General features: G+C 50.2%; 25 protein-coding genes and 3 pseudogenes (1 of these 28 cut by a window edge). 25 read left to right on the forward strand and 3 right to left on the reverse strand.

The features are described from left to right. From FE784_RS11955 to FE784_RS11980, 6 genes and pseudogenes are all read left to right on the forward strand, one after another. A protein-coding gene (locus FE784_RS11955) for an alpha-L-arabinofuranosidase C-terminal domain-containing protein (protein ID WP_139602432.1) crosses the window boundary here: on the forward strand, positions 1 to 136 show its 3' portion. It extends 1,880 nt beyond the left edge of the window; 136 of the gene's 2,016 nt are visible here — the last part of the coding sequence; its start codon lies beyond the left edge, outside the window; the stop codon is at positions 134 to 136. 281 nt (positions 137 to 417) lie between these two features. Further along, positions 418 to 2,181, forward strand: a complete 1,764-nt coding sequence (locus FE784_RS11960; RefSeq protein WP_139602433.1) for a glycoside hydrolase family 2 protein — start codon at positions 418 to 420, stop codon at positions 2,179 to 2,181. A 20-nt stretch (positions 2,182 to 2,201) separates the two neighbouring features. Beyond that, positions 2,202 to 3,740, forward strand: a complete 1,539-nt coding sequence (locus FE784_RS11965; RefSeq protein ID WP_139602434.1) for a sulfatase family protein — start codon at positions 2,202 to 2,204, stop codon at positions 3,738 to 3,740. A gap of 95 nt (positions 3,741 to 3,835) precedes the next feature. After that, positions 3,836 to 4,057: pseudogene (locus FE784_RS11970) on the forward strand (CHC2 zinc finger domain-containing protein); the annotation flags it as partial. A gap of 275 nt (positions 4,058 to 4,332) precedes the next feature. Continuing rightward, entirely contained in the window at positions 4,333 to 4,722 is a 390-nt protein-coding gene (locus tag FE784_RS11975) for a VOC family protein (RefSeq protein ID WP_139602436.1), read from the forward strand. 298 nt (positions 4,723 to 5,020) lie between these two features. Further along, positions 5,021 to 5,245: pseudogene (locus FE784_RS11980) on the forward strand (IS1595 family transposase); the annotation flags it as partial. A gap of 609 nt (positions 5,246 to 5,854) precedes the next feature. On the opposite strand, the gene FE784_RS11985 reads toward FE784_RS11980, so the two are convergent. Beyond that, positions 5,855 to 6,631 carry a helix-turn-helix domain-containing protein gene (locus FE784_RS11985; protein ID WP_176706136.1) on the reverse strand — a complete coding sequence of 259 codons (777 nt, stop codon included), beginning with the start codon at positions 6,629 to 6,631 and terminating at the stop codon, positions 5,855 to 5,857. A 169-nt stretch (positions 6,632 to 6,800) separates the two neighbouring features. On the opposite strand from FE784_RS11985, the gene FE784_RS11990 reads away from it, so the two are divergent. The 10 genes from FE784_RS11990 to FE784_RS12030 all read left to right on the forward strand — a co-directional run bounded on the left by FE784_RS11990 (position 6,801) and on the right by FE784_RS12030 (position 23,379). After that, the gene (locus FE784_RS11990) at positions 6,801 to 9,221 is read left to right on the forward strand and encodes a right-handed parallel beta-helix repeat-containing protein (RefSeq protein ID WP_139602438.1); all 2,421 of its coding nucleotides are present in this window, start codon (positions 6,801 to 6,803) and stop codon (positions 9,219 to 9,221) included. Between the two features lie 61 nt (positions 9,222 to 9,282). Further along, positions 9,283 to 10,620, forward strand: coding sequence for an ABC transporter substrate-binding protein (locus FE784_RS11995; RefSeq protein ID WP_176706137.1), 1,338 nt, complete (start codon positions 9,283 to 9,285; stop codon positions 10,618 to 10,620). A gap of 491 nt (positions 10,621 to 11,111) precedes the next feature. After that, positions 11,112 to 11,876, forward strand: a complete 765-nt coding sequence (locus tag FE784_RS12000; RefSeq protein ID WP_139602440.1) for a rhamnogalacturonan acetylesterase — start codon at positions 11,112 to 11,114, stop codon at positions 11,874 to 11,876. Between the two features lie 649 nt (positions 11,877 to 12,525). Then, positions 12,526 to 14,268, forward strand: a complete 1,743-nt coding sequence (locus FE784_RS12005; RefSeq protein ID WP_139602441.1) for an ABC transporter ATP-binding protein — start codon at positions 12,526 to 12,528, stop codon at positions 14,266 to 14,268. Positions 14,269 to 14,281: 13 nt separating this feature from the next. Continuing rightward, positions 14,282 to 16,099, forward strand: a complete 1,818-nt coding sequence (locus FE784_RS12010) for an ABC transporter ATP-binding protein (RefSeq protein ID WP_139602442.1) — start codon at positions 14,282 to 14,284, stop codon at positions 16,097 to 16,099. 367 nt (positions 16,100 to 16,466) lie between these two features. Beyond that, on the forward strand, positions 16,467 to 16,640 hold the full coding sequence (locus FE784_RS42815) for a sortase (protein WP_425465541.1): 174 nt from the start codon (positions 16,467 to 16,469) through the stop codon (positions 16,638 to 16,640). A 442-nt stretch (positions 16,641 to 17,082) separates the two neighbouring features. Beyond that, a complete protein-coding gene (locus tag FE784_RS12020; protein ID WP_139602444.1) occupies positions 17,083 to 18,417 on the forward strand; it encodes an ABC transporter substrate-binding protein in 1,335 nt (444 codons plus the stop codon). Between the two features lie 49 nt (positions 18,418 to 18,466). Continuing rightward, positions 18,467 to 20,467, forward strand: a complete 2,001-nt coding sequence (locus FE784_RS12025) for a glycoside hydrolase family protein (protein WP_139602445.1) — start codon at positions 18,467 to 18,469, stop codon at positions 20,465 to 20,467. Positions 20,468 to 20,916: 449 nt separating this feature from the next. Then, positions 20,917 to 21,087: a hypothetical protein gene (locus tag FE784_RS40795; protein WP_176706139.1), complete on the forward strand. Its 171-nt coding sequence runs from the start codon at positions 20,917 to 20,919 to the stop codon at positions 21,085 to 21,087. Between the two features lie 477 nt (positions 21,088 to 21,564). After that, on the forward strand, positions 21,565 to 23,379 hold the full coding sequence (locus FE784_RS12030; RefSeq protein ID WP_139602446.1) for a right-handed parallel beta-helix repeat-containing protein: 1,815 nt from the start codon (positions 21,565 to 21,567) through the stop codon (positions 23,377 to 23,379). 596 nt (positions 23,380 to 23,975) lie between these two features. On the opposite strand, the gene FE784_RS42615 is transcribed toward FE784_RS12030, so the two are convergent. Next, positions 23,976 to 24,440, reverse strand: a complete 465-nt coding sequence (locus FE784_RS42615; protein ID WP_342779097.1) for a helix-turn-helix transcriptional regulator — start codon at positions 24,438 to 24,440, stop codon at positions 23,976 to 23,978. 6 nt (positions 24,441 to 24,446) lie between these two features. After that, positions 24,447 to 24,767, reverse strand: a pseudogene (locus FE784_RS42375) (cupin domain-containing protein); the annotation flags it as partial. Positions 24,768 to 25,003: 236 nt separating this feature from the next. Between FE784_RS42375 and FE784_RS12040 the strand changes: the two are divergent. The 9 genes from FE784_RS12040 to FE784_RS12080 all read left to right on the forward strand — a co-directional run bounded on the left by FE784_RS12040 (position 25,004) and on the right by FE784_RS12080 (position 40,350). Beyond that, positions 25,004 to 25,282 carry an aldo/keto reductase gene (locus FE784_RS12040; RefSeq protein WP_139602448.1) on the forward strand — a complete coding sequence of 93 codons (279 nt, stop codon included), beginning with the start codon at positions 25,004 to 25,006 and terminating at the stop codon, positions 25,280 to 25,282. Then, the gene (locus FE784_RS12045; protein WP_139602449.1) at positions 25,273 to 25,653 is read left to right on the forward strand and encodes a hypothetical protein; all 381 of its coding nucleotides are present in this window, start codon (positions 25,273 to 25,275) and stop codon (positions 25,651 to 25,653) included. The genes FE784_RS12040 and FE784_RS12045 overlap by 10 nt, the downstream gene beginning before the upstream one ends. A gap of 820 nt (positions 25,654 to 26,473) precedes the next feature. Beyond that, positions 26,474 to 27,778 carry an ABC transporter substrate-binding protein gene (locus FE784_RS12050; RefSeq protein ID WP_176706140.1) on the forward strand — a complete coding sequence of 435 codons (1,305 nt, stop codon included), beginning with the start codon at positions 26,474 to 26,476 and terminating at the stop codon, positions 27,776 to 27,778. 41 nt (positions 27,779 to 27,819) lie between these two features. Beyond that, positions 27,820 to 28,812 carry a Gfo/Idh/MocA family protein gene (locus FE784_RS12055; protein ID WP_139602451.1) on the forward strand — a complete coding sequence of 331 codons (993 nt, stop codon included), beginning with the start codon at positions 27,820 to 27,822 and terminating at the stop codon, positions 28,810 to 28,812. Then, positions 28,809 to 29,798 (forward strand): Gfo/Idh/MocA family protein, encoded by a 990-nt coding sequence (locus FE784_RS12060; protein ID WP_139602452.1) that lies wholly within the window; start codon positions 28,809 to 28,811, stop codon positions 29,796 to 29,798. The genes FE784_RS12055 and FE784_RS12060 overlap by 4 nt, the downstream gene beginning before the upstream one ends. 92 nt (positions 29,799 to 29,890) lie before the next feature. Next, positions 29,891 to 35,896: an OmpL47-type beta-barrel domain-containing protein gene (locus FE784_RS12065; protein ID WP_176706141.1), complete on the forward strand. Its 6,006-nt coding sequence runs from the start codon at positions 29,891 to 29,893 to the stop codon at positions 35,894 to 35,896. A gap of 123 nt (positions 35,897 to 36,019) precedes the next feature. Further along, entirely contained in the window at positions 36,020 to 37,066 is a 1,047-nt protein-coding gene (locus FE784_RS12070) for a LacI family DNA-binding transcriptional regulator (RefSeq protein WP_139602454.1), read from the forward strand. A gap of 252 nt (positions 37,067 to 37,318) precedes the next feature. Then, positions 37,319 to 39,238: an FAD-dependent oxidoreductase gene (locus FE784_RS12075; RefSeq protein ID WP_176706142.1), complete on the forward strand. Its 1,920-nt coding sequence runs from the start codon at positions 37,319 to 37,321 to the stop codon at positions 39,236 to 39,238. Next, entirely contained in the window at positions 39,238 to 40,350 is a 1,113-nt protein-coding gene (locus tag FE784_RS12080) for an FAD-dependent oxidoreductase (RefSeq protein ID WP_246131999.1), read from the forward strand. Before FE784_RS12075 ends, FE784_RS12080 begins: the two co-directional genes overlap by 1 nt. Positions 40,351 to 40,832 lie beyond the last annotated feature (482 nt).

Below are 40,832 nucleotides of genomic sequence, written 5' to 3' on the forward strand. Positions count from 1 at the left end.
CCATTTTGAGTGCATCAATAGCACAAATCATCCGAATAACGTCGGGTGCGAAACCCGCATGGTTTCGTTTTCGGACAGTCATGTGACCTGTCATCTGCAGGCATCGTCCATTTACGCATTAGAAATCACCCGCTGACGAGGACAAGATGCCCCTCGTACGCTGGACGGACACTACTGCTTTTCTGCTTGGCCGCGTAGGATTGCGAGGCACATCGGCGGCTTGGACGATTTCGCCCTTTACTGCTACAGCCAAATAAGAAAAGCTTCTAAACGAAGCCTTTCCACGATGAATAACCCGGCGTAAGTGGTAGCTTTTCTTGGTAAAGAAAGTCGCACTTCGTTTCGCTTTAACGCTTTACCCAATTTAAACTTTCTTTAGCAATAAAAATACAGCATGAAATAGGAGTGTGGAACCGTATGGCAACCATGAAATATATAAAAAACTACCCGAGACCGCAGTTTGTGAGAGACCACTGGATTGATTTGAACGGAGAGTGGGGCTTCGCTTTCGACGATGCCAACGTCGGAGAAGCCGCGGGGTGGCAGCAAAGCTTTAAAGGAGACCACACCATTGTCGTTCCCTTTACTTATGAAACGAAGAAAAGCGGGATCGGCGAGGAAGCTCACCATCCATGCGTTTGGTATAACCGAAAGCTGGACATTCCCGCGGAAGCCCGGGGCAAGCGTGTTTTTCTGCATTTTCAAGCGGTCGACTATATCGCGAAGGTATGGATCAACGGCGAATATGTCGGAAGCCATCAGGGCGGCTATTCGGCTTTTTCGTTCGATATTGCGCCTTACGTACGGTTCGAATCCGCGAACGAGCTTACAGTTAAAGTGATCGACAGTAAAGACGCTACGCAGCCGCGCGGCAAGCAGCGCTGGGTAGACGACAACTTCGAATGCTTCTATGTGCAGACGACAGGGATTTGGCAGTCCGTGTGGCTCGAATATGTCGAGCGGGACTATGTTGACGCAGTGAAAATAACGCCGGACCTCGATGCCGCGACAGTTCGCTTTGAATACCAGGTTAAAGGCGAGGTTAACGCGGACAGCAACCTTCGTCTGGAGACGATCATTACGATGAAGGGCCGTCAGGTCAAGCAGACGAGTCTGAAGATCGACCGCCCTTGGCTGCGGTTGGAAGTCGATCTCGTTCACGAAATGAACGGACCGTGGAAGCGCCGCTACTGGGCGCCCGGACACCCGAACCTATACGATGTGGAGTTTAGGCTGTACCGTGACGATGTATTGATCGATCAGGTGTATTCCTACTTCGGCATGAGAAAGATTTCGATCGAGAAAGGCCAAGTGCTGCTTAACAATATGCCGATCTACCAGCGTTTGATCCTGGATCAAGGCTATTGGCCGGACAGCCATTTGACCCCTCCTTCGGAGGAAGCGCTGATCGCGGATATCGACCTTCTGATGCAAATGGGTTATAACGGCGTACGGAAACACATGAAGATTGAGGACGCGCGATTTCTGTATTGGTGCGATGTAAAAGGCGTGCTCGTATGGTCCGAAATGGCGGCTACCTTCGAGTTCAACGATCAGGCGATCCAACAATTCACAGCGGAATGGATGGACATTGTCCGGCAGCAGTATAATCATCCTTCCATCATTACGTGGGTGCCGTTCAACGAATCGTGGGGCCTTATGAACATTTTCAAGGATGGCCGGCAGCAGCAATGGACCGAATCGATCTATCATTTGACGAAGGCGTTCGATCCGAATCGTCCGGTCGTGACGAACGACGGCTGGGAGCATACAGTGTCCGATATTTTGACGCTGCACGATTATGCGGAGACGAAGGATGTGCTTCTCAAGCACTTGGCCAGCAAGGACGAAATCGTAAACAACGAGAAGGCGTTCAACAAGCGGAAATATGCGTTCGCCGACGGCTACAGCTACAAAGGACAGCCGATCATCGTGAGCGAGTTCGGCGGCGTCGCCTTCGAGTCCGAAAAAGGTTGGGGCTATGGGAAGCAAGTCGCCTCGGAGCAAGATTTCCTGGAACGGTTTCGCGGTATCCATGAAGCGATCAAGCAGACCGAGTACATCGTAGGGTATTGCTACACACAGCTGACGGACGTTCAGCAAGAGGTGAACGGTCTGTTGACCGAAGAGCGAAAACCGAAGGTTCCGATCTCGAAAATTCAGGAGGTTAATCTTGGATAAAAGGTCTGGAGGCGAAACTATTGCCGAATAAGAAGCCGAATATTTTAATCATTACGACCGATCAGCAGCATTTTAATACGATTCATGCTCTTGGCAACGAAACGATCCGCACCCCCAATCTCGATAAAATCGTGCAGGACGGCATCGCCTTCGAACGGGCTTATGTCGCGAATCCGGTGTGCTCGCCCAGCCGATCGACGATCATCACCGGGGAATATCCGTCCCGGCACGGCTGCTGGAATATCGGGGTTGCCCTCGACCAACACCGTACAACATTAGGCCAGTTGCTGAAGGAGCAGGGCTACGCGACAGGGCTGTTCGGGAAGGCGCATTTCCAGCCGGTCTTGAATAAGGGAAGCTTCGAGGCGCCACCTCATATCCATAATCGCGAGTTTTGGCGAAACTGGAGCGGTCCTTACTACGGCTTCGATCAGGTTGCCATGGTGCACGGGCACGCCGACGAGGCTTCCTCCCATGGCATGCATTACGGAGCGTGGCTTGTCGATCAGGGGATAGATCCCGCCCGATATTTCGGCCCCAAGGGCGGACATCGCGAAGGCTCGTGGGATTTGCCCGAGCAGCTGCATTATACGCGGTGGACCGCCGACCGCACCATCGACTTTATCGAGGCCGCAGCGGAAGGCGGGCGTGATTCGCAGGAGAAGGACCAGCCATTTATGGCTTGGTGCAGCTTTCAGGACCCGCACAATGCATTTTTATGCCCCGAGCCATGGAATAGCATGTATGATCCCGCCGATATGCCTCCCTTCCACGAGCGCGAAGGCGAAATGGCCGACAAGCCCCGCATTCATCAGTGCTTGATCGAGGACCGGATGAAGGAGCTGGATGTTAACGTAACGGCAGACCCGGGCCATGATACGGGCGGCATTCAATGTCTCGGCCTTACGAATGAAAAGATCGGTCGGGAGCGCGCGCGAAAATGGCTATCCTCGTACTATGCGATGGTCAGCCTCATCGACTACCATATCGGACGTATTATGGAAAAGCTTGAGCAATTGGATATCGCCGACGAAACCTTGATCATCTTCACTTCGGATCACGGCGACTATGCGGGGAATCATGGGTTATGGCTGAAAGGCCCTATCCACTATGAAGACATTATACGCGTGCCTTTTCTCGTTCGCTGGAAGGGAACGCTCCCGACAGGGGTCAAGACGAATTCGTTAATGAGTCTCGTCGATCTTGCTCCGACCATCCTGGAGGCGTGCGGAATCGAAGCCCCTGGGTCGATGCAGGGCGTAAGCCAATGGGCGACCTTGCAACAGCCGCATTCGTCCAAACGGGATTGGTGCCTAGTGGAAAACAGGGCGGAGCCGACCTTTTATGTGAAGACACTGATAACGGAGCGCTATAAATTGAATTATTTCCTTGGCCGTAATGAAGGCGAGCTGTACGATTTGGCGGAAGATCCGCATGAATTTGTCAATCTTTACGACCACCCGGAATATTCGTGCTTGAAAACCGAGCTGCTGATGAAACTGGTTGACGTGTATGGTGATCTGGAGCGGCCGTATCCTCCCCGCCAAAGCTTTGCGTAATGTGAGAGGGCCTATGTGCTTGTTTCGTGAGTAAGATCAGTTACCATGACTTGAAGAGACAAACCCTGAAGAGGTTTCGTTTTTTTGGGTCGGGACGTTATGTCCATTTGACCAAGCAAGGCCACTATTTGCAGGGCTTAAGTCCGTTCCATTTGGAGAAGACGCCGTCGTTCAATATTGCGCCGGAGAAGCAAATTTACAAATGTTATGGCTGCCGTGCCGGCGGCAATGCAATTCAATATCCTATGGGGGTTGAAGGGTACACATTTGTAGAGGCGGTCAAAGAGCTCGCCAAAGAAACGGGCGTACCGCTAGGCATCGACGAGAACACATAACCGTGTTAACAGGGAACTACAGTCAAGTTACAACGGCTGCCGCTTGCTAATGGCGAACGATAGTGGAATTAGATGGGAGCGGATCGCTGCGGCAGCTGCTCCCATTTTTCATTGAAGTAATGGGCAGCATAGTTGAATGTTAATTTCGGTGAAAGAACAGGTTCGCAATCGATAAGAACCCCATTTCTTCTGTAGAAGGTATAATTTATTCATAAAAGTTTGATTTCGAACTGTCAAAAAAAGAAGGGACTGGGGACATGATTCTTAAAGCGGCCCAACTTACGATTCTAGTGAAAGAACAGGAGGAGGCCAAACAATTTTATTCGGAAAGACTTGGGTTTGTTGTAATCTCGGATATGGAATTTGCTCCGGGATCGCGATATCTAGCGGTTGCTCCGAGAGAGAGTAATGAAACGTTATTTGAACTGGTAAAGGCGGACACGCCCGACCAAATAGCTTTGATAGGTAAACAGAGCGCTAATCAAGTCCTGATCATGTTTGAAACAGATGATATCGAAGGCGACTACTTTGAAATGAAAGAACGTGGTGTCGTGTTCCACGGAGAACCAACCCTAGTTCCGGGAGGAAAAGGAGTTGGTTTTGAGGATTTGTACGGTAATCAATTTGACTTGTTTCAAGCGGAGTAATCCATACAATTACACGAACTGCAAAGCATATTTAGGAACGATCAATTTTTAAATTGGAGATGAACCGTACATTGTACCATGAAGATGTGCAAGCGATCATGACCCGGCAAATCGGTAGAGAGCCACTCCATTGATAAATCCGGCTATCCGGGAACAATTTATGGCCGACCAGCCTACGCTCAAAACAAAAAATATGGCAGTTATTTTTAAAATGGCTATGTTAAACTTTGTTGTTGATATTTGATATATACGAACTAATGTTCTATAATTAATATCACTGTTCGGAGATGATTTACCCATGGATATAAAGGAACTGAAGAGACTTGCTGATACATCGGACGATAATGGTAAGCGAGAGCTTATCTACTTTTTGCAGTCCCGAACCAAGGGTTTGGCGGTTCCAGTTCGAGCGATTGATGAAATTCAAGAGCAGAAGCATAAAGAGGGACTCGTTTCCCCACATTGCAAAAACCATTCTGTTGTGCGATTTGGGAAGTACGCTGTAAAATCCCGTACTGGAGATACGCTTTCGGACTTACTATAATCAAGTGAAATTACGAAGCCGGAAGTTATGAGCGGCTTCCATTTTTGAACTAACGAAGTACGATAGCTCAATAAGCCGCCTCTATAACGAGGCGGTTTTCTTATCGTAAAGATCAACATCAGGATTTAACATAGCCTTAAAAATAAAAGCGCCCCGCCGCAGACTTCGACCAAATACGAAGAGGACGCCAGACGAACCGCTTATACCGCACTGGTCGACTATGAGAAGGAAAGGTCAGAAAAAATCGATGCCGAGTATAGCATCGAATCCATAGGGGATTTTAGTCAACGCAGGTTGGATTTGAAAGTCATTCAACAAATATAAGCCACGAACCCCGATCGCGATAAGAGGGGGTCGTGGCTTGTATCTGCTTATAGAAGCGGGACTGCTCAAGTTTTGCTGGAAACAACAGCGAGCGAAGGCCTTTCTGCTCACGCAGCAGAGCTATTCGCTTCCTGAATGCTTGCGGCAAGCGTCGCCGAAAGTGAAGAAAAGTATAAGCCACTTGTGCGATTGCTGTATGTCGCTGGAAGGAGGCGAGTGCTAGAATGAAAAGCAAGTCGGGAAGGAAATGTGGTGCAACCCGCGTTACATACGGTAGGCCTGCCGATATTCCGATGGACTGATCTGCATTTTTTGAGAAAAAACCCGACTGAAGTAAAAACCGTTGCTATACCCGCATTGCGGAGCAATTTCGTCCAAGGTCAGCTTGGTTTCCCGCAGAAGGGAGCTTGCCTTGTCCAGACGCAGTTCGCTGACATACTCGCTTGGATTTACGCCGAATTTGCGGCGAAAACGGCGGCTGAACTGCACGGTGCTCAGACCGAGACGGGCTGCCAGCTCACTGAGCACAACTATTTCGAAAGCACTTTCTTTCAAAAGGGACTCCGCTTTGCTCATCAAGGGATCGTCCGCGGCGCGGCGCGCGGCGCGCTGTTGGGCTCCCCGCTCCCGTTCCCATTCCAGCTGCTCCCACAATTCCTGCAGCAGGAAATTTCTGCGGACGATGATGAGCGGGGTACGGCGTCTTGCGAGCATGGCGATGTACCCGTAGGTAGAGACAAAACGGTGCTTGTCCCGAATGGTACTCTTGCCAACGGGACTTGGGTGCAGCCGGTCCGCGGAGGCCAGCTCCTGACCTGCCGCATACCAGGAGAAATACATGACTACGAACGTAGCCGGTGAAAGCATTTCGCGGTACAGCACTGTATCTGGCGGACAAAGCACAAGATCGCCTTTCTCGGCGATGCCTTCATTCTTTCCAATCCGAAATCGGAAGCTTCCGCCTGCTACGATGAACAGGACCCACATCGGGCAGCGGTCCCTCTCCTTAACAAATTGTGCTTTTTGTTCCCAGCGCGTCACGATATGGACAACCGGAGTCAGCTCTCTGGGACGGTAGCTTTGCATGCTGGAATCACCACCCAATACGGATATATGCTTACCATACCGGATTGCAGTCAGGAAAAAAAGAGGCATTTTGGAATGAAATGCTGCCATGCAACAGTCTTGACCAATTAGGAGGAGTGAAGAGATGACGAATATGCAAAATGCCGCAAGAATGAGCCGGCGGCAAATGATTGCCCTGACTTCATTGGGAGTGGCGGGAATAGCCGGGGGAGTCTTTCATCACACGTCAAGGGCGGAAAACAGGACGTCCGAGAAGGAGTGCGAAGGGGTGCGGGTTGCAACTTCGGCTGAACTGCGAGCAGAGGCTTCCCCGGATGAGGAGCATGTGTACTTGAACCGGGAGTTGGGCGCGCACTATTATTTCGATCCCGGCGATACGACGTCAACCGATAATGGGCGCCATACGATCGTCAGCGATTCCGGACACCGATTCAAACATCTTCCAAGTCCGTTTCAAACGGAGGTGCATGCGAAGCAGTACAATGCATCGGGCTCCGCTCAAGCCACGACTGGCAGCATCCCAGCAGGCAGCCAACAGCTTACGGTTGCAGATCCTGCTGACTTTGAAGTGGGGCAGGGGATTTTGATCGCAGGCGCCGGCAATGTCCAGCTTAAGGAAGTCATTACGCTTGTGATTGAAGAGGACGCATGGCATACAGGCGCGGTGCAGGTTCAGCTTCCCGGAGAAGCTGTCCAAAGCGTAGATGTGACAGCCGTGCACGAAACGATCGAGCTGACCGTGACAACAGGATGCTCGCAGTCCGGACAAATCGCGCTCGTATTGGATCAGGTGGAGTTTTTGCTGCCGGTCGAGGCCGGGGAGACGGCTGTACAAATCGCAGATCGCATTCGGGAATCGTTTTTTGAGCGTTGGGCCATATCGGGCTCGAGTGGAACGGATACAGTGACATTGACGTATGAGACGCCGGGCATGCGAAATGATTCGTTCTTTTATGCGCAAGGCACCGGCGTACAAATCGGCTTGCAGGCTGTAAAGGGAGCACGGACTACGAAGCGGGACATTGCGGCGCAGTTGAAAAGCAAGTCGTTTCAGAACTGGAAGACAGGCGGCTATAACAAATCCAACGTCGTCTTTTTCATTGCCAAAAACCAAGGGGCGATGGGGGGAGAGCATGCGGAGGTCCAGTTTGGTTCAACAGGCGTAACCGGGCGGATGGAGGTTGTCCAGTACGGCGCGAGCATGGTCACGACGATTACCGCGATAAACGGAAACACGATTACGTTGCAGACAACTGCCCTGCGTGCGACAAGCGACGTCTACGTGGGACATGACGACACGGCGGCGCTGTCGCAAGCGTTGGCGGCGGCAGCGGGAAAAGTCCTGGACATTCCCGAGGGCACCTATCTGTTGAGCAATTCCTTGCAAGTGCCGGCGAGCACGGCGGTCAGAGGCGCCGGCAAGCAATCCACCATTTTGCAGTTTCAAATGCTGCAAAAGCCGGGAATGGTTGTGGCCAAAGAAAGCCATCACGTTTATATCGGACAGCTGCAATTGAAAAATATATGCGCGCCCGATGCCTATTACAACGGCAGTGACACAGAGGTTCACGGGATTAATATCCTTGGCGCGCAAGGAACGACGGTGGAACATTGCTGGCTTGACAACTGCGACGACAGCGGAATACGGGTCGGCTATACAGGGACGACTCTGTCGTCGGGGACGCGGCTGCTGCACAACATGGTGAAAAATACGTCGGAAGGCGCCGGCATTGAAGTGATCCGCGGAGAGGATTGTCTGATGATCGGCAACTATATCAAGGATTGTTCGCAGCATGCGGTGCGCTTATGCGGCGCCAGAAAGCCGATAGCGATTGGGAACACGGCAGAGAGCAGTCTGGACGGGTTCAATATTCAAGGCTTCGGCGACGGCCGGAACGTGACGCAGCGAACGCAAGATTTTATCATTGAGAGCAATGTCATCAAGGAGCCGAACGGCCCGGGCATCCTCCTGTCCAGCCAATCCAATAGCGGACTCATTGCGAACAACTGGCTTGAAAGCACGCAGGGACAAATTGGCGTTAATGTGATTACCTCTGTCGTCAAGGAAGGACAGCGGCGTACGACGTTTGATGTGACGATCCAGGGCAATATGATCAAGGGATTCAACCGCGCCATTTCGATTCGGGGCGATCAGAATCATATTGTGATTCGCGGCAACACCATCAAAAATTATTCCGGTCCAACAAGCGCATACGGCGTTTATCTGGATTGCGACGATGTTGGCGATCTGATCAACATTGTGATCGAAGGCAATACCTTTCTATGCCGGGCTCGCGATAAATCGGGGATTACGCTGTTTCGCCCCTCCTTGCTGACAAAAGTCGTCGTGCATCGCAACACGTTCATCATGCGCAGTTCCAATCCTTCTCAAGCTGATATGGCAGCCCGTTATATTAAAAACGCATACACAAGCGGCTACAATGCAGATGCATTGGAATCGACAATCAGCGGTACGTGTGAGCTGAATGGGACAACAGGAATCACTTCGCATAATACGAACGTGTTTATCGCGCTGCCGGTCTGATTCTTTCCGCTGCAAGATCAGAAATCGGTCTCTTATTAGGTTATGGGGGGGGAACAGCAGGATGAAAAAAAAGGCGGCTCAATGGACGTTGGGCGGTATGCTCGCAGTCGCCCTGACATTGACAGCATGCGGCAAAACCGATAACGGGACAACTGCTGACCCTAACGACAGTCAAGCTCCGGTGAAATCCATTGCCCAGGAGGCGGCGGAAGTCGTCTTTTATTCAAACAACGGCGATTCGGCGGAAAGCTTTGATTACCGCTTTGGAGTCGCGTTGCGCAAGAAGTTTCCAAACTGGACGATTACGTACATTCAGCGTGAGGGTGCCGGGACGGATTTGCCCGACCTGCTTTCGGCAGGTACAAGATTTGATATCTTCTTCCAGTCGATCGGCAATTTTGAGGCGCAGGCGTTCCCGGCCGGCATTCAGTACGATATGACGGAGCTGATCAAACGTCAGGGGATGGACCTGAGCCGGCTCGACGCGACGGTTGTCGATGCGGTCAAGCAAGCATCGGGAGGGAAGCTTTACGGCATCCCCGTTTTCACGAACAATTTGGTACTTTACTACAACAAAACGATCTTTGACAAGTTCGGTGTCACGTATCCGAAAGACGGGATGCGCTGGGAGGAAATGATCGACATTGCGAAGAAGCTCACCCGCAATGAAGGCGGTGTGCAGTACTACGGTTTTTCGCATTCCCCGACGCACACGGTTCGGCTCAATCCGCTATCGATTCCGAACGCCGATCTGCAGCAGGTTACGCCGACGATCAACAAGGATGAGCGCTGGAAGCAGTTTTATCAGGCATTCTATCTGGACCCGATGCGTGGCCAAGGGTATTTGGAGGGGATTCAGAAGCTGAATAAAATTCCGGACCATAACATGTTCGTCAAGGACAAAACAGTCGGGATGTTCGCTTATTTGTCCAGTCTGGTCTACGTCTGGGAAGAGCAGTTTAAAGGCGTCGATTGGGATATGGTCGCTCTGCCTACACTGGACAGCCAAAAAGGCGTAGGCTCGCAATCGTACCCGACCTATTTCGGCCTGACTGCTATGGCTCGGAACAAGGAAGCGTCAATGGAAGCGCTCAACTATCTGATATCGGATGAGTTCCAAGCGGCAATGGCGCGTAAGGGCATTATGCCTGTGCTGAAAAACGACGCGATTCAAAAGGAACTCGGTCAGGATTCGATTTACAAGGATAAAAACTGGAAAGCTGTCTTCTATAACCGGTTTGCCCCGATTCCGCCGAAAGCGGACTACGACGCCGGGCTGGTTAACGAATACGTCAAGGCGGGAAATCAGATTGCCTTCGATAAAATGGATATGAACAGCGCACTGCGCCAAGCGGAAGAAGAAGGACAGAAAAAAATTGCCGCGTTTAAAAGCAAATAAGAAAAACGTCTATCGACGTACTCCAAGGAGGAGCGACCGCGATTTAGCGGAAGTTTTTCTTGGTAAAGAAAGTCGCCCTCCGCTTTAACGCTTTAGCGAAGTTAAACTTTCTTTAGCGTTAAGAAAAGCTTCTAATCGAAGCCTTTTCCACGACGCATGACCCGGCGTAAGAGGTTGCTTTTCTTGGTAAAGAAAGTCGCCCATCGCTTTAACGCTTTAGCGAAGTTAAACTTTCTTTAACGTTAAGAAAAGCTTCTAAACGAAGCCTTTTCCACGACCCATGACCCGGCGTAAGAGGTTGCTTTTCATGCGATATCAGGAAGCTCCACCAACGAAGTTTATACGTTCTGATATCTTAAGAAAAACGTCTATCGACGTACTCCAAGGAGGAGCGACCGCGATTTAGCGGAAGTTTTACTTGGCGTAGAACATTAAGAAGGAAGGGAATGTGCGATGGCGATACGAGCTAAACGCTTTGGGTGCTTCCGGCAATGCTTCTCATTGCAGCAGTGTTCTTATTCCAATATACGGCAAGTGGCGAAGGTGAAGGGGCGTTGGATACAGGCGGCGATGAAGAGGGGACCGTTTTTCTGATCGGCGATTCTACCGTTGCAAGTTATCCGGCGAACAAAGCACCTTTAACCGGATGGGGCCAGGTAATCGGTTCCTTCCTCAAAGAAGGAGTCGCGGTCGAGAACGATGCCGTTTCCGGAACAAGCTCCAAAAGCTTTGTAGATGCTGGCTACTGGGCGACCACGCTGGGCAAGATGCAGAGCGGAGATTATCTGTTCATTCAATTCGGGCACAATGACCAGAAGTCGGATCCGACCTGGCATACCGATCCGTTTACGACCTACAAGGCGTATTTGGGCCAGTATATCACCGAGGCGCGGGCGAAGGGCGTATTTCCGGTGCTGGTTACCTCTGCGGAACGGCGGCGTTTCAACAGTGAAGGAACGATTACCCCTTCCCATAAGCAATATCCGACGGCCATGAAGCAACTGGGAGACGAGATGGATGTGCCTGTCATCGATTTGGCTGCCCAAAGTGCGGCGCTGTATGAGGCATGGGGAGTGGAAGGCTCCAAACAGCTGTTTTTATTCCTGGAGCCGGGGGACAGTCCCAACTATCCCGATGGAAAAGAAGACAATACGCATTTCCAGACGATCGGAGCGCTGGAGCTGGCAGGTTTGGTCGCGCAAAGTGTGAAGGATCAAGACATTACACCGCTTCGATCTCTGCTGAAGTGTCCCTGATCCGGTTCAACTAGTAGCGTTTCAGAAATTCGTTCCTCAAGCTCGCCATCGAGAAGCCGAAGGAAACACAGCGCGGCAGCACAGGTCAGGGAAGCCGGAAAAGACGGGGGCGAAACGGAACAAAAAGTTCCGCTAATCGCCTCCGAAGGCAGCCAAAAGGGCATCAGCGGAACGATTTTTTCCTCTATTCTATGAAAAAAACGGTTTCACGGGCATTGAGACGCCAATAGAGGAACTCGTTGTTCCGCTAAGCCGATGTTTCGTTGTCGTTTTGCAGAATAGAGGAACTTTTTGTTCCGCGACCGCTCGCCCCCTGCCCGGCTTAGCGCTCCTTGTACCTCAGCCGAGCCGACTGTAAGAGACGAACTTGCGAAACGTTCAACTAGCTGTGGCTCAAGGCGACGGATTCCGGATGCCGACCCCAACTCGCGGCTTCCGGACAAACAAGGCACTACCCCGCTGTATCGGCAAGCGGGGTTCGTGCCTTGTTTTGGCTTGCCTTTGCGGTAGAAATTAATTAAAAAAAACTGTAGGGCAAGCGTATATGATACGATAGAAAAGTTGGGTTTGCCTGCGGAATCGCTTGATTCACAGGCGAACATATGTGCTATAATGAATGTTGTAACGGATGCGAGGAGAGGTGAACGGTTTGTCTTTCGTAAGTCGATTAATGTGGTTTTTCAAAAAGCGATGGGGCTACTACGCTCTTGCGATCGGACTGATGGCGACCGTCAGCCTGCTGACGACCGTGCCGCCGAAGCTGATCGGAAATACGATCGACCATATCCGGGATGGCGACTTGACCGCATCCGGTTTAAGCGCGACAGTCGCCCTGCTAGTCGGGCTGTCGCTGCTGCTGTACGTCATGGTCTACGTCTGGATTACGACGCTGTTCGGCAATTCGGCGTTGATCGAGAAGCTGCTGCGGGGCAAGCTGCTGGCCCATTTGACGAAAATGACTCCGGGCTTTTTCCAGCGGAACAGCACCGGGCAATTGATGGCCCTGGCGACGAACGACATTTTGGCGATCGGTCAAACGGCGGGATTCGGCGTCATGACACTCGTAAATACGGTTGTCGGGGCGTCCGTCGTCATCGTGACGATGATTTCGGCAATCAGCTTCAAACTGATGTTGGCGGCGCTCGTTCCGCTGCCTTTTCTGGCCGTCGTCATCAGCAAGCTGGGCAAACAGGTGCGCAGCCGCTTCCTGGAAGCGCAGTCGTCCTTCGGTAAAATGAACGACCATGCGCTAGAGTCGATTTCCGGCATCCGCGTCATCCGTTCCTACGTGCAGGAGGAGCGCGATTTGAACGCGTTCGATGGCGTCGTGACGGACGTGATGAACAAAAACAAGCGGGTGGCGATTTTGAATGCGCTGTTTCAGCCGACCATCTCGTTCATCGTCGGCGTTAGCTATTCGATCGGCATCGGCTACGGCTCTTATATGGTGCTGAACAGCGAAATTACGCTCGGACAGCTGATCTCGTTCAACATTTACCTCGGCATGCTCATCTGGCCGATGATTGCGTTCGGTGAATTCATTAATATCCTGCAGCGTGGTACCGCTTCGAGCGACCGTCTCGAAACGTCGCTTGGCGAGAAAACCGACGTGCCGGACACGGACGCCCCGATTGCGGTCGAAACTCCGACCCGGATCGAGATGCGGAAGCTGGGCTTCGCATACCCGACCGCGGCGCAGCCGAGCTTGGCCGATATTTCGTTCGTTCTGGAGCGGGGCGAGACGCTCGGCATTGTTGGCAAAACGGGCAGCGGCAAAAGCACGCTGCTGAAGCAGCTGCTCCGTCAATACCCGGTTAAGACGGAAGCTTTGTTTATCGGTGATGTGCCGATCGAGCGCATCGAGTTGGAGCGGGTCAAGCGATGGATCGCGTACGTGCCGCAGGAGCATTTGCTGCTGTCCAAGTCGATACGCGACAATATCGCGCTCGGCAAGCCGGATGCGGCGCCGGAGGAAATCGCGGAGGCGGTGAGGCTGGCTTCCTTCGCGGACGATATCGCGGCGATGCCCGAAGGTCTCGAGACGGTCGTCGGGGAGCGGGGCGTCATGCTGTCGGGCGGGCAAAAGCAGCGGCTCGCGATCGCCCGGGCGCTCATCGTCGACTCGGATATTTTGTTGCTGGACGATGCGCTGTCCGCCGTCGACGCCCGTACGGAAAGCCGCATTTTGCACAATATTCGCAGCGAGCGCGCGGGCAAGACGACACTCATCGCCACGCATCGCCTGTCCGCCGTCAGCCACGCGAATTGGATTATCGTCCTGAACGAAGGGCGGATTCAGGAGGCGGGCACTCACGATCAGCTTATGCTTCTGGGCGGCTGGTACAAGGAACAGTGGGACCGCCAGCAAATGGAATCGAGCCTGGACCAATGAAAGGAGCCGTATCATGCCGAAGCCATCCACGACGAGAAGACTGATCGGGTACGCGCTTGTCTATAAATTCAGAATTATCGGCGCGCTTCTCGTGTTGTGCTTTGCCGTTGGCGCCGAGCTGGGCGGACCGTATATTACGAAAACGATCATCGACCGGCATTTGTCCGGCAGCGCCGGCGACCTGTCCTCCGTATTCGGACTCATCGCGTTGTACATGGCGCTGCTTCTGGCTGCCGGGATCGGCAACTTTTCGCAGGCGTTCATCTTGCAATCGACGGCGCTGCGCATTATCAAAAACATCCGCATGGACTTGATGAAGCACATCCAGCGCATTCCTCTGCGCTATTTCGACAATACGCCGATCGGGCAAGTCGTTTCACGTATCGCCAACGATACGGAGGCGGTTCGCGACTTGTTCATGAGCTTCATGGCGACGTTCGTCGTCAGCTTCGTGCAGCTGCTCGGCATTTACGTCGCCTTGTTCCTCCTGGACGTGCGGCTCGCCCTGTTTTGTCTGCTGCTGCCGCCGTTGTTCGCGCTCATTATGGCCATCCATCTGAAATATTCGAAGGTGTTCATTTCGATTATGCGCGCCAGGCTCAGCGACATGAACGCGATGATCAACGAGTCGATTACGGTCATGCCGATTATTCAGGCGTTTCGCCGGGAGAAGACGACGCTGGACGAATTCGAGACGCTGAACAACGACCGCTATGTGAACCAAATCAAGCAGTTCCGCATCTTTTCGCTCTCCTCGCGCAATATCGTAGGGACGATAGGCAGCCTCGTGACGGCCGCGGTTGTCTGGTATTTCGGCCGGGAGTCGCTGCAAACGGCGATTTCGTTCGGCGTGTTTTATGCGTTTATCGACTATTTGGGACGTATTTTTCAGCCGATAATCGGTATTTTCGACCAGTTGACGAATGCACAGCGGGCGTTCGTGTCCGCCGATAAAGTGTTCGCGATCATGGATATCGACGGCGCGGAAGTCGAGCGAGTGGAAGGGGCTCACCGCCCCGAAGGCAACGTGAAGTTCGACAACGTGACGTTCGCGTACAAGGAAGGCGAGCCCGTCTTGAAGCGGATTTCGTTCGAAGCCCGCAAAGGGGAAACGATCGCGCTCGTCGGGCATACCGGTTCGGGCAAAAGCTCCATCATGAACTTGCTGCTCGGCTTCTACGAGCCGGGCGAAGGGAGTATTACTATCGACGGGCGCGACATCGCGGCGATGTCCAAGCAGGAGCTGCGCAAGCATATGGGCATCGTGCTGCAGGACCCGTATTTGTTCGCCGGGGACATCAAGTTTAACGTGAGCCTGTACAATCCGGACATTACGCTGGACAAAGTGAAGCAATCGCTCCAAGACGTTGGGGCGGCGCCGTTTGTCGAACGGCTGCCCGGCGGCTATGACGAGCCGGTGATCGAGCGGGGAAGCACGCTGTCGTCCGGCCAGCGGCAGCTCATTTCGTTCGCCCGGGCGCTTGCGTTCGATCCAGCAATCCTCATTTTGGACGAAGCGACGGCGAGTATCGACAGCGAAACGGAAGGGCTCATCCAGCGGGCGCTGAAAGTCGTCAGTGAAGGCCGGACGACGCTCGTTATCGCGCACCGGTTGTCGACGATTCGCGACGCCGATCAAATTCTCGTGTTGCACCGTGGCGAAATCGTCGAACGGGGCAACCACGAGGAGCTGATGAAGCTCGAGGGCCGGTATTACAAAATGTATCAGCTGCAAAAAGGAGAGCGCGCGCCACAGCAGGCGTTCGCCCCGGACGCCGCGTCTGGAGGGGCAGCCGAGGCGGTTCAGGTTCAGCCGGCCAGGTCGCAATAAAGTTGGTTGGTTCCGGCAACGGCTCATCGGCGCGGGTATAGAAACGGTGAATCGCCCGAGGGACGAAATACGTTTGGTTCCTTAGGCGCGATCAAAAAATAATAGACCAATTGGTTGTCCGAAAAAAGCGTAGCGACACGAATAATCGGACAACATGAGGTTCGCCATTTTTTGAGCGCGCCTTATTCGGATATGTTCTTGTCTTTGAAAAATATATGTTCAAATCCTCCGACAGCCAGCACGTCGAGGGACGAGAACTTGAATGTTTAGGAGTCCGCGTAAACTGCGGACTTTTTGTTTTTAGTTAGGATACGGATTCTTGTTCTGATACGTGGGCAAAAGTCTATTATTGCCAATTACTGTCTACATGTACGAGGTTACGGACAAGCAAGTCGTGAAACCGACCGACGTACATGTGGTCGAGCCGGTACCCGGCAGGACGATGTTGACTTTAATCACCTGCCATCCGTTTCGTTCCAACAAACAAAGGCTGATCGTTTCAGCGGAAAGAGTGGATATAACTCCAGTGAAAACAACTTGAACATGCATCGCGATAAAAACGGGAAACTTGAAAGCCGATCCAGATGCAGGCGTGTAGTCGCTGCTGGAAGCGGTTTTTTAAGCTGTTATGCAATCATGAATAAAATGAATTTTAATTTCATATTACAATAATATATTGCAATTAATAAAGTTGGATAATATAATGTGGTTGTTAATCAAGTTATCAAGTCGGCTGATTTTACATGTACAGTAATCGAATTCTTACCTGCTGCGACGCGAATGTGAACGTTTCACCCGTCTCCGTCGAACGCTGACGCGGCATTCCTGGATTTGTACATGTAGGAGTGAAGGGGAGGATCAAGATGTAATCGCATACAATTTTGAGGGAATTGAGAAAGAGCTTCTCGTGTGAGAAGTCCGGGAGACCTGTGCTGTTACGATGGAACCATTTATTTTGGCGATTACTTTGGAGGGGAAATGTAATGGTTAGTAAAAAGAGCTATTTTATAAGTTTGGTTTCGACCGCATTGATTTCTGCAAGTATATTATCCGGGTGTGGAGGTGGAATGAATGAAAAACGGGATGCCAATGAACAAGACGATAAAGATTCGGATGTTAAGATGATCGATGAGTATACCGGTCCACCGGTTGAACTTCTCTTTTTGGATGCAAATACAGGAATTACAGAAGAAAAATTCGAGGAACACTTTGTCAAACCCGTTAAAGCCAAACATCCTACGATTAGTCTAAAGCTGCTAAAAGTAACGAGCCCTGCAAAAGATGATATTGAAGCTTTAATCGCGGCCGGAACGATCCCGGATATAGTCGCAGATAGTAATACGGGCTTGAATAAATATTTGGACATTGATTATGCCGAGGATTTAAATCCTATGATTAAAAAATTCAATGTCGATCTTACTCGATTTGAACCGGCTATAGTCGAAACTCTACAAGGGTTAGGTCGAAAGAAGGGGATCTATGGTTTGCCTTTCGGCATGAATTATGGATCTTTGCTATATAACAAGGATATATTCGACAAATTCGGTGTCAGGTATCCTGATGACGTCATTACGTGGGATACGTTTATCGAACTAACCAACAAATTGACCCGCAAGGATGGGGAAGTTCAATATATTGGCAGTGCAGCTCCTACTCCAGTTAATTGGTTAAGGCAGTATGGAGCATCTAATTTCGATGAAAAAGATGAAAAGGCTGTACTCACTGATGATAAACATAAGTATGTCTATTCATTACAAGAGAAACTGTTTCATATTCCCGGGTTTATCAATGGTAATATTTGGCGCCCTACGAACATGGCTGGAGGTACGATTGCTATGCAGGCGGGCTGGATTATGGCGACCACAAATCTTGTTAGTGCCGGCCCCCCATTCGATTGGGATCTATCTGCTTATCCGGTATTCAAGGAGAACCCCAATTATGGAAACTCTGTAGACTTCCCTATGCTCATTGTTTCTAAGGCGAGTAAACATAAGGAAGCGGCATACCGGGTATTGATGACGATGATTTCCGATGAAGTACAGCAGCGGCTCAACAAAAGTGGTCAGATTACGGCATTAAAAGATCAGAGCTTGAAAATGACCTATGCGCAGGATTCCCAAATCTATAATGGTAAAAATTTGCAAGCTATTTTCAAAGTATCCCCTGCTCCGTTACCTGATTACTCCAGATGGAAATCTGCAACGGATACATTTATAAATGCAGTCGCTCAGGAAATGGCTTTACAGAAGAAGGATATGAATACCGCATTGCGTGAACAGGAAGAAAGGGCCAATAAAGCCATGCAAGAACTGAAATGATGGCGGATAAATCCTGAGATGGATGAGCGAAAGGAAGGGGTATAAAAAAATGAAGCAGTTGAGCAGAAGAAAGTTATTGAGTGCCGCCGGTACGGCCGCTGTTGCGGGAATTTTATTTCCCCAAAGTGTCAAGGGACTGACCGGCCATGCCAATACGGTGACGGGCGATGTATATGGGAATCAGGAATGTGAGCAGCAATGTTCCGAGCTGCTGGCACTAACTGTTCGCGAGTTTAAGGAAAGAGGAGTAAATTTCAAAAGTCTCGGTGCTGTCGATGATGGAATAACAGATAATAGCGCTATTCTCAATCAAGCTTTAATAGATCATGTGCATGTATTCGTTCCGCCCGGACAGTTTGTGGTTAAAAATATGGACATTCCATCCGGTTCGATAATTAGCGGAATACAGGGTTTAAGTGTTCTAAAAGCAATAAAGTACAATGATGTTGGACAATATGTGGATACGCTATTTGATATTCAGAGTAAAGAAAATATTATGTTCAAAGGGATTACTTTTGATGGTGGAATTACTTCATCGGCTTATGTAGCAACAGACGATAAAACGAAAGTCCGGAATCTGTTGAGGTTCAGACAAAGCAAAAATATCAGATTTGAAAACTGTACATTCACCCGTTTTGTCAGTAACACCATCAATGCGGGCGTAAGGGTACCGGGAGACTTTGTTCGTTGGCATTTAGCCGCATTTGAACAATGTGATGGAGTGCATTTTGAAGGCGGTCAATTCGTCAATTCATACTTGGAAGGCATTACCGGATACAAGACGAAAAATCTGACTTTCGATAAGTTCTTTTCCCAAAACACGCGAGTATCAACGCCAATCAATGCATGGTATTGCGATGGATTTGTGCTTTCCAATTCAGATATTCGGGAAGATGTCAACAGGGGAAGCAATGCAGGCAGTGTACTGAACATCTACTCGAAAAATGTCAGAATACAAAACAATATCATTCAAGGCGGTACATCTATCGATTTTGGAAACGAAGCAAAAGACATTACGTTGGGCGGGTTGTTTGTACAAGAAAATGTGTTGTTTGAAAACAACAATGTAACCGGTTGCATTAACGTGATCGGTCCGGATGATGCACACCAGCTTAACAGAAATGTTAAAATACGCAATAATTTTATCAATGCGACAGGATTCTCAAGGGGAATCAATACAGGGAATTGTGAAGATGTAACGATCGAAGGGAACACGATTATCGGAGCAGATGTTACATTTGCTTATTCTCTGAATCGAATAGACAGGCTCAGAATAATCAACAATGTTGTAGTCGATTCTTATAAAATATGCAGATTTGTCGTTGTCGGGAAAGATATGAAAGATGTTGAGATTCGAGATAATAAAGCAATCACACGAGCACTTTATGACATAGGCGGAAACGGTGGATTTGTAGTATTTTCAAATAGCACAAACACGACAGGAGCAGAAGTTGTCGAAAATATTAACATTTATAACAACAATGTAAAAGCATCCGGCTCATGGGTTTACACGTATCAGACAGGAACGAATCGATTCCAAATTAAAAATATGAAAATTGAAGGAAATACATTCAATAGTCTTGATGGCGGAACGTGCGAAAGAAGTTTATCGCCACTTTATGTTGATGGATTGATCATAAGGAAAAACAGAATGGTTAATTCGCAAAAAGGAAATACATTTTCTGTTTGTTCCGATATCAAGCTCGAAGAAAATGAAATGAATTTAGTTCAGTTAACAAGCGTGTCTTATTTGTACGATTTCAGGGATAGTTGTACGGGTTTTGTCGAAGCAACCAAAAACAAATTGGTAACAGGTACTGCGACATCTCATTTTATTATTAGAAACGGTGCGTCGATAAATACAATTAGAACACAAGGAAATGTTCCGGACACGTATGCAGAAGCATTTAAGCCTTCCCATTTTGGCCCAACCGCCAATCGCCCTAGTGATCCTAAGGAAGTAGGGTTTACCTATTTCGATACGACTCTGAATAAACCTATTTCGTGGAATGCTACATCGTGGGTAGATTCAACAGGAACAGTTGTTTAATTCGTCGTTTCTAATGACAGGCGATCTCCACGTTCTAAGGAATTAGCAGTTTGTTATATCGCCGCGGGAAATGACCATGGCTGCCGTATCGCTAGCCGATTCGCGTGCCCGTCTGTCCTTCTTCGCGGTGATTTCCTCTTGTTGTCGATGCCGCCTCGTACACCTTTCCTTCCGCTTCGAGCATGACTGTGGCTTTCCGCATTCGGACATTCAGTTTATACTCGCCTCCTTCGGCTCGCCTCGGCCCGAGTCCTGTAGATGAGTTTCTCGAACGATACTTGGGAGTAAGATGGCTCATGCCCGGACCCTAGAGAGGATGTCCCTCAGCATGCGAATTTGAGCGTTCCAATGGAAAGAGTGACCCAGGAGCCGACCTTTGTGTCGCGTCACATATTCAATCTGGATAATCCGAATATTCCCGGTCCGGGCCAAAACCAGTTTGCGGTGGATTGGGCGGAACGACCCGTCTGCTGTGGGATCCGTTCCAGGATGAAGATGCGCTCCTCCAAGAATGGTACGAACGGATGGTCGGACCGGCTGCGGCAGTCGATCTGAAGGCGTATGACGATTATTGGGAACATTTTTGGACGGTGCGGATTCAGGATTCAGACTGGTTTTAAGATCGCAAGGATCTTGTTTATTTCAACTTTTTTTCAGGAGATTATTTAGGTACGGCCACCAACCAGGACATGGCCCATAGCAGACAACTGCTCGAATCGGCCTTGGCCAAGGCCGTTACGGTGGAGCAGAAGGCGCGCGCTGAACTGCTGCTGCGAGCCTTTGAATACTATGAAGCTTCTGCCTTGAGTTATTCGAAATCCGGAGTGAAGCCGACGAATAGTAGCGAAGCGTTGTCGGCAGGGAAGGAAATGAGGTATACGATGAGAGCAACAATGGGATCCGCAAGCCGCTTCGGTTGAAGATGTCCATCGATCCGTATACCAGGACCATCGCCATTCGCTAAACATTTGAGAAGTATTAGCTAGTTTTTCATTGGCCTCTTAACTGTGGCAAATGAGGTTCGGATTTTAATTATATAGGACTGTTTCGTTTGTATTTTAACGAGAAGTAAGATGGTATAGTACTGTTAACCCTTCATGAGAGGGAAATACAATGATGAAAGGGGAACAAAAGCGAGCTATTCATTCCAATTTCATAGGAGGAATGTGATAATGACGGAAAAAAAGGACAGCCAAATGAGTCGCAGAACATTGCTTACTTCGATCGGAGCGGCAGGTGCAACGTTTTCCATAACGCAGTTGTTAGGAGTGCCGAAACTCGCATTCGGCGAGCCCGGCGGTGTAACGAATGATGTATATGGCAACAGCTTTGGCATCGGCAACAGTTTTATGAAGCCGGTGTTCGAGGTGACGCTCGCACAGCTGCGCAGCATGCCGTTTCCGAACCTCACAGATGTGTACTATGTGACCGATGAAGGGAAAGAAGGGCATTTCCAATACGATGCAGCAGATGTTTCGTCGGCAGACAATACTGGGACAATTGTCGTATCGAGCAAAGGCGCGCGCTTCAAGCGTGACGTGCCAGACCGGATCTTCAACGTACGCTGGTTTGGGGCAATAGGAGATGGCGTTCACGACGACGGCGCTGCGATTCAGGCAGCAATCGATGCCATTCCTGCGGGCGGAGCGACATTGCTTTTCCCGCAAACAAGCCAATTTTATGCGTTGGAGAGCCAGGGGCTGTTGCTGGAAAACAAACAAAACGTTCGGCTTGTGGGTGAGGGCACGACGATCAAGTTCAAGGCGAATACGCCGGATGTCATTGATCAGCAGAGGAAACTGAGCATTTTGCGCATGCTAAGCAGCCGCTGGGTCGTGATGGAGGGGCTCATTTTGCACGGCAACTTATCACAGCGCGTTGCCGTTCCGACGCAGGAAAGCTTTCACTGCTGCCTTAATATGCAGAATTGCGAAGACGTGGTCATTGAGAATTGTCATTTTATCGAAGGGATGACGGATGGCATTTATGTCGGAGCAATCTACAACCCGCCAGGTTCGCCGCCAAGAACAGCATTGGTCAGCAAAAATATTGTCATCAACAACTGTCAGATGCTGCGCTGCCGCCGCAACAATATTTCCATCGTCGGCGCAGACGGCGCACGCGTCTCCAACTGCCGGATCAGCGAGGCGGGGACGATTCAAGGTATTTCGCCCCGTTCCGGGATCGATGTCGAGCCAAACAAAGGCTGGTTCGGGACTAGCAAAAACATCGTGCTGCAAAACAATACCGTCGAGAATAACGCAGGTACGAACGGGGTTTCGGTTGGCGGCAGCGGCAGTGAGAATGTGCGCATCGAGGGCAACCGGATTATGGGGCACACGACTGGCTTGAACTTGAACAACAATGCGAATGCGCCGATGAACAAGAATGTTGTTGTCTCGGACAATACGTTCAGCAATAATGTAAACGGCATGCGGATGGTTGCCCGCAATGTCGATATTATCAGCGGCAACTTGTTCGTAGATAACTCCAGCATTGGTCTGATTATGCTGTATCATATCGATGGTGTGATCGTGACACAAAACCAGTTTATCCGCAACCTCGACTATGCGATCTCAGGCGGATATAACTCGCCGAACATCGAGAACAACATCCGATCCGTTGTCATTACAAACAATTTGTTTGCGGACAGCGTGGCTGAATCGAATAATGCAACTGCTGGCCGCTCGGTCCGTTTGTATATGGCAGGTCCTTCAGCGCTTGTCGTCTTCAACAACAATATGCAGTTGAATCGGCCGGATGCTGTGCTCAAAATGAAAGGAGCATGGATCGACCGCGAATGTCTGGCACGCGCAACTGGAAATACGGCGAGCAACTTGTTTGATCCAACAAAGCCGCATGAAGGGTTTGTCGGGGCAGGAAACTACTCGGACGCACTGCTCATCTCGTAAAGCAGCTTTTCGCCAGATCGGACATATCATGCTGGATTTGCGAAGTGTCCACCATGCCGGGTAAAACGATAAGGAATTGTACAACGCGAAGCCTTGCGCCCAGGAGATGAGGGCACAAGGCTTCGCGTTGTAAAGAAGGAACATCAATTTTATGCAGCGCGGCCGTGTCGTTTCGCTGTCGTTATTCGACGCCGTTCCCGCGCAGTCCCCGGTGAAGTGAGAATTAATAGAGCTATGGCATGCAATCAAAATTTTTATGGGATTACTATATAATAGATTATTTTCAATTTTCATACATTATATTATTGTTTCCGTAAAATGGATAAACATCCTGTCCATTCGCTCAACCAGGCTGCCGTTCACTGGCAGCCTGGTGTCATGATGCTATCGTTATCCGAGGGAGCTTAATAATTAGATGCGTTTTCCGGCCTCGTTATAAGTGTATTTTAGGAATCGATTCCCCATTAGATTCTCAATCAACTCTTTTTGTAAACCGGACTTTTTCAGTGGCCTCGTATGGAACAGTGGTCATTTTTTTTCAACGATTCAATTCCCCATATAGTTCGTTGAAAAGCTAGCTGCCGGCTTTTACGTAACTACGTTTTGCGCAATTGATTAGGTGAGAGGCCAACATGTTTTTTGAACACTTGGCAAAAGTACGAAAAGTTGGGGAAGCCTACTTTTTCTCCAATTTGCTCTATGCTGAGGTCGGTCTCATAAAGCAATAAACTGGCTTGACGAATTCTCCTCGCCGTTACAAATCCCATCAAGCTGGTACCGGTTTCTTCACGGAAAATACGGGATATATAGGTTTTCGTCAGGTGCAGTTCTTCAGAGATTTGTGATAGTGTAAAGGTCTCATGATAATGCACCTCAATCCAAGCCATGATGGACTCGGAATGCCTTTTTAATCTTGAAGATTCGGCAGTGGCTATTGATTTCGTGTCCGTAAAGCCGATATCATACAGGGCTTGTAGAAGTCTAAGGACTAGAATCCCGAACTCATGTTGCGATTCAGTCTTTTTGCATTGTGCTAAACGCCGAGCAAAGAACTCGTACATGCGGCATAGCTCACTATCCTCGGTCAATTCTTGAATGGATTGATTGGGAAGTTCACCGTGCCAAAGCTGATTATAATAATCAGCCAGGTGCGCAAACGGATCTATATAAGATGTAAATACAGAGGGTTCAAAAGAGATGATTGTTCTTTCGTAGGGCTGACTCAGAGAGACATTCATTTGAACTCGATGCAGTTGAAAGGGTTGAAAGTAAAATAAAGTTCCCGGATTCACATCGATTACCTGATCGCCAACCGTAATATGCCCGTGTCCTTGATGGATATACAAGAACTCCATTCCTAAATGACAATGATAATATCCAGTGTAATCCCGGTCCGTAAAATGCCGGTAGCTTAATCTATAGGGCGTAGAGGATTAATTGATGTTCTCTGTGCGTTTCATTAATGCGCAACTCCGATTCCATGATACTTAGTTGGTGATATTCTAACACATTTTCGGTTTGTGCACGATAACAACAATTTAGTGAAATGCTGCTAAACTTTTGAGGTGTCGATATGTTATAAAATGACCATATTAGATTCGAGAAACTAAGAGGATGTGAAATTTTGGAGTATACAACTTTTGGCAAAACAGGGTTTCGGGTTTCCAAGCTAGGTCTGGGCGGTGCTCCGCTTGGCGGCGATTTCTGTCCGGTTACAGATGAGCAAGTCGTGGAATTGATTGATCGGGCATTGGAGCTGGGTATCAATTTTATTGACACAGCCCCGCTTTATGGAAGAGGAGAAAGCGAGCGCCGCATTGGCAAGGCCTCGCAGGGGAAGAGGGATAAAATGATCCTCGCCAGCAAGGCAGTCATGCGGGGAGAGAGCTTGCCATGCCAATGATCGATATCTTCCACGACGGAATCCCGAATGACGCGGCATCCTGGCGTTGCAACCGCGCTGTGGAAGAACGGATTGGCTCAATAGCTCGTTTGAAGCCCGATTGGGTATCGAGCTATATTTATTACCATTACCAAACACAGGAAGAGTCTCCCGACAGCTTTAACAGCACTTATATGATAGGCCTGTTAAGCAGGTTATTATTTTCTTACTACGAGCTGCCGGCCAGCGTCAACGATCCTAAGCGAATAGGGAAGTTGGAAACGAAGTTGTCTCCTGGCAGTTGGCATGCTGTCATGCAGCCGCATTTTGAGCCTTGGGAAGGCGCCCCGGAAGATCAATGCTTATGGAGCCGAATGGAGCTGCTCTTGTAGGACTACTAGTAAATCTTTGAAAATCGGACAAGGGAATGCGTTCAGTTGCGAGCGATACGTCGGCTCCAGACTGCTACTCGTTCTTTTTAACGTTTCAGGGAAAAATCTAGTTTTCCTCGCATTCGGTAAGCTTTAGCCGTATCTAGCTCGCAATCCTTCGAGTTATTCAAGGTTTCTTTCTGTGCCGGAAGGGTGCCTCCACTTGAAGGGTGATCTCAAACAACCTCCTCATCTTTTCCTCTTCTTGGCCATTCCAAGTCAACATCTTCAACACCGGTGTTTCTATCGGGTTTTTACTTGGCAGTATTGACATCTTCTCTTATTCATAGACCACCCCCACGAAGTATAGCGAGGAGGCAATATATCTTTGTTGTAGAAAAGTGCGGAGAAATTAATCGCATAAGGGAGCACGATCAACTGGCCGTCGGGTTTGTAGTCTTTGATAAATAAAATCAATCACAGCGTCCTTGTAAGGGTTCGAGAATCAATTGGAGCAGGATCGGTTTGCATCTGTTTAACATTGTTTAATTAGTTAACCTTTTCGGCGGGAGGTTTTAAAAATAGCTATTTAAATCTTGACTCGAAAAACAAATCAGGCTATAATTTAGTCAAAACAGTTTAAATATATTAACTTATATGTTTAACATTAGTTAAAGGTGTTTAATGGAAGGGGGGTGCAACAAAAGGGGTTGTTCTGAAAGCGTTATCACGATGAAGGGCCCTGCATGCATGATTGATTTTGAAAGTTGCCAAAACGGTTTTGGCGAGAAGGGCAAGGGAAATGCAAATTAATCAACGTACGGGGAGGAAAAGGGGGACTATGAACATTGTAAAACCTGGAACACGCTTTTGGATGCTGAAGCCTTTATTGCTTCTGCTGCTTGTCGCGCTTCTGGCAACAGCGTGCGGTAAAGCGGGGAATCAATCCAGACAGAACGACGCCGAGGAACCGCCCAAACCGGTAACACTCACGATTATGGCCACGTTGGACCCGGCTATTCTGGAAAAGCTGGAGCTTGAAAAGCATCTCAAGGCGAAGTACCCGCACATATCGCTGAAATTTATCCAGATTAAAGCGCCTGATCTTACGTTTGAGACAGCGCTGGCTTCAGGGGAAAAGCCGGACCTAGTCTGCTGCAGCATCGCCTCCGTCGGTCAATTTATCGATCTCGGCTTGCTCTCGGATATGACGCCGCTGATCAAAAAACATCAATTTGATTTGACGCGGCTGAGACCGGGAATGGAAGCGACGGTTCGCTCCTATTCGCAAACAGGCGAATTTACGACAATGCCCTTCTACATGAGCAATAACGTCGTTTATTACAACAAAGGCATCTTCGATCTCTTTGGCCTTTCGTATCCGAAGGATGGGATGACCTGGAGTGACGTAAGCGAGCTGAACAAGAAATTGACGCGTTTCCATAATGGCATTCAGTACTACGGATTTCAATTTAACCAACAGAACATGACCTACAAGAACCAGATGGCTCTTGCATTTGTGGACCGCAAAACGAATAAAGCGATTGTCAACACGGATCAATGGGCGAAATGGATGAGAACGATGGGCGAGTTCTCTTTTGTCGAAGGAAACAAGCCGGGCAATGGACAAAATCTGTTTCTGAAGGATCAAACCTTGGCGATGTATACCGGACCATCACTTCTGACCTTGTTGCCGGACGCGATGAAAAATGGGCTGCAATGGGGGATCGTTTCTTTGCCCGATTTTGATGGGATGAAGGGAGCCGGCACACAAATGAATGCGCCTTACTTTGCCATCCCGCCTACCAGCGAACACAAGGATGAAGCGTTCCAGTTTCTTTCCGTGCTGTTGTCGGAGGAGGTACAAACGAACCTTGCAGCGATAGGCTCCATTCCTGTCATTCAGAGCGAAAAGGCGGAAAAGGCATTAGGCAGCGCTTACCCTGAATTGAGAGACAACAATTTGCAGGCGTTCTTCAAGGATACGATTGCGAAGCCGCAGCCCTATACCCGTTACGACAGTACAGCCGCCAACCTGTTGTTCAAGCAGTTGGAGGAATACCAAAAGGGACATAAAGATGTGAATACGGCATTGCGCGATGCGGAAGAAATCATTAATACCGAGATAGCCAAGCTGGTTAAGTAGCTGGTGTACGAGGAGTGGAGAGAATGGGGGAGACCCGTACTATGAGAATGGCTGTTGTCGGATGCGGGGGATTGGGGAGACTGTATGTCCGCAACTATACCCGAATGCCCCACGTGAACCTGGTAGGCGTGTGCGATATTCAGCCCGAACTGGCGAATCCGGTTGCGGATATTGGAGAAACAACAGCTTTTACCTCGTTTGATGAGATGGTTGCAAAAGTAAAGCCGGATGTGGTCAGTGTGTGCCTCCCGACACACTTACATAAAGCCTTTGTCGTAAAGGCAGCCAGCCTGGGCATCCATGTCATTTGCGAGAAGCCGGCCGCTTCCAGCCTGGCGGATGCGCAGGAGATGATCGAGACATGCCGGCAGCATGGCGTCCGGCTCTTCATTGCCCATGTCGTACGTTTCTTTCCCAGCTATCGGGATATCAAAAGGAATGTGGATGCTGGTGTTATCGGGAGTCTGGGCTTGATCCATACCAAACGTTTCGGAACGTATCCCGGCGGATGGTACGCGGACCCGGTCAAGAGCGGCGGGGTTATCATGGATTTGCTGATCCATGATATCGATTATGTTCGCGGTCTGGCTGGCGATGTCTCCACCGTATTCGCCATGGGCCGGAGGACGGAAAACAAAGACTATGCGCTGGTAACCTTGCGGTTCAACAATGGGGTAATCGCTAACCTTGAGGGCCATTGGGGATATCCGGGTCCCTTCACGACGGCGATCGAAGCAACCGGGAGGAAAGGAATGATTCGTTTTCATACGGGAGAGGCATCCCCTCTAAAGATCTGGAAAAATACGAATCCACCCACTGCGGGTTACCAAAATGTTTCCATCCACGAGAGTCCGGCCGTACATGACCCTTATTATGAAGAACTGCTGCATTTTATCGAGTGCATCCAACAGGGCAAGGAAGCGATCGTTACTGCCGAGGATGGCTTGAAAGCGATGGAGGTCGCTATGGCGGCTATAGAATCGATTCGCTCCGGAATGCCTGTTCAGTTGGAAGAGAGGGGGAGCGGAACGTGAGTACACTTCGGGTCGGGATGGTCGGATTTGCCCATGGTCATGCCTATAGTTATTTGAACGCGCTGAAAGCGATCCCGCAGGTTGCAGTCACCGGTCTGTTTGACGAGGAGAGAAGTAGGGTGGAGCGGATTGTGCGGCAGGATGGCATAACGTATTACGACGATTATCGCGAGTTGCTCGGCACGGACATTGACGCAGTTGTCATCTGTGCGGAAAATTCCCGCCACGCCGCGCTCACGATCGAAGCCGCCCGTTCCGGCAAGCATGTCCTGTGCGAGAAGCCGCTCGGGGTGAGCAGAGCGGAGATGGAACAGATGGTCCGGGTTTGTCGGGAGCACGGGGTACAACTGATGACGGCATTTCCTTGCCGGTATTTGTCCCCTGTCGTCGAAGCCAAAAAAGCAATTGAAGCAGGTGCCATCGGGGATATTCTTGCCATTAAGGGCATGAACCGGGGCACGATGCCGGGTGGGTGGTTTATCGATCCGGCCTTGTCCGGAGGCGGAGCGATAATGGACCATACCGTTCATGTCATGGACTTGATGAACTGGTTCGTAGACAGCGATGTGACAGAAGTGTACGGCGAGGCGGGAACGCTGTTCCACGACATTCAGGTAGAGGATGCCGGACTTGTTCATGTCAAGTTTGCAAATGGCGTTATTGGCATTATCGATACGAGTTGGTCGCGCACGAAATCTGCCCCTATGGGTTGGGATGTCGTTATGGAAATCACAGGTTCGTCGGGTGTTCTCTCGGTTGACGGATTTGGCCAGGTCAATCACATTTACGGTGATGACAAAATGAAGGCGCAGTGGAGCTATTGGGGAGATTCCTCGGATGATCTGATGATTCAGGACTTTGTTCGCGCCTTGTTGGCACAAGAGGATGTGCCGATTAACGGTGAGGACGGCCTGAAAGCAACCGTTGTGGCGCTTGCTGCGTATGAGGCAGCGAGACAGAAAAAGCCGGTCGTTTTCTCCGGTTGAAAGAAATGGAATCCGTGAAATAGAAGGACGGAGAGAAGGAGATTCATTTTTCTTCTCCCGTTTCCATGAACGTATGGGCAGCGGAAAAGAGTATGTGGCATAAAACGACGGATGAGAACCAAAAGGAGTGGCTAGTGCTCGATTCTGTAGGGAAAGCAAGCGCGACCGGCGTTTATAACGACCCCTTTTCCCTGTCGGACATGGTTTTGGAGTTAAAGGTAAAGCCGGAAGCTATCAAAAACTGGGCACGCTACGAAATCTATTTTGGCTACCAGGACAAAAATAATACTTATTATTTGAGTCTGCACAGCGGTACGGGCGCGTTAAACTTATACAAAAAAATAAATGGGGGCTACACAGCCTTGAGGACGGCCGTTGTTCCAAAACCGGCAATTGGAACGACTGTAGACTACAGGATTGCCGCGAAGAACGGTTTCATCCAGGTATATGTTGATGAGGCGGAGGTCATTTCGGTCACTGACACGAAATATACAAGCGGAAAGGTTGGCGTCAGCGTCGCCGGATACTACGACAACAGCAGTTGGACGCTTGCCGTCGCGGATATCCGGATTACCGACAGCAACGATAATGTGATAGCAGACCATTTGCTAAGCGGAGATTTGTCCAATTGGACTTTCGATGTGCCCAAGTGGGATCCAAACAAGCTGAATGAAGCTTTTATCTATACGGATGGTTGGGAGGTGCCTGAAGATGCTGACGGCTGGGAAAGCAATGCGGCTGCTCTCGGCGCTGGATATAAAGCGGAGGTCTTCGGTCAAAGATTGCATATTGAGTCTGCGGGCACGGGGCAAAATGTCTTCTATTTAAAGAAATTCCTTTCAAGTCCCTATCAAAACACCAAGGTGCTGATCAGATACAAACTGGATATCCAGTCTACTATGGGTACCAGCGATGCGTTTCCCGCAATTATCGACTCTAGTGCGGAGGAAAATCCGGTTTCACAGCTAAAGCTAAGTCCTTCGGGACAAGTAGAGCTGCTGGGAGACGGGACCACTACGCCCCTGCCGTTTTTTTTGGAGAGCGGCAAGGAATATTTCATCGGTATGGTCATTGATTTAATGGATGCCAAGCAGGATATTTATGTTGGAAACGACGACGGCACTTCAATTGTCGTATCCGGGCAGCCCTTGACCTATTCAGCGCAACAAATCGAAGGGATTGTTTTTCATTTTGACGGGCCCGGAAATGATACGGCAAGCAGTATGTTTCTGGACGATTTGACGATTGAAGAGTACAGTACGGAAGCCATGGCAAGCTTTCAACAGCTTCTCACACAAAACGAGTTGAATAAAATCGATTATCTGGACGATCTGCAAGCCAATGTGCCGAACGGGATTATATTTTCCAACCATTCTTCAGCCGTATATGTGGATGGTACCCGGGTCCGGCTGGATTCTGATGATGATACGATACTCCCTGTCAAACAGGGAAGCGAAGTGCTCGTTCCTGAACAGTTCGTGATCCAATACCTGGGGAACCCTTCGGTTCCGACCCTTCAAATCAACGGGATGGAATATGTCTCTTTGCAGGCTGTAGCTGTTGCGCTGGACAAAAAGCTCTGGAGCAATGGGAATCTGATAGCGGTAAGCGATATAGAACCATTGTTCACTTCAGCGGATGCGCAGTTGGTTCAACGACTGGAGCGTACATTCGGGGTGTATATATCCCAGCAAGGAAGCGATGCCAATCCGGGGACGTACGATGCGCCGTTTCAAACGTTCGAAGCCGCGAGAAATTATTTGCGTGCACTCAAAAGCGACAAGGGACTCCCTGTGGGCGGCATTACGGTCTATGCAATGGGCGGCGATTACCGTTTCAATGGGACCTTTACGCTCCAGGCGTCTGATTCCGGCCGAGCGAGCGCGCCTATAACCTTCAGGGCCTATCCGGGGCAACAGGTGAACTTGTCAGGCGCCGAAAGCATCCCTTCTCAAACCTTTTCGGCTGTAACGGACCCGGCGACCAGAAACAGGCTGAAGGACGGCGTGGCCGATAAAATCCTGCAAGCTGATTTAAAGACGCTGGGCATTGTCGATTATGGGAAGATTCAACGAACCAACCCGAATACAAGCATGAATCCGGATAATCCGGCCCTGTACATCGATGGCGTGAAGCAGACGATTGCCAGATGGCCGAATGCAGGCTTTGCGTTGACAGGAGACGTGCAGGAGAGCGGGGCGTCGATCCGCGGGGCTACATGGCAATATAGTGCGAGCGATCCGAATGAGTGGACGCTTGCGGATCAACTTTGGGTAGAAGGATTTTGGTTTTGGGACTGGTACAGCGACTCCATGCAAGTCGACCGGATAGATACGGAGTCCCGGACCATTACAGTGAAAGAGACGACTCCTTATGGGGTGGCTAGCGGCAAAAGGTACTATGTCTTTAACTTGCTCGAAGAGATCGACTTGCCGGGAGAATGGTTTCTTGATCGGAATACAGGACTCCTCTACGTGTATCCGACTGATGATCTCTCGAACAAGAAAATACAATTTTCAACATTGAACGTCCCCCTGATAAACATAGAAAATAGCGAGAATGTGACCCTAACAGGGATGACCTTTGAAGAAACGAACCAGACGGCATTGAGCGTAACCTCAGCCAATCAAGTGCGTATTACCGGAAATACATTCAGAAATATCGGCGGTGCGGCGATCCGAATGACGGGCGGGCTTGATAATCGCATTACCGACAACGATTTCTACAATCTCGGAAAAGGCGGCGTAATTGTATCCGGCGCAGGTTATCGTCCGACACTGGCTCCGGCTCATCACACGATCGCTAACAACTATTTCACAAGGTACAGTATAGTCAGCAGAACCAGCGCTCCTGCCGTTTCCGCTCGCGGCGTGGGGATTACGGTCAGCAATAATGCGATATCGGAGGCGCCTCATTTGGCGATTTCCATAGACGGCAACGACAACATCGTCGAGAATAATGAGATCTTTGCGGTTGTCAAAGAAACGAGAGATGCCGGGGCGATCTATAGCGGACGCAATTATACCAATCAAGGCAATATGATCCGAAATAATGTGATCCATGACGTCTATGGGGATGAGAAGCAGGGCGCGCACGCCATCTATATGGACGATGCCCTGAGCGGGACAACCATCAAGAGCAATGTCTTCTTCAACCTGAACCGCGCCGTGTTTATTCATGGCGGGAGAGACCATGTGGTCGACAGTAATCTGATTGCTAAATCCAAGGAATCGATAGGTATTGTCAATTTAAGCGGAGGCGGAGGTTCCGCTTTGCTTGGTCCCAGCGGGACGTTAAGAACCACCTACATGGAAATGCCCGTCTCAAGCGATTTGTGGAAGGCAAGATTTCCTACGCTTGAAAACTTGTTTTCGGATGAGCCTCATTTGCCGAAATACAATACGATAACGAATAATTTGTTTTACCAAACGAATGATTTCACTGTGCCCGCCACCGCGCTTCCGACCGGTGTATTTTCCGGCAATACGCAGATCACAGACGCGACTCTGTTCCAGGATGCGGAGCACAATGATTTCAGATTGACTCGTAATTCCGGGATCCCCGGGTTTGTGCCGCCGGATTTCGGGCAAATGGGGCTTAAGCTGAATTCGCTTCGAACAGCGATGCCGCCTATACAGGACTTCAAGCTGACCTATCCCGGAAATGAGTCGTCTGATATTCCCGGATACGGAACGGTGTTGGCATGGGAGCCTGCGATCGGAGCCAACCGATACGTCGTGACGGTCGCGACGGATGAACAGCTTACCGATCTGGTATTTCAGGGCGAAGCGGATCATAACCGTATTGCTGTCAATACGCTGGAATACGGTGGATACGACTACTTCTGGAAGGTAGAGGCGATTAGCGATTCCCTATTGAATCCGGATGTCCGGATCAATCACGGTGGAGTATCCAGCTTTAGAACCGCAATGACGGAAGAAGCTAACAAATACGAACTTCAAAATACGATTGATGAAGCGAAGTCTCTTGTTCTCGGCGCCAATATCGGGAGCAATTCGGGGCAATACCCGGCTGAGGCGATGGACGAGTTTGAGTATGAGATTTTGATCGCGGAAAACATTGCAAATGACACGGAAGTTTCACAGGAACAAGTAGACATTGCCCTTGCCGGTTTAAAACAGGGAATGAAGATGTTTCGATCCAGGCAGGTTCAAGGTATCGTAGATTTGGGGGAGCTGTTGAAGGAGGGCTCCAACTGGGTTGCGGCGGATCCTAACTATATTAGCGTTAGTCCGAGTCATGTGCTTACGTTTGCTCCGCCAAGCGGCAGTATTACAGCCGGTTATAAATCCAAAATATCCAATCATGCGATTTGGAGTTTCCGGGCGGGGTTTGACTTTTCGCAAAATGCGTGGCAGGGGTTTACGCTGCGCGCGAAAAGTACGTCTACTGTACCTTGGAGCACGACAAGCTACCTGTTTGTTGTAAAAAGCAATCAGTTTGAGCTGCAAAGATTCGGTCCTTCAGGGTCGTTTTCGGAAGGCGTTATCACGATCCCCAACACGATCATCGACTCGGGCACCGAGCATCGGGTGCAATTCGGGACGTTGGATACAGAGGACGGCGTTCGGATCCTGGTGAAGATAGACGGGAATACGATTTTTGATTATTTGGATCAGGTCGGTTCCATTCCGGAAGAGGGCCAATTTGGAATTGTCTCCGTTTACCCGGCAGTATTAACGATAAAACCAGATGGAAGAAGTGTGAATGCAGATCTGTCGGCTTTGGAGATTAGCGATATCGAGCTTGATTTTGATCCCGATCAAATCAATTATGAAGCGACGGTCGGAAGCCAGGTGTATACGCTGACCGTGATCCCGACTCTCGACGATGGAACGGCCAGTATCGTGGTAAAACGAAATGGGGCGGAAATGAGCGGGAATGGCGGCTCTTACCCGATTTCACTAACCCCGATGGCCGGCGAACCGGATCAAATCGAGATTGTGGTTACATCGGAAATCGGTTGGCAAAAAACATATACGGTGTATGTGAACAGAGATGATGAAGCTCCGACAACAGAGGTTCTTCTGAGCCCTGCAGTTCCTGACGGCATGAACGGATGGTATGTGAATCCTGTGACCTTAAGCCTGAGTGCCGGCGACAACAAGCCAGGCGTGGTCCAGTCGGTGTATAGCCTGGATCATGGAGCAACTTGGCAGGTGTATACCCATCCGTTAACTTTTAGTCAAAGCGGGAGCTATGCGGTGGATTATCGCTCGACAGATCACGCTGGCAATGTTGAAGCTGCGAATACGGTATCCTTTCGGATCGACAGGACCCCGCCAACTGCAACGGTTGCATACAGCTATCCAAACGATGGAAGCGATTTTCCCGTCGTGGCGACTCTTGTTCCCGACGAAGCGGTGACGGTGACGAATAACGGCGGACTGAGCCAATATACGTTCCTTGCGAATGGCAGCAAGTCATTCGAATTTGTGGATGATGCAGGCAATCCGGGCACAGCCACGGCTACCGTAAACACGATTGCACTAAAAAGCAACGGTGTCCCGGGCAAGCCCGTATTGTCAGAGGACAACGTTAACGGAACTGGGATTGCCGATGGCAATTATGCGGTGAAAATGGATATGTGGTGGGGAAATAACGGCAGTCTTTACAAGCTTTACGAAAATGAGGTGCTTGTCGATACCCGAATTTTTGCCGATCATTCGCCGGATGCGCAATCCGCCGTCACTTCGATGGTTTACAAGCAGAACGGAACTTACCGATATTATGCCGAACTTATTAATGCCTTCGGTACAACCGGAAGCGATGTACTGACCGTTGTCGTTGCGCAAGCAACTCCGGCCAAGCCTGTCCTGTCCCATAATAACTGGGATGGTCGCCGAAGCTTCGACGTCAGTATGAATATGTGGTGGGGAACGAACGGTACAACGTATAATCTATATGAGAACGGCGTGCGCATTGATAATCAAGTTTTTGCGGATGATTCGCCGAATGCCCAAACTGCGGTGACGATGCTCCGGGATCGAAAGCCAGGCACTTACCTGTATCGAGGCGAACTTGTTAATTATGCAGGCATCGCTTCCAGCGATGTGATGGCTGTACAGGTCCAATAAGCGGTGGCTTGGCTTACCGGACCGTCCATTTGTCTGTTTACCGGAAATGCAATGGGAGCATTTGATTGTTAACCTGAAATCGCATAAAATGAAGGTATCTGGACACGCAAGGAGTCGAAATGGATGCCTACATTGCAGGATATCGCCAATATTGCCCAATGCTCCAAGGCAACGGTTTCGCTGGCCTTGTCCAATCATCCGCGCATAGCGGAAAGCACGAAAGCCAGGATTCGCAAAGTCGCGATAGAACTTGGGTATTTGCCGGCCGAACCGGATAATGACGTTGCAAGCAAGCCAGCCGCCAGCAGAAGGTCGATCGGCGTGCTTTATATCGGGGAGGACGCGCAGAAGAGCATCGGTCAGGGCTTTTTCCGCGAGACCTTATTGAGCATTATTCAGGAAGCTTCACGAAGCAACTGCAATGTCGTCATGATCGAGGTAAACGCTTCTAACGGGCAAATCACGGAGGACGAATTGTGCGAGAAGATATACAACTCCGGCGTTGAGGGCGCTGTTGTTATCTGCTTCCGCAAGGAACTGCACGGGTTCAATACACTGATTGACCAGCAGTTTCCGCTAGTGTTTGTCGGGGATCACACAATTGCGGACCGCGACGTCAAGTTGCACACTGTCATGACGAACAATCATGATGGCGGCAGGGAGGCGACGGAATACTTGCTTGGCTTGGGTCATTCCCGAATTGCGCTGGTCACCAGTCCGACAAGCACGGAGCGAATAAACGGGTATTTTTCGGCAATGCGGACTGCTGGGCATAACGTCAGCGATAAGCATATGATGATCGTGTCGCCGCCCTATGAGAAGAATGACGGCCGATTGCGAATGCTGGGAGAGCAGGAGTTTACCGCGATCTTTGCTACTTCTTCCTTGGCCGGTCTGATGGTTTTGCAGCATTTGCGATTTCTTGGAAAACAGATTCCGGATGATATTTCCATGATCGTTTTTGACGATTCGGAGTCATTCCAGATAGAGAGCCCTCCCATTACCGTGATGAAGCAGGATTTGGAATCGCTCGGCACGTACGCGGTCAAGATGCTGCTGGATGTAGTGGGTGAGGTGTTACCGCTGCCTGGACGAGTGGCGATATCGGGGCGGCTAATCGAGAGAGCCTCGTGCCGGTCGCTGCACGCGCCTCTCAAGGTAAATCGTTAAATACTGTTAACCCTCAGTCGTTGGAGAAATCTAAGGAAGGCCTGTTCTGTTTGAGAACAGGCCTTCCTTTTTTGTGTTCAAGTGTGTCTTGCAAGGTTAACGAGTTCAATTAATTAGGTTGTTAATCGATTTTCTTATTGAGTTTTCAACGACATTGAATTATAATTTTGATAAACAAAAGTTAAATATATCGTGAGTTTAGTTAAAATTAGTGAACGAAGGTTTGAAGATAGACAGGAGGTCATGCACAGCATGAAGGAAGTAAACGTTGAGGTACTTGTTGTCGGTGGAGGTACAGCAGGCGTATCGGCAGCTCTTGCTGCTGCCGAAGAGGGAGCAACGGTATGTCTCGCAGAAATCGGCAGCGGTGTCGGAGGCGTGGGCACCCATACCGGTGTTCATGTCTACTATTTGGGTACCCATACCGGCATGCAGAGGAAGCTGGATAAAGAGATCCAGGAGGTTGCCGGGAATTTGGGAGGTAAAGTAAAAGGCTTCCATCCTGAGGCGAAAAAAATTCGCCTGGAAGAACGGCTTGCGCAAAACGGTGTGACAATTCTGTACGATCATCTCGCGGTACAAGTGATCTTGGAGGGCAAACGAGTGACCGGTGTGGTGTTTGAGTCGCCGTATGAGGTTCTCAGTGTCCGGGCGAAAGTCGTTCTCGACTGTACGGGCAACGGTGATATTTGCGCGCTGGCCGACGCCCCTTTTGAGAGCGGACGGGAATGGGATGGCGTGATGCATGCGTACTCGCTACCCCCTCGCTATCTAAAGGAAGAAGCGGAGATCGCCGATTTTCTGAACTTTGACGTGGGGTGGGTGGACTCATCGAGCGCCAGGGATGTTTCCCGCGCTTTGCTGGAAGCTCGCAAGCTGCTCTGGGATTTGCCGGAGCTGGGCGGCGATCGTTTGATTGCCGTCGGCTCGCAGCTTGGCGTGCGCGAAGGCAGGCGCATTGTCGGACAGTATGTCCTGACGCTGGAGGACCTGGCATTGGACCGCCGATTTGCTGATGTCGTAATGAGATGTTACTCCCACTATGATAATCATGCAATGGACCTCGCCAATGAAAGTCGGTTTGCGCAAATATGGGAAGGCGTGATCGGCGCGTGGAAGGATCGCATCGGATGCGATGTGCCTTACCGCAGCTTTGTTCCAGTTGAAACGGACGGGCTGCTGATCGCTTGCCGGGCGTTGTCGATGGACCATGACACATCGACGGCCTTCCGCATGCAGCCGGATATGCACTGCGTCGGCGAAGTGGCCGGAACAGCGGCGGCTCTCTGCGTGCAAACCGGCTGTCTCCCGCGCGATCTCGAGGTGTCCGCCCTGCAGCGGCGACTGATCAACCGCGGCGTGCTGAAGGAGGGGGAGCTTGTCAGGCAGAGCGCCCCTTGGCTGACGCTGGACGACGATACGCGAGAGCAGCGTAACTGGACAGTGGAAACGGTGAGGCGGCCAGAGGTGCAGCGCCGACTGATCGAGGCACTGGGTACTGAGCAGGAAGGACCGGCCATATGGTGGTTATGGAAATCGGGAGAAAAAACGATTCCGCTGCTCAAGGAGACGTTGACCAAGTCGGAAGGCAAGCAGCAGAGAGGCGTTGCGATGGCGCTTGCTCTGCTGGGGGACCGCGCCGGAGCGGCCTGTCTGGTCCGGGCGGTAGAGGAAGAGGCTTTGGATGCTCCGCCCGGGTTTGAGCGCTTTATTCCCCCGCGGTGGATTGCCTGTCTCATTTTGCTTAAGGAGCTTCAGGAGGCGTCTTGCCTTGAGGTGATGCTTGATCGTTTGCAGCGGAGAAATCCGACGGCGCGCCTACCGGCATTTTCACAAATTTTGCACGTGCTGCACTATCTGATCGCGGTAAGCGAGCAGATCCCCCCGGATACACTGGCTAAGGTGAAGCAGGCAGTGTATCAGTTGCTTGCCGAGCCCGGTCTGGGGGAAGATTGGCAAGTCAACATGGAGCTGGATAATTCGATCCGCTGGAATATCGAGATGACGGCTGCTTATTTGCTTGTGCTGCTCGGAGAGGACAACGGTTATGTCATACTGGACGGCTACATGACGGACGGGCGCGCCTATGCGCGGAATATGGCCCATCGGTTGAAGGTGCGCCTGCTGCAGAAGGCCGTGCCCCAAGACGAGAGGATGGAGGTTCAACATTGATGCATGCAAGAAATTCGACAAAAGCAGACAAGGCGGTTTATGGCGAGTATGATGTTATTGTATCGGGTGGCGGACTCATTGGGCTTGTTAGCGCAACGGCTATGGCTCGCGCGGGAAAACGCGTGGCGCTGGTGGAAAGAAGAAATGCGCTCGGCTGGGAGATCGGGCGCGCACGCCGACTGTTTGACGAGCGGGATCAGGAGCATGCGGCTTCTCCTTATGTACGGGAGTTTCTGAATTGTATGGATGACAGGCCGGGTCAGAAGAAAGGGTTTCATGCGCCGGTTGCCGAACTGATCTTCGATCGCTGGGTGATGGATGCGAAGGTAGATGTTCTGTTTCACGGCTGGGCCGCACGGATCGCCGAGGAAAACGGGAAAATGGGTGGTCTGTACGTAGGGACGAGGGAAGGCTACCGACTATTGAAGGCTCCTCTAGTGATTGAAACCGACGAACCAGGCCGGCTCATCGATATGGGTTATATCCGCAGGCAGATCTCGCAGCCGGTCGTACGCTCGTTGCTGCTTGGCGCTGTTGCGTTGAACGGGATGAAGGAAATGCGGCTGCCCGCCGGCAACAGGCTGATCCTTCGTCCGTTATCGTCCAATCAGGCACGGGTGGATATCGAACTGAAGGCCAACGCCACGGTAAATGCGAACCATGATTACTTCGCGATGATTGACCAGGTAATTCGGCTTATCCGTGAACAGGTCGAAGGCGGAGCAGACGCCAAAGTAATTTATTTGGCCGAGGAAGCCTGGAGGTTGCCTGGATTTCAACTGGAAGAAGGCTTTTTCGAGGGTGATGCCCCCATTGGCCGGTTGCTTGCAACGGAACAGAGGACGGAACGTGACGCTGGTAGGGATGCCCAGTCGGCAGTCGAACTGCTGGCCGGACATTTGGTTTGCTCCAGCAGCCGGGGAGTGCTATTGGCTGGTCCTTGGCTACCCTGTTATTTGGCGGCTTCCTCTGATTCGGAATCGACAGCTGTGCTCAACCGCTTTCTGCTGGGGGAGGCTGTTGCTGCGTTTGCGTTGTCCCATTCTGCGGAAAAGATTTGGGGGCGACGTTCTCAAGATTCGGGGGAGTCTTTCGCACCTGAACTCGGATAATGTTTTATGCACATTTGCGTCAATTATTGTAGTTGGTGTCGAGGGACAAGAACTTATATGCTTGGAATCCGCGTAGATCGCGGATTTTTTATTTTAAGGATGGCGGAAACCCATTGAATCATTTTAGTGGGAAGCAGGGCTGATCGCAACAATGCAGTCGAAGCCTCTCTTGAACGTCTGGGATATTGCTATGGTGGTTTCTTAGCAAAGCAAGTCAGGTATCGCGCGAAAATACCGTATATTTGTTCATATTCACTCAATATTATTAATTTGTAAACATATTGACTGTAATAGTTAGCAAATTATAAGATATATTGCGTAAAAACAAACAAATTCGAGCAAAATATTAAAGCGGAAGAGGAGCGCATATGAAAACTTCAACCTATTTTAAAACGGGATCCATCCTTGCCACCGCAATCGCCTTGGCAGCCTGCGGACAAATATAATGCTCCCATAGGTTGAGACACGGGAGGTTAAAAAAT

It is taken from the genome of Paenibacillus hemerocallicola (genome assembly GCF_006265175.1).
GTDB lineage: Bacteria > Bacillota > Bacilli > Paenibacillales > NBRC-103111 > Paenibacillus_AB > Paenibacillus_AB hemerocallicola.

Excerpts from the sequence above, each read along its gene's own strand:
- FE784_RS12025 (WP_139602445.1), top strand. The coding sequence starts at position 18,467 with ATGAAGCAGTTGAGCAGAAGAAAGTTATTGAGTGCCGCCGGTACGGCC.
- FE784_RS12055 (WP_139602451.1), top strand. The coding sequence starts at position 27,820 with ATGAGAATGGCTGTTGTCGGATGCGGGGGATTGGGGAGACTGTATGTC.
- FE784_RS11975 (WP_139602436.1), top strand. The coding sequence starts at position 4,333 with ATGATTCTTAAAGCGGCCCAACTTACGATTCTAGTGAAAGAACAGGAG.
- FE784_RS12050 (WP_176706140.1), top strand. The coding sequence starts at position 26,474 with ATGAACATTGTAAAACCTGGAACACGCTTTTGGATGCTGAAGCCTTTA.
- FE784_RS11960 (WP_139602433.1), top strand. The coding sequence starts at position 418 with ATGGCAACCATGAAATATATAAAAAACTACCCGAGACCGCAGTTTGTG.
- FE784_RS42815 (WP_425465541.1), top strand. The coding sequence starts at position 16,467 with ATGTACGAGGTTACGGACAAGCAAGTCGTGAAACCGACCGACGTACAT.
- FE784_RS11990 (WP_139602438.1), top strand. The coding sequence starts at position 6,801 with ATGACGAATATGCAAAATGCCGCAAGAATGAGCCGGCGGCAAATGATT.
- FE784_RS12080 (WP_246131999.1), top strand. The coding sequence starts at position 39,238 with ATGCATGCAAGAAATTCGACAAAAGCAGACAAGGCGGTTTATGGCGAG.
- FE784_RS12010 (WP_139602442.1), top strand. The coding sequence starts at position 14,282 with ATGCCGAAGCCATCCACGACGAGAAGACTGATCGGGTACGCGCTTGTC.
- FE784_RS12030 (WP_139602446.1), top strand. The coding sequence starts at position 21,565 with ATGAGAGGGAAATACAATGATGAAAGGGGAACAAAAGCGAGCTATTCA.
- FE784_RS12070 (WP_139602454.1), top strand. The coding sequence starts at position 36,020 with ATGCCTACATTGCAGGATATCGCCAATATTGCCCAATGCTCCAAGGCA.
- FE784_RS11995 (WP_176706137.1), top strand. The coding sequence starts at position 9,283 with ATGAAAAAAAAGGCGGCTCAATGGACGTTGGGCGGTATGCTCGCAGTC.
- FE784_RS12065 (WP_176706141.1), top strand. The coding sequence starts at position 29,891 with ATGTGGCATAAAACGACGGATGAGAACCAAAAGGAGTGGCTAGTGCTC.
- FE784_RS12075 (WP_176706142.1), top strand. The coding sequence starts at position 37,319 with ATGAAGGAAGTAAACGTTGAGGTACTTGTTGTCGGTGGAGGTACAGCA.
- FE784_RS12000 (WP_139602440.1), top strand. The coding sequence starts at position 11,112 with ATGCTTCTCATTGCAGCAGTGTTCTTATTCCAATATACGGCAAGTGGC.
- FE784_RS12045 (WP_139602449.1), top strand. The coding sequence starts at position 25,273 with ATGCCAATGATCGATATCTTCCACGACGGAATCCCGAATGACGCGGCA.
- FE784_RS12020 (WP_139602444.1), top strand. The coding sequence starts at position 17,083 with ATGGTTAGTAAAAAGAGCTATTTTATAAGTTTGGTTTCGACCGCATTG.
- FE784_RS42615 (WP_342779097.1), bottom strand. The coding sequence starts at position 24,440 with ATGTACGAGTTCTTTGCTCGGCGTTTAGCACAATGCAAAAAGACTGAA.